48 protein-coding genes (2 of these 48 running past the window's edge) are annotated in these 57,671 nt (G+C 73.0%); 34 read left to right on the top strand and 14 right to left on the bottom strand.

From position 1 onward, the window contains the following. On the bottom strand, positions 1-2,603 hold the 5' portion of the coding sequence (locus tag ACFYT9_RS36040; RefSeq protein ID WP_389170623.1) for a peptidase C14 caspase catalytic subunit p20. Its footprint begins 1,879 nt before the window's first position; the window shows 2,603 of its 4,482 coding nt (coding positions 1-2,603); its start codon is at positions 2,601-2,603; its stop codon lies off the left edge, out of view. Between the two features lie 81 nt (positions 2,604-2,684). Between ACFYT9_RS36040 and ACFYT9_RS36045 the strand changes: the two genes are divergently transcribed. Together ACFYT9_RS36045 and ACFYT9_RS36050 are read left to right on the top strand one after the other, a co-directional pair. Then, positions 2,685-3,677 (top strand): translation initiation factor 2, encoded by a 993-nt coding sequence (locus tag ACFYT9_RS36045; RefSeq protein ID WP_389170626.1) that lies wholly within the window; start codon positions 2,685-2,687, stop codon positions 3,675-3,677. A 171-nt stretch (positions 3,678-3,848) separates the two neighbouring features. Then, positions 3,849-6,092: an FG-GAP repeat domain-containing protein gene (locus ACFYT9_RS36050; RefSeq protein ID WP_389170629.1), complete on the top strand. Its 2,244-nt coding sequence runs from the start codon at positions 3,849-3,851 to the stop codon at positions 6,090-6,092. A 30-nt stretch (positions 6,093-6,122) separates the two neighbouring features. Here ACFYT9_RS36050 and ACFYT9_RS36055 read toward each other — a convergent pair whose 3' ends face one another. Next, positions 6,123-6,848, bottom strand: a complete 726-nt coding sequence (locus ACFYT9_RS36055) for a dienelactone hydrolase family protein (protein WP_387276725.1) — start codon at positions 6,846-6,848, stop codon at positions 6,123-6,125. A gap of 120 nt (positions 6,849-6,968) precedes the next feature. After that, on the bottom strand, positions 6,969-7,355 hold the full coding sequence (locus ACFYT9_RS36060) for a hypothetical protein (protein ID WP_376595438.1): 387 nt from the start codon (positions 7,353-7,355) through the stop codon (positions 6,969-6,971). Positions 7,356-7,647: 292 nt separating this feature from the next. Here ACFYT9_RS36060 and ACFYT9_RS36065 point away from each other — a divergent pair, with 292 nt between their 5' ends. The 5 genes from ACFYT9_RS36065 (at position 7,648) to ACFYT9_RS36085 (ending at position 14,689) form a co-directional block, all read left to right on the top strand. Then, complete coding sequence (locus tag ACFYT9_RS36065; RefSeq protein ID WP_389170634.1) at positions 7,648-8,286, top strand: ATP-binding protein; 639 nt, start codon at positions 7,648-7,650, stop codon at positions 8,284-8,286. Positions 8,287-8,447: 161 nt separating this feature from the next. Continuing rightward, positions 8,448-9,014 carry an ECF RNA polymerase sigma factor SigK gene (gene sigK, locus ACFYT9_RS36070; RefSeq protein ID WP_387276719.1) on the top strand — a complete coding sequence of 189 codons (567 nt, stop codon included), beginning with the start codon at positions 8,448-8,450 and terminating at the stop codon, positions 9,012-9,014. Next, positions 9,011-9,781, top strand: a complete 771-nt coding sequence (locus ACFYT9_RS36075; RefSeq protein WP_389170637.1) for an anti-sigma factor domain-containing protein — start codon at positions 9,011-9,013, stop codon at positions 9,779-9,781. The genes sigK and ACFYT9_RS36075 overlap by 4 nt, the downstream gene beginning before the upstream one ends. Positions 9,782-10,047: 266 nt before the next feature. Beyond that, positions 10,048-14,244, top strand: a complete 4,197-nt coding sequence (locus ACFYT9_RS36080) for a molybdopterin-dependent oxidoreductase (protein ID WP_389170707.1) — start codon at positions 10,048-10,050, stop codon at positions 14,242-14,244. A 46-nt stretch (positions 14,245-14,290) separates the two neighbouring features. Continuing rightward, on the top strand, positions 14,291-14,689 hold the full coding sequence (locus ACFYT9_RS36085) for a molybdopterin-binding protein (RefSeq protein ID WP_387276715.1): 399 nt from the start codon (positions 14,291-14,293) through the stop codon (positions 14,687-14,689). A 72-nt stretch (positions 14,690-14,761) separates the two neighbouring features. On the opposite strand, the gene ACFYT9_RS36090 is transcribed toward ACFYT9_RS36085, so the two are convergent. Then, positions 14,762-16,288 carry a PucR family transcriptional regulator gene (locus ACFYT9_RS36090; RefSeq protein WP_389170640.1) on the bottom strand — a complete coding sequence of 509 codons (1,527 nt, stop codon included), beginning with the start codon at positions 16,286-16,288 and terminating at the stop codon, positions 14,762-14,764. A gap of 228 nt (positions 16,289-16,516) precedes the next feature. Between ACFYT9_RS36090 and ACFYT9_RS36095 the strand changes: the two genes are divergently transcribed. From ACFYT9_RS36095 to ACFYT9_RS36125, 7 genes are all read left to right on the top strand, one after another. Then, on the top strand, positions 16,517-17,353 hold the full coding sequence (locus ACFYT9_RS36095) for an FAD binding domain-containing protein (RefSeq protein WP_376595445.1): 837 nt from the start codon (positions 16,517-16,519) through the stop codon (positions 17,351-17,353). Then, positions 17,350-20,148, top strand: coding sequence for a molybdopterin-dependent oxidoreductase (locus ACFYT9_RS36100; protein ID WP_389170643.1), 2,799 nt, complete (start codon positions 17,350-17,352; stop codon positions 20,146-20,148). The genes ACFYT9_RS36095 and ACFYT9_RS36100 overlap by 4 nt, the downstream gene beginning before the upstream one ends. Before the next feature lie 132 nt (positions 20,149-20,280). Further along, positions 20,281-20,808 carry a molybdopterin-dependent oxidoreductase gene (locus ACFYT9_RS36105; protein WP_389170646.1) on the top strand — a complete coding sequence of 176 codons (528 nt, stop codon included), beginning with the start codon at positions 20,281-20,283 and terminating at the stop codon, positions 20,806-20,808. A 110-nt stretch (positions 20,809-20,918) separates the two neighbouring features. Further along, positions 20,919-21,308, top strand: a complete 390-nt coding sequence (locus ACFYT9_RS36110) for a molybdopterin-binding protein (protein WP_376595448.1) — start codon at positions 20,919-20,921, stop codon at positions 21,306-21,308. Positions 21,309-21,402: 94 nt separating this feature from the next. Next, positions 21,403-22,224 carry a molybdate ABC transporter substrate-binding protein gene (gene modA, locus ACFYT9_RS36115; protein ID WP_389170649.1) on the top strand — a complete coding sequence of 274 codons (822 nt, stop codon included), beginning with the start codon at positions 21,403-21,405 and terminating at the stop codon, positions 22,222-22,224. A gap of 253 nt (positions 22,225-22,477) precedes the next feature. Then, a complete protein-coding gene (locus ACFYT9_RS36120; protein WP_389170652.1) occupies positions 22,478-24,412 on the top strand; it encodes an ABC transporter permease in 1,935 nt (644 codons plus the stop codon). A gap of 17 nt (positions 24,413-24,429) precedes the next feature. Next, entirely contained in the window at positions 24,430-25,128 is a 699-nt protein-coding gene (locus ACFYT9_RS36125; RefSeq protein ID WP_389170655.1) for a pyridoxal 5'-phosphate synthase, read from the top strand. 11 nt (positions 25,129-25,139) lie between these two features. On the opposite strand, the gene ACFYT9_RS36130 is transcribed toward ACFYT9_RS36125, so the two are convergent. The 4 genes from ACFYT9_RS36130 to ACFYT9_RS36145 all read right to left on the bottom strand — a co-directional run bounded on the left by ACFYT9_RS36130 (position 25,140) and on the right by ACFYT9_RS36145 (position 28,727). Next, positions 25,140-25,559 carry a molybdopterin-binding protein gene (locus tag ACFYT9_RS36130; protein WP_389170658.1) on the bottom strand — a complete coding sequence of 140 codons (420 nt, stop codon included), beginning with the start codon at positions 25,557-25,559 and terminating at the stop codon, positions 25,140-25,142. 168 nt (positions 25,560-25,727) lie between these two features. After that, positions 25,728-26,891, bottom strand: a complete 1,164-nt coding sequence (locus ACFYT9_RS36135) for a Dyp-type peroxidase (RefSeq protein WP_389170660.1) — start codon at positions 26,889-26,891, stop codon at positions 25,728-25,730. Between the two features lie 76 nt (positions 26,892-26,967). Beyond that, positions 26,968-27,603, bottom strand: a complete 636-nt coding sequence (locus tag ACFYT9_RS36140; protein WP_389170663.1) for a molybdopterin-dependent oxidoreductase — start codon at positions 27,601-27,603, stop codon at positions 26,968-26,970. 551 nt (positions 27,604-28,154) lie between these two features. Next, the gene (locus tag ACFYT9_RS36145; protein ID WP_376595453.1) at positions 28,155-28,727 is read right to left on the bottom strand and encodes a TetR/AcrR family transcriptional regulator; all 573 of its coding nucleotides are present in this window, start codon (positions 28,725-28,727) and stop codon (positions 28,155-28,157) included. Between the two features lie 111 nt (positions 28,728-28,838). Here ACFYT9_RS36145 and ACFYT9_RS36150 point away from each other — a divergent pair, with 111 nt between their 5' ends. From ACFYT9_RS36150 to ACFYT9_RS36165, 4 genes are all read left to right on the top strand, one after another. Next, positions 28,839-29,285, top strand: coding sequence for an anthrone oxygenase family protein (locus tag ACFYT9_RS36150; RefSeq protein WP_389170665.1), 447 nt, complete (start codon positions 28,839-28,841; stop codon positions 29,283-29,285). 228 nt (positions 29,286-29,513) lie between these two features. After that, positions 29,514-30,248, top strand: coding sequence for a dienelactone hydrolase family protein (locus ACFYT9_RS36155; protein ID WP_389170668.1), 735 nt, complete (start codon positions 29,514-29,516; stop codon positions 30,246-30,248). A 176-nt stretch (positions 30,249-30,424) separates the two neighbouring features. Then, entirely contained in the window at positions 30,425-30,760 is a 336-nt protein-coding gene (locus tag ACFYT9_RS36160) for a YnfA family protein (protein WP_376595456.1), read from the top strand. Positions 30,761-30,999: 239 nt separating this feature from the next. Beyond that, entirely contained in the window at positions 31,000-32,838 is a 1,839-nt protein-coding gene (locus tag ACFYT9_RS36165) for an APC family permease (RefSeq protein WP_389170671.1), read from the top strand. A 58-nt stretch (positions 32,839-32,896) separates the two neighbouring features. Here ACFYT9_RS36165 and ACFYT9_RS36170 read toward each other — a convergent pair whose 3' ends face one another. From ACFYT9_RS36170 to kdpB (ACFYT9_RS36185), 4 genes are all read right to left on the bottom strand, one after another. Then, the gene (locus tag ACFYT9_RS36170) at positions 32,897-33,262 is read right to left on the bottom strand and encodes a GNAT family N-acetyltransferase (RefSeq protein WP_389170674.1); all 366 of its coding nucleotides are present in this window, start codon (positions 33,260-33,262) and stop codon (positions 32,897-32,899) included. A 476-nt stretch (positions 33,263-33,738) separates the two neighbouring features. After that, positions 33,739-33,816, bottom strand: coding sequence for a 50S ribosomal protein bL37 (locus ACFYT9_RS36175; protein ID WP_371413915.1), 78 nt, complete (start codon positions 33,814-33,816; stop codon positions 33,739-33,741). A 14-nt stretch (positions 33,817-33,830) separates the two neighbouring features. Then, the gene (locus tag ACFYT9_RS36180; RefSeq protein WP_389170676.1) at positions 33,831-34,640 is read right to left on the bottom strand and encodes an SDR family NAD(P)-dependent oxidoreductase; all 810 of its coding nucleotides are present in this window, start codon (positions 34,638-34,640) and stop codon (positions 33,831-33,833) included. A gap of 279 nt (positions 34,641-34,919) precedes the next feature. Then, positions 34,920-37,115 carry a potassium-transporting ATPase subunit KdpB gene (gene kdpB / locus ACFYT9_RS36185; RefSeq protein WP_389170679.1) on the bottom strand — a complete coding sequence of 732 codons (2,196 nt, stop codon included), beginning with the start codon at positions 37,113-37,115 and terminating at the stop codon, positions 34,920-34,922. A gap of 975 nt (positions 37,116-38,090) precedes the next feature. Between kdpB (ACFYT9_RS36185) and kdpF (ACFYT9_RS36190) the strand changes: the two genes are divergently transcribed. The 11 genes from kdpF (ACFYT9_RS36190) (at position 38,091) to ACFYT9_RS36240 (ending at position 52,432) form a co-directional block, all read left to right on the top strand. Then, the gene (gene kdpF, locus ACFYT9_RS36190; RefSeq protein ID WP_329853619.1) at positions 38,091-38,180 is read left to right on the top strand and encodes a K(+)-transporting ATPase subunit F; all 90 of its coding nucleotides are present in this window, start codon (positions 38,091-38,093) and stop codon (positions 38,178-38,180) included. Between the two features lie 98 nt (positions 38,181-38,278). Then, positions 38,279-40,684 (top strand): ATP-binding protein, encoded by a 2,406-nt coding sequence (locus tag ACFYT9_RS36195; protein WP_389170682.1) that lies wholly within the window; start codon positions 38,279-38,281, stop codon positions 40,682-40,684. A gap of 351 nt (positions 40,685-41,035) precedes the next feature. Beyond that, positions 41,036-41,125 carry a K(+)-transporting ATPase subunit F gene (gene kdpF, locus ACFYT9_RS36200; protein ID WP_033204243.1) on the top strand — a complete coding sequence of 30 codons (90 nt, stop codon included), beginning with the start codon at positions 41,036-41,038 and terminating at the stop codon, positions 41,123-41,125. Between the two features lie 8 nt (positions 41,126-41,133). Then, the gene (gene kdpA, locus ACFYT9_RS36205) at positions 41,134-42,798 is read left to right on the top strand and encodes a potassium-transporting ATPase subunit KdpA (protein ID WP_387278929.1); all 1,665 of its coding nucleotides are present in this window, start codon (positions 41,134-41,136) and stop codon (positions 42,796-42,798) included. Then, positions 42,795-44,930 carry a potassium-transporting ATPase subunit KdpB gene (gene kdpB / locus ACFYT9_RS36210; protein WP_389170685.1) on the top strand — a complete coding sequence of 712 codons (2,136 nt, stop codon included), beginning with the start codon at positions 42,795-42,797 and terminating at the stop codon, positions 44,928-44,930. Before kdpA ends, kdpB (ACFYT9_RS36210) begins: the two co-directional genes overlap by 4 nt. Before the next feature lie 6 nt (positions 44,931-44,936). Next, positions 44,937-45,581, top strand: a complete 645-nt coding sequence (locus ACFYT9_RS36215; RefSeq protein ID WP_387278925.1) for a potassium-transporting ATPase subunit C — start codon at positions 44,937-44,939, stop codon at positions 45,579-45,581. Between the two features lie 115 nt (positions 45,582-45,696). Then, positions 45,697-46,389, top strand: a complete 693-nt coding sequence (locus tag ACFYT9_RS36220) for a response regulator (protein WP_387278923.1) — start codon at positions 45,697-45,699, stop codon at positions 46,387-46,389. A gap of 12 nt (positions 46,390-46,401) precedes the next feature. Then, positions 46,402-48,945 carry an ATP-binding protein gene (locus ACFYT9_RS36225; protein WP_389170689.1) on the top strand — a complete coding sequence of 848 codons (2,544 nt, stop codon included), beginning with the start codon at positions 46,402-46,404 and terminating at the stop codon, positions 48,943-48,945. 260 nt (positions 48,946-49,205) lie between these two features. Next, complete coding sequence (locus ACFYT9_RS36230; protein ID WP_387278919.1) at positions 49,206-50,288, top strand: substrate-binding domain-containing protein; 1,083 nt, start codon at positions 49,206-49,208, stop codon at positions 50,286-50,288. 42 nt (positions 50,289-50,330) lie between these two features. Next, positions 50,331-51,131 carry an ATP-binding cassette domain-containing protein gene (locus tag ACFYT9_RS36235; protein ID WP_376603465.1) on the top strand — a complete coding sequence of 267 codons (801 nt, stop codon included), beginning with the start codon at positions 50,331-50,333 and terminating at the stop codon, positions 51,129-51,131. Beyond that, entirely contained in the window at positions 51,128-52,432 is a 1,305-nt protein-coding gene (locus tag ACFYT9_RS36240; protein ID WP_389170693.1) for a sugar ABC transporter permease, read from the top strand. The genes ACFYT9_RS36235 and ACFYT9_RS36240 overlap by 4 nt, the downstream gene beginning before the upstream one ends. Before the next feature lie 9 nt (positions 52,433-52,441). On the opposite strand, the gene ACFYT9_RS36245 is transcribed toward ACFYT9_RS36240, so the two are convergent. Next, complete coding sequence (locus ACFYT9_RS36245; RefSeq protein ID WP_389170696.1) at positions 52,442-53,398, bottom strand: nucleoside hydrolase; 957 nt, start codon at positions 53,396-53,398, stop codon at positions 52,442-52,444. A 103-nt stretch (positions 53,399-53,501) separates the two neighbouring features. Here ACFYT9_RS36245 and ACFYT9_RS36250 point away from each other — a divergent pair, with 103 nt between their 5' ends. Next, positions 53,502-54,128, top strand: coding sequence for a hypothetical protein (locus ACFYT9_RS36250; protein WP_376603460.1), 627 nt, complete (start codon positions 53,502-53,504; stop codon positions 54,126-54,128). Positions 54,129-54,166: 38 nt separating this feature from the next. Here ACFYT9_RS36250 and ACFYT9_RS36255 read toward each other — a convergent pair whose 3' ends face one another. Further along, positions 54,167-54,451, bottom strand: coding sequence for a hypothetical protein (locus ACFYT9_RS36255; RefSeq protein WP_376603458.1), 285 nt, complete (start codon positions 54,449-54,451; stop codon positions 54,167-54,169). Positions 54,452-54,658: 207 nt separating this feature from the next. Between ACFYT9_RS36255 and ACFYT9_RS36260 the strand changes: the two genes are divergently transcribed. From ACFYT9_RS36260 to paaN, 4 genes are all read left to right on the top strand, one after another. Beyond that, a complete protein-coding gene (locus tag ACFYT9_RS36260) occupies positions 54,659-54,958 on the top strand; it encodes a DUF1876 domain-containing protein (RefSeq protein ID WP_387278909.1) in 300 nt (99 codons plus the stop codon). 210 nt (positions 54,959-55,168) lie between these two features. Beyond that, on the top strand, positions 55,169-56,443 hold the full coding sequence (locus ACFYT9_RS36265; RefSeq protein WP_387278907.1) for an MFS transporter: 1,275 nt from the start codon (positions 55,169-55,171) through the stop codon (positions 56,441-56,443). 128 nt (positions 56,444-56,571) lie between these two features. Next, complete coding sequence (locus tag ACFYT9_RS36270; protein ID WP_376604143.1) at positions 56,572-57,162, top strand: TetR/AcrR family transcriptional regulator; 591 nt, start codon at positions 56,572-56,574, stop codon at positions 57,160-57,162. A 154-nt stretch (positions 57,163-57,316) separates the two neighbouring features. After that, positions 57,317-57,671, top strand: partial view of a phenylacetic acid degradation protein PaaN gene (gene paaN, locus ACFYT9_RS36275; RefSeq protein ID WP_389170709.1) — the beginning only. It continues 1,322 nt past the right edge of the window; 355 of the gene's 1,677 nt are visible here — the first part of the coding sequence; its start codon is at positions 57,317-57,319; the stop codon falls past the right edge of the window.

Consider the following 57,671-nt stretch of genomic DNA (forward strand, 5'->3'; position numbering starts at 1 on the left):
CGGCGGGTGAGCAGCCGCCGGCCCGAATCGGCGTCCAGGACGAGGACTTCGCCCCGCCCGCCGGCAGTGAGCGTGTCCCCACCCGTGCCGCCCCGCCAGCTCAGTGCGCGCGCGCCGCCGAGCGGGGCGGGGCGGCGCCACTCGACCGGGTCCGGTGGCGCGTCGGTCCAGTACTCCTGCCAGGGCAGGAAGTTCGTGTCGCGTTCCAGGGTCCGGTACGCCGTCTCCCGGTGGCTCACGAAGGCCGCCGCCCGCAGCAGGGCCCGGCGGGCCCGCGGGGCGTCGAGGTCGCGGAAGGCGTCGCCGACCCGGCCGTACAGCGCCGCTCCTTCGCACTCGCGGGCGAGCGCGGAGGCGAGCGGCAGCATGCCGTCCGGCCCGGCACGCAGCAGGAAGTCCATGTCGTCGAAGAGCGAGCGCAGTTGCTCCTCTCCTGCCTGGGCCGCGTGCGCGCCGAGGTGGTGCAGGGTGTACGCGTCGGCGTCCTCCCAGCCGTCCGCCGCCCGAGCCCGTAACGCCGTCACCACCCTGAGGTGGGCCTCGGGTACGGCGAGTCCGGCGCGGCGCAGGAAGTGCGCGCCGTAGCTGGGGTGGGCCAGGTGGTAGGCGGTGTCACGGGTGTCGGGCGCCGGCTGGGTGGTGACGATGCCACCGGCGGACCTCGGCGCGACCTTGTGCAGGTCGCCCGGGGTCAGCTCGGGGGTGTCCGGGTCGCGCAGTGCGTTGGCGAGCACCAGCCAGGGCCCGCGCCGTGACAGGCCGGGGCCCTGGACGACGGCGAGCGGCCGCAGCACCTCCTCCGCGCGCCGGGCACCGTCCTGGGAGGCGAGGTGTCCGATCTCCTCGTCGAAGAACTCGGCCATGAGCATCCCGCCGTCGTCCATCCACTGGACCAGTTCGGGCTCGGCGACGGTCGCGGACCGCCGGGCGAGGTGCAGGGCGGTCGCCCTGGCCAGGAGGAAGGAGCCCTGGCTGCGGGCGGCGACGAGCCGGGCGGCCCACTCGCGCTCGTCCTCGTACTCCTCCCCCCGGTACGGGGAGGTGCCCTCGGCGAGGACCGAGGCCACCATGCCGGTGATGCTCTCGGCGGCCTCCGCGTCGTCGCCGAGGACCAGTGGGGCGACGGACTGGTCGAGCGTGTCCAGCAGGGTCTCCTCCAGCGCCCCCACGGTGGTGCGGCGCCGGGGCTGGGGGCGGGTGCCGACGACCACCCGCACGCCCTCGACGGTGGAGAGCGGGTTGAGCAGATGGCGAGCGATCTCGTGGGCCGCCCCGGGCAGAGCCTCGTCGAGGGCGTCGAAGAGCAGGTTGAGGGAGCCCGCCCGCTGCACGAGCCGGTCGACCGCCTGGCGGCACTCCTCCGGTGTCACCGCGCCCTCGGGCAGCGGGTCCATGCCGTCCATGCGGCTCAGCACCCGCCACAGGACGGTGGTGAGCTCGTGCAGCGACCGGCCGCGGCAGGACAGGGCCGCGTGGACGGTGCCCGTCCGAGGCAAGGAGGCGGGCGGCACGTCCGGGCCGATGGCGTCGCGCCACTCCGGGCGCGAGGTCAGCGCGAGACGACCGAGCAGAGCGGTCTTGCCGGTGCCGGCGGGGCCGGTGACCGCGAGCAGCCCCTGGGGGTGCGTGTCCACCCAGCGCACCACCCGGGCGAGGGCTCCGGTCCGGCCCGCGAAGTGGCGCCGCAGATGGCTGTCCTCCTCCAGGCCGAAATCCCTGACACCGGACCAGGGGTCGCTGTCGCGGCGCAGCACGGCCGGGGTACGGGTGCGACGGTTCCGGTCGGCGGAGTACGGGTTGGCGAGGAAGCTGTTGGGCAGCGCGCGTACCTCGACGTGGTGGGGGCGCTGCGCCGCCTCGTCGAGGCCGGAGGCCGCGGCCGCCGTGTCGAGCGCCTCCAGGAGGTACGGCACGGGCAGGTAGAGGGCGGCGGGGTCGAAGGGGCGGGCATGGTCGGCGGCCGTGAACTCCGGTTCGCCGAGGACCTCTTCGAGCCAATCGAGCCAGCGTCCGTCGGGAACGGAGGAGTCCATGCCCGAGGTTCCGACGACGACGAGGCCGGTCCCGCGGCGCCTGCGGGCCCGGTCGACGGTCTCCCGCTCCACGGTCAGGGCGCGGTCGAGGGCGGCGGGCAGGTGCCCGTGCGAGAAGCACGCGTCGACGACGAGGAGGGTGTCGGTGTCACAGTCCGCGCGCAGCAGCCGGTCCACCAGGGCGGTGAGCGAGATCGCCCGTTCAGGGGCGAAGCGGCCGTCGGCGCAGGAGTCCTCACAGGCGAGGAAGTAGCCTTCGGGGCCCGCGTCGTAGCCGTGCCCGGTCCAGTAGAGGATCTTCCGCTCGGCGTCGTGGGCGAGGAAGCTCTCCAGCCCGTCCCATAATCGCCGCCGGGTCGCGCCCTCCTCGTCGACGCGGACGCTGTCGCCGAACCCCAGTCTCGTACGGGCGATGTCGGTGAACCGCTCCCGCACCTCCCCGACGTTGCGCAGGTCCGGCAGGAGCCTGCGCCCGGCTCCTGCCGGGTGGGCGTACCGGGCCACCGCCACCGTGCCCACCAGGGCGGCGGCACGCCGCTCGGATCTGATCATCGCCAGGTGCTCGACCACATCGCGTCCGTATCATGTCCGGTCCGTCGTGCCGTGCCGACGGCACGCGCACATGAACAGGGTTCATTAAAGGGGCTGTTGATGAGTAGGGACAGGTTCACGCTGCTCGGCCGGGAGACGGACTGCCACATCTTCGAGGGCGAGGGGGTCCGTCCCGTCCGGGAGGAGGACGTCCGCGTCAAGTACCGCCCGGTGCGGGTGGAGTTCCCCGAGGAGATCGGCGGCTGGCGGCACGCCATCCAGGACGCCGAGGAGCGCAAGGAGGCCCTCGGCGAGCCGTACCGCTGGAACAACAAGCGCTTCGCGGTGGAGCGGATCGTGGTGACCCGCACCCACCTCGCCGAGGATCCGGTCGTCACCCTCACCCTCCAGGACGCCGACTACTACGACTTCCTCACCACCTCGATCAACCTGGACCGCAAGCAGCGGAACGGCCTGAGCCTGCGCGAGCAGTACCTGGAGGGCCGGGACCCGGTCAACGCCCCGCCGTTCATGAACTGCAGCTTCGGTGTGAACGTGGCGGTGGAGACCGGCAGGGACGGGATGATGCTCTTCGCCCACCGGAGCGCCCAGGTGGTCGGCCCGAACCGCTCCCGCTGGAACTCCTCCGCGAACGAGGGCCTCGCCCGCGACCACGACCTGCCCGCGGACGGCAGCCCGATCAGCCTGCACGCGGTCGCCCGCCGGGCGATGTTCGAGGAGCTCGCGGTCCACGCCTCGGACGAACTCGACCTGGAACTGATCGGGTTCGGACTCGACCTGCGCAACAACCAGTGGGCGGCGTTCTTCCGCGCGGTCCTGCCCCGGCTCGACGAGGCGACGCTGCGACTGCGCTGGTCGCGGGGCGTGGGCGACAAATGGGAGCACGACCGCTTCGCGTTCGTGCCCGCGGACCCCGCTTCGGTCCTGGAGTTCATGGCGGACCAGCCCGAGGAGTCCTGGACACCCTGCGCCCCGGCCCTCTTCTACCTCGCCCTCGTACGCGGCGCCGTCCGCCGGGCGGGCGACGACCCCGAGGCCCGCTTCACGGTGGAGGAGGCGGAGCGGCGGGTGCTGGAGGAGCGAGGGATGTAGGACAGGTTTCAGAAGGAGTCCAAGGCCGGTCGACCGCCACTCTCTCGGCTGGACTCGTCTTGACGAGGCGGACAGCGGCCTGAGGAGGGCCGTGCAACCTTTGACAGCCCTGGGGAGTCCTGTGGTCGAGCGTGTAGACGCCTGGACCGCGAATCCCGGGAGGAATCCCCCTTGAAGCACGTCGACCCCGCCGGCCGCCGGCTCGCCATCGCCGCCACGGTCGCTCTCGCCGTGACGGCCGGTACGGCCGTGACCACCGCCCCCGCTCTCGCCGCCCCGCCTGCGCAGGTCGCCGGGGCGGTGGAGGAACAGGCGGGGCCCTTCCCTCTGGGCACCGAACAGAGCCTGCACAGCTCAGGAGTGGACGGGTTCGTGACCGTCGGCGTGACCGACGACGGCACGGACCTCGCCTACCGGTGGCACCGGTTCGCGGACGGGGCGGTCACTCCTCTGCCCCGGGACGCCGAGCCGGACTCCAGGCCCGTCACGGATCCCGGCAGCAACCGTGTCGCGGTGCCGACCGGCCCGACCATGTACCGGATACTGGACATGGCCGGCGGCGCCTCCGTGGACGTCGACACCCGCTCCGTCGGCACGAAGGCGGGCCTGCGGCAGCTCGCGGGGGACACCCTCGTGATGGTGCGGCAGGACGGGCCGCAGCGCGCAAGCCTGCATCTGGTCGCCAAGCCCGCGGCCACGGTCGTCCACCGGCAGGTGTCGGGCCTTCCCGCCGACGCGGACATCTCCCGTGTCGCGTACTCGCCTGACGGTGTTCTCGCCGTCCAGTACAGGGGTACGGCCGGCGGCACGACCGGTCAGCGCCTTGCCGTCGTCGACCTCACGACCGCGAAGGTCGTGGAGGACCGGGCCGTGCCCCGCTTCTACTCCAACGGAAGCGTCGCGGTCTCGGCCACCCACCTGGCCTGGCCCGAAGCGGACTCCCACAACAACGTGACCCTGGTGACAGCCGCCCGGGGCGCCTCATCGACCACACGGCGCACGGCCTTCCCCGCCGAGGGGCGCGCCGTGCGGGTCTCCCTGCTGGGCGACTGGCTCGTGTACGGCACGTCCGAGAAGGACCTGTCGGCCCTCTCCCTCGCGGACGGAACGACCGTCACCCCTCTTCTCGGCAAGCTGCAGGAGGTGGCAGGGGCCGAGGGCGGTCTGCTGGCACAGGGCAGCACCCCGACGGGAGGCAAGGGCGTCTACCGGATCGGGATCGGAGCGGCCGGCCGGCCGGTCGCGACCGTGGTGGCGACCAACGGCGTGACCACGCCGACCACGGTCCTCACCCAGCAGGTGCCGGCCACCGCCGACTTCCGCGGCGCGGGCTCGAAGGCGGTGCTGCGGTGGACGTACGGCCGCAGCGACGTGTGGGTGAACCTGGAAGTGACACACACGCTGTCGGGCAGGACCTGGTCCCAGGGCCGGACGCTCAAGGGCACCCAGACCGAGGCGGTCTTCGACTGGGACGGCACGTTCTACCGCTACGAGGCGCCCTACAACAGGACGGCCGCGTACAACGGCGCCTACACGTGGAAGATGACCGTCGATTCGATGAGCGGCATCGGCGGCAAGGTCGTGCGGAGCGGCAACCTCCAGGTGGACAGCGGCGTCGCCGCGCACGACTACTCCGACAGCGGTTCCCCCGACCTGCTCTTCCGGGACGGATCGGGCCGCCTCGCCTCATACGACGTCCGGCAGTTCATCGAAGACCCCCGCCACGACTGGGAGCGGACCGAGCGGGGCGGCGGCTGGCAGATCTACGACCGGCTGCTGTCCGCCGGGAACCTGGACGCGACCCCGTACTCCGACGTCGTCGCCCGCGACAAGGCCGGCGTCCTGTGGCTGTACTCCGGCACGGGCCACTCCCTCGCGAAGCCGGTCCGGATCGGCGCCGGCTGGGGGGCGTACGACCGGCTCGCGGCCGGCTCCGACCTGACCGGTGACGGCCGCCCCGACCTCCTCGCCACCGACCGCTCCGGTGTCCTGTGGCTGTACAAGGCCACCGGCTCGGCCGCCAAGCCCTTCGCCCCGCGCACGCGGATCGGCGGCGGCTGGAACGAGTACAACCTCCTGACCCTCCCCGGCGACCTCGGCGGCGCGAAGGCCGGCGACCTCCTCGCCCGCGACGGCGCCGGCGTCCTGTGGCTCTACCTCGGCAAGGGCGACGGCACGTTCGCGCCCCGCACCAGGGTCGGCGGCGGCTGGGGCGGCTACGCCCAGATCGTCAACATCGGCGACACGGACCGGGACGGCCGCGCCGACCTGATCGCGGAGAGCGGTACACAGCGGGATCCCTGGCTCCACGTCTACAAGGGCACGGGGAACTGGAAGGCGCCCTTCGGCGCCGCCCGGAAGATCGGCATCCCCTCGTACGCCTCTCCGGACGGCGCTCGCACCGTCATCTTCTGACCCCACCGCGTCTCCTGACGGAGACGCGGCTCAGTCCGTGACGGGCAGGCACTCGGCGAGCAGAGCGGTGATGTCGCGCCAGGCGCGCTGTGCGTGCCGTGGGTGGAAGCCGACGCCGGGGGGCGTGGGGTGGTCGACCGTGGGATGGTGGAAGGCGTGCAGGGCGCCTCCGTACACCACGAGTTGCCAGTCGACGCCCGCGGCCTGCATCTCCGCGGTGAACGCCTCCCGTTGAGGGGGCGGCATGATCGGGTCCTCCGAGCCGACTCCGGCCCACACCGGGCAGCGCATGCGTGCCGCTTCGCCCGGTCGGCCCGTGGTCAGAGCGTTGACCGTCGCGATGGCGCGCAGGTCGACGCCGTCGCGGCCGAGTTCCAGTGCGATGGCACCGCCGGTGCCGTAGCCGATGGCGGCGGTGCGGTCGGGGTCGGCGCGTGGTTCGGCACGCAGGACGTCGAGCGCGGCGTGGCCGATCTCCCGCATGCGGTCGGGATCGGCGAGCAGCGGGAGGCAGCGGGCCAGCATCTCCTGCGGGTCGTCGAAGTAGCGTCCGCCGTGGATGTCGAAGGCCAGTGCCACGTAGCCCAGTTCGGCCAGGGCCTCGGCCCGCCGGCGCTCGACGTCGCTGAGCCCCGTGCCCTCGGGTCCGACCAGGACGGCGGGCCGGCGCTCGGCTCCGGCCGGGAGCGCCAGGTGTCCGATCATCGTCAGGTCGTCGGCCGCGTACGCGACCGTACGGGTGGTGACTGTCGTCATGTGACGTGACGGTAGTGACAGTCGCGCCCGCTCGGGGCGGTGTTCACCGATGGCAGACAGGCCCCCGTGGAGGACCGGACCCGGGGGCCCGGTCCTCGATGGAGGCACCGGGGTCCGCGGTCACCGGTGGTGGCAGTCCCAGTGGCCCTTCACCCAGTGGTGGTCCCAGTGGGCGGGGACGTAGACCCACTTGTACGCGCGGTCGTGGCTCCAGTACCCCTTGTGCCAGTCACCGTGCTTGTCGTGATGGCCGGGGTGCCACGTCTTGTGGTAGACCCGCTTCTTCTCCCAGTGGCCCTTCACCCACTTCTTCTCCCAGTGCCCCTTCTTCCACTCGCACCGGTCGTGACGGTCGTGGTGGTCACCGGTCACGACGGTGGAGACGGACGCGGGCGCGGGTGCCGCGGTGGCCGTGCCGCCGGACATGCCGAGCGCGGCGCCGCCGGCCAGCAGTCCCGTCGCCGCGGCACTCGCCACCAGACGACGGACGCGCGTGGACGCGGTCATCGGACGCACCTCCCTCGATGGATCGACCTCGACGGATCGACTTGCGTGAGCACGTCGAATTCGGCCGTGCGGTTCGAACGGCTGATTCGCCGTGCGCGGTCATGAGGGATTCGGAGCGGACTCACCGGCGGATGAGAAAGCCCCGGAATTCGTCTCCGGCACATCACCGGGCCCGTGATGTACGGCTCCGGCGCGGGGCGCCCCCGGGGCCGGTCCGTCATCCGGGCTCGCGGCGGCTACGAACCCCTCACGCAGGGAGAACGAAGCGAACCCCCGGCTTCAGGGAGCGGTCATGACCCTCACAGCACCACCCTCGACGTCCAGCGGGACACGCCTCGTCGTCGCCCTCCCCTGGGGACTGCGGAGCCCGGCCGCCGCCCGCCGCATCGCGGCCGGATGGCTCGAAGCCGGCGCATACGCGCGGACGGCTGACGCCGTCCTGATCGTGTCCGAGCTCGTCACCAACACCGTCCGCCACACCCGCGGCCCCTGCCTCCTGACCCTGTTCGAACACGACGGGTCCTTGGACATCGCGGTGTCCGACCACAGCGAGGACATGCCCGATCTCCACCCGCCCGCGGCCGGCGGCCGGCGGGGCGGATTCGGCCTTGAGATCATGGGCCGGCTGGGGGACTCCGTCCGGGTGGTCCCCCGCATCGGCGGCAAGACCGTGCGCGTCGTGCTGCGCACGCACGCCCCGGCCCCGACACCGGCCCGCGTACCAGGCCACGTACCGGCCTTCGCCTCGGCCCGCGTACCAGCCTCCGCACCGGCCTCTGCCCCGGCCCGCGTACCGGCTTCCGCCCCGGCCCGCGTACCGGCTTCCGCCCCGGCCCGCGTACCAGCCTCCGCCCCGGCCTCCGCCCCGGCCTTCGCGCAGGCCTCCTTCCCGGCCCTCGCGCAGGCCCACGACCGCCAGAGGCCGCCGTGAGGATCCGCTTCGGCTTCCGGAGGACTCACCCGGCTGGCGCGGCCACACGGCGGGACCGCGCCGAAGGCGGCAGAGTCGAACAGGTCGCGCCTCCGAGGAGGGCGACGCCGCCGCACTTCCGGGCGGCCGACCACCAGAGCCACGACGATCGGGGGCGACCGTTGCCGCACCCATCCGAACCGCACGCCCACGTCGACACCCTCCTGCTCCGGGCGGCCGAGGGCGACCGGGAGGCGTTCGCCGGCGTCTACGACGCACTGGCCCAGACGGTGATGGGGCTCGCCTGCCGGATCCTGCGGGACGCCAGCCAGGCGGAGGAGGTGACCCAGGACGTCATGATCGAGGTGTGGCGGACGGCGGACCGCTTCCGGCCCGATCGGGGAACGGCGAAGGCATGGGTCCTCACCCTCACGCACCGGCGCGCCGTGGACCGGGTGCGCACCGTCCAGGCGAGCAGGGACCGCGAGGTCCGTGCCGGGATGCTGTCGCCGGACCGGGAGGTCGACCAGGTCGTCGAGGCGGTCGAGGGCAGCGAGGAACGGCGCCGTGTCTACCACTGCCTGGAGACGCTGGAACGCCTTCATCGGGTGCCGCTGGTGCTCGCCTACTACCAGGGCATGACCTACCTGGAGGTGGCACGCTCGCTGTCCACGCCCGAGGGAACGGTGAAGTCGCGCATGCGCAAGGGCCTCGAAAAGCTCCGCGCGTGCCTGGAGGCCGGATCATGAGCACCCCGGAGGAGGATCCGCACCTCGGCGCCGCCGCCTACGTCCTGCACGCCCTGCCGCCCGCGGAGGAAGCCGCGTTCGAGAACCACCTCGCCGGCTGCGCGGCCTGCCGCCAGGAGGTCGCCGAATTCGAGACGACCACCGTGCGGCTCGCCTCCGCAGAGACCGCGCCGGTCCCCGAGGACCTGCGGGCGCGCGTCATGGAGCAGGTCTCCCGTACGCCGCAGGCCCCGCGCCGCCACAGCACCGGGTCCCGTGGCGGGTCCCGTCCCCGCGGTCGCAGGGCCCTGCTCCTCGCGCTCGCCGCGAGCGTCGCCGCGGCGGTCACGCTCGGTGCCGTCGCCGCCCGCGAGCACTCGGCGGCCGAGGAGGCGCGCGCCCAGGCGGCACAGGCCCGGGAGCAGGCGCGTACCGAGGGCGGAACCTTCGCGGACATCCTCACCGCCCCCGACGCGACCGTGCACACCGGTGAACTCACCGACGGCGCCAAGGCGGCGGTCGTCGTCTCGCGAGAGCAGGAGGAGGCCGCGTTCACCGCCCGCGGCCTCCCGCCGCTCCCCGGCGACAAGACGTACGAACTCTGGTACGCCGACCCGGCCGGCGACCTGCGCCCCGCGGGTCTGCTGCACGACACCGGCGACCGGGTGACCCACGTCCTCGACGCCCCGCTGGACGACGCGATCGCCGTCGGCATCACCGTCGAACCCGCCGGCGGCTCCGCCCAGCCGACCACCGAACCGCTCGGCATCATCCCGATCGGCGCCTGAGCCGACGGACGGCGTGCAGCCCCCCCGGGGGCCTCCGCGCACACCCGCCCGCCGCCGCCCGCACCCGGGTCACTCCGCCCGGTGCCCCCGGGACCGGTCACCGGGCCCTTCCCCGCGGTTACGCGCCATTCCTCACCCGCTGTCTCGACCCGTCGTGCGGGTGGTGTAACCCTTGACGTGCCGAGGGCGTGATCATCCAGTAATCCCGGCTGCCTACCGTCATGGGCGTGGGGATCACCCGCGGGAGGACGACGGAAGGGGTTCCGGTGGCGGCGGCGGAGACGGGGGGCGGGTCCGTCCGGACGGCGTGCTCGTACTGCGGGGTCGGCTGCGGCATCGTCCTCGACATCGCGCGGGACGGGACGACCGGCCGCCGGAAGGCCGTCAAGGCGACCGGCGACAAGGCGCATCCCGCGAACTTCGGGCGGCTGTGTACGAAGGGGGCGACCAGCGCCGACATGATGGCCGCGCCCGGACGCGCCGCCACGGCCCTGGTGCGGGCCGAGCGGGGCGGTGCTCCGGTCGAGACGGACGTCGACGCCGCCGTCGCGGAGGTCGCGGGGCGGCTGCGGGCGATCCTGGACGAGCACGGGCCGGACGCGCTGTCGTTCTACGTCTCCGGGCAGATGTCCCTGGAGGCCCAGTACCTGGCGAACAAGCTGGCCAAGGGGTTCGTGCGGACGAACCAGATCGAGTCGAACTCCCGGCTCTGCATGGCGTCCGCGGGCACCGGCTACAAACTGTCGCTGGGCGCGGACGGGCCGCCCGGCTCGTACCAGGACTTCGATCGCGCCGACGTCTTCCTCGTGATCGGCTCCAACATGGCCGACTGCCATCCGATCCTCTTCCTGCGGATGATGGACCGGGTGAAGTCGGCCGGGGCGAAGCTGATCGTCGTCGACCCGCGGCGCAACACCACCGCGGACAAGGCCGACCTCTTCCTCCGGATCAGGCCCGGCACCGACCTCGCCCTGCTCAACGGCCTGCTGCACCTGCTCGTCGAGAACGGGCACGTGGACGAGGAGTTCGTCGCCGGGTTCACCGAGGGGTGGGAGGAGACGGCCGCCCTCCTCGCCGACTACCCGCCCGCCAGGGTCGCCGAGGTCACCGGCATACCCGAGGAGGACATCCGGCGGGCCGCCCGCTGGATCGGGGAGGCCGGCGCGTGGATGAGCTGCTGGACGATGGGGCTCAACCAGTCCACGCACGGCACCTGGAACACCAACGCGCTGGTCAACCTGCACCTCGCGACCGGGGCGATCTGCCGGCCCGGCGCCGGGCCGTTCTCGCTCACCGGCCAGCCCAACGCCATGGGCGGGCGGGAGATGGGCTACATGGGGCCCGGTCTGCCGGGGCAGCGGTCGGTGCTGGTCGACGCCGACCGCTCCTTCACCGAGGAGCTGTGGGGCATCCCCGAGGGCTCGCTGCGCACCGACGCCGGACGCGGCACCGTCGACATGTTCGAGCGGATGGCGGCCGGCGACATCAAGGCGTGCTGGATCATCTGCACCAACCCGGTCGCCTCCGTCGCCAACCGCAAGACCGTCATCGCCGCTTTGGAGGCCGCCGAACTCGTCGTCGCCCAGGACGTGTTCGCCGAGACCGAGACCAACGGGTACGCCGACGTCGTACTTCCCGCGACGCTGTGGGCCGAGTCCGACGGCGTGCAGGTCAACTCGGAGCGGAACCTCACCCTGGTCAGGGGCGTCGTCGACCCGCCCGGCCAGGCCCTGCCCGACTGGGAGCTCATCGCCCGCGTCGCCCGCGCGATGGGCTTCGCCGAGGCGTTCACGTACGCCTCCTCCGAGGAGGTCTTCGAGGAGCTGAAGCGGGCGTGGAACCCGCAGACCGGCTGGGACCTGCGCGGAGTCTCGTACGAGCGGCTGCGCGACGCCCCCGTGCAGTGGCCGGCCCCCACCGCCGACGGCCCCGACCGCAACCCGGTCCGCTACCTCAACGACGGCGTCAGCCAGACCCTCCTGGAGCGCCCGGACGGCAGCCGGCCCCGCCTCGCCTTCCCGACCCCGAGCGGCCGGGCCCGCTTCTTCGCCCGGCCGCACCTGCCCGCCGCCGAACTCCCCGACGACGACTACCCCTTCGTCCTCAACACCGGACGCCTCCAGCACCAGTGGCACACCCTGACCAAGACCGGGAAGGTCGCCAAGCTGACGAAGCTGAACCCCGGCCCCTTCGTCGAGGTCCACCCCGAGGACGCCCTCGCGCTCGGTGTCGCCGAGGGCGACCACCTGGAGATCGCCTCCCGGCGCGGGCGGGCCGTCCTCCCCGCCGTCGTCACCGACCGCGTACGGCCCGGAGACTGCTTCGCCCCCTTCCACTGGAACGACCTCTTCGGCGAGTACCTGAGCGTCAACGCCGTGACCAACGACGCCGTCGACCCGCTGTCCTTCCAGCCCGAGTTCAAGGCGTGCGCGGTGGCCCTGACGAGGACGCCCGCGCCCGTGCCGCCTGTCAGGGCCGCCGCGGGCCCGGCCGAGCCGGTGCAGCCGGAGGCCGCCGCGGACCTCGCGGCCACGGAGCCCCCCGCCGGCACGGGGGAACCGGCGCGCGTCCTCGCCGCGCTCCTCGGCGTCGCCGATCTCACGCCCCCGGCCCTCACCGAGCCGGAGCGCAGCTATCTCGCCGGCTACGTGACCGGACTGTCGAGCGCGCCGGCCGACGGGCGGGTGCCGGTGCTCCCCGCCTCCGCTCCCGTCGCCCCCGGCCACAGCCTCTGGGTGAACGGCGTCCTCGCCGGCCTGTTCTCCCGCGCGGACGCCCCCGCGCGTCCCCCGGTGTCCGCTCCGGGACCGGCCCACGCCGACGGACCCGCGGGTGCGCCCCCGACCCGGCGGCTCCTCGTCCTCTGGGCCTCCCAGACGGGCACCGCCGAGGAGTTCGCCGTCACCGTCGCCGCCCGCTGCGCCGAGGCCGGGCGGGACGCGGCCCTCCTCCCGCTGGGGGACGTGGCACCCGCCGACATCGGCGCCGACACGGATCTGGTGGTGGTGACCAGCACCTTCGGGGACGGCGACGCGCCGGACAACGGCGCCGCGTTCTGGCAGGCCCTCAGCGCTCCCGACGCGGCCCGGCTGGACGGGGTGCGGTTCTCCGTGCTCGCCTTCGGCGACTCCGGCTACGACGACTTCTGCGGGTACGGCCGCCGCGTGGACGAGCGGCTGGCCGAGCTCGGTGCGGGCCGCCTGCACCCCCGTACGGACTGCGAACCCGACCACGAGGAGAGCTCCGCCGCCTGGCTCGAAGCCGTCGTGCCGCTGCTCGCCGCCCCCGCCCCCGCCGCTGCCCCCGCTCCGGCGACGCCCGCGCCGCCCGCCGCCCCCGGGCCGTACTCCAAGGCGTCGCCGTTCCCCACCCTCCTCGTCGGCAACCGGCTCCTCAGCCTGCCCGGCTCGCAGAAGGAGGTGCGGCAGTTCGCCTTCGACACCCGCGGCGGCGAACTCGCCTACGAGGCGGGCGACGCCCTCGGGGTGTGGCCCGCCCACAGCGCCGAACTCGTCACCGAATGGCTGGCCCTCACCGGCCTCGACCCCACCGAGCCGGTCGCCGTCGGCGACGGCGGACCGCTGCCGCTGGCCGAGGCGCTGCGGACCCGCCTCGACATCACGCGCATCACGCCGGACCTGCTCCGCTTCGTCGCCGAGCGGGCCGGCAGCCAGGAGCTGAAGCGGCTGCTGCGCCCCGGGAACAAGGACGAGCTGGCGAAGTGGAGCTGGGGTCTCCAGGCCGCCGACCTGATCGGCGCGTACCCGGCACGCGCCTCCGCCGCCGAGTGGGCGGGCGTCCTCAAACGCCTCCAGCCGCGTCTGTACTCGATATCCTCCAGCCCCCTCGCGCACCCGGGGGAGGTCCGGCTCACCGTCTCCGTCGTCCGCTACTCCAACGACCGGGGCCGGGACCGCACCGGAGTCTGCTCCGCCTATCTGGCCGACCACGCCGACGACGGCCCGGTCCAGGTCTTCGTCCAGCGCTCCGCGCACTTCCGCCCGCCGGCCGACCCCGCCGCGCCCCTGATCATGGTCGGGCCGGGGACGGGCGTGGCGCCGTTCGTCGGCTTCCTGGAGGACCGGCGGGCACGCGGCCACACGGGACGCAACTGGCTCTTCTTCGGCGAGCAGCGCGAGTCCACCGACTTCTACTACCGCGAGGAGCTGGAGGCCCATCGGGCGAGCGGCCTGCTCGACCGGTTCGACACCGCCTTCTCGCGCGACCAGCGCGCCAAGATCTACGTCCAGGACCGCATGCGCGAACACGGGGCCGCGCTCTGGTCCTGGCTCCGGGACGGCGCCCACGTCGCCGTCTGCGGCGACGCGGCCCGCATGGCGAAGGACGTCGACCGGACGCTCCGGGAGATCGTCGCCCGCCACGGCCGGATGGGCGACGAGGAGGCGGCCGCGTACGTCGGGCGGATGGCGGCGGAGAAGCGGTACGTGCGCGACGTCTACTGAACGTGCCCCCTTCGTCCGGGACGAGGGTGTGGCCTACAGTGCGGATGTGCCGACGTACAGCATGGGGCAGGCCGCGCAGCTGCTCGGAGTGAGTTCGGAGACCGTACGCCGGTGGGCGGACGGGGGCAGGCTGGCCATGACGCGCGACGGGGCCGGCCGGCGGGTGATCGAGGGGGTGGCCCTGGCCGCCTTCGCGCAGGAGCGCGGGGCCGGGCTGCACGCCGTGCCGGAGGACGACGTGCCGACGTCGGTGCGGAACTCCTTCGTGGGGATCGTCACCGGTGTGCGCGTCGACGAGGTGGCCGCGCAGGTGGAGGTGCAGTCGGGGCCGCACCGGCTGGTGTCCCTGGTGACCCGTGAGGCCGTCGAGGAGCTGGCGCTCGACGTCGGCGTCACGGTGACGGCCCGGGTCAAGTCGACCAGCGTCCACATCGACCTGCCCTGAGCGCCCCGGCGTCAGCGGTTCAGTGCCCTGAGCGCCCCGGCGTCAGCGGCTCAGTGCTCTGAGCCCCCGGCTTCAGCGGCTCAGGAGCGCGGCGCGCAGGTCCACCCGGTCGTCGAGGCGGGACAGGTCGCGGCCGGTGAGGCTCTCGATGCGTTCGACGCGGTAGTGCACCGTGTTGATGTGGACGTGGAGGGCTTCGGCGGTCCGGGTCCAGGAGCAGTCGTGGGCCAGAAAGACCTCCAGGGTCTCCAGGAGCATCGCGCCCGACCCCCGGCCGGCCCTCGTCAGGGGGCCCAGGACGTTCTCGCGGTAGACCTCGCGCACGGACGCGGGGACGCCGGCGAGGAGCATGGCCAGCCCGCCGAGATCGCGCAGCCGGGCGACCCGCGGTGACGCCGGAGCCTCGGTGCGGGCCCCGGCGAGGGCGTAGCGGGCCTGCGCCAGACCGGTGTGCAGGGCGGACGCGTCGACCGGGTCGCTCAGGCCGAGGTGCCAGGTGCTCCCCGGCCGGCAGGACTGGATCGACCGCGCTATCTCGCGCAGCTGTTCGGCCACGGCCTCCGCCGTGTCCCCCTCGCTCGCGAGGACGGCCGTCGCCGCGTCGTCCTCGCCCACGGCGACGGCGAACGCCGCTGACGGCAGGTGCCGGAACGCCTCGGTGAGCGCGGCGACGCCGTCGGCGCCCGCGTTCCCGTTCGGTTCGAGAGCCGCGGCGACGACCGTGTAGGCGGGCCGGCTGTCCAGCCCGCAGGAGGCCAGGGCGCGCCGGAGGCGGCCGGTGTCGGCGCGCGGCGTGGCGACGGCCTCCAGCAGCCGGGTGGCGGCGGGGCCGCGTTCGGCCTGGTTCCTGTCCTCGCGGCGCCGGTGGCGTCCCAGGAGTCCGGCTATCTCCTGGAGCACCCTCGGCGGGACCTGGCCCTCCTCGGGCAGGTGGAGGTACCAGGTGTCGAAGTCGGTGCCCTCGGCGTCGATCCGCAGCGTGGTGCCCTGTGTGCCGGCCAGCGCCGCCATGGCCTCCGGCGCGGGCAGCCCGGCGGCGTCGCCGGTGCGGGCGACGGTCCGGCCCGCGGCGGTGAGGAGGTGGCAGGCGGGCGTGCCGAGGTGGGCGAAGGCCCGGTCGAGGAGTTCGCCGACGGTCGCGCCGTGCTCCAGGGCGTGGTCGAGGTCCAGCCGGACGTTCTCCGGCAGGGCATGGTGGGCGGGATGGCGGTTGAGCTCGCCCCACTGCCGCAGGTAGACGGCTTCGGTGATGGCCCGGAAGCTGGTGTGCGGGGGCACGGCGATCAACGGGACCCGGTGTCTGCGGCACGCGTCGGCGAGTTCACCGGGGACGTGTCCATGGGTCTCCTCACCGGCCAGGAGCGCCACGGCTCCCGCCTGGCGCAGGGCGGAGACGAAGCGGTCGGTCCTGGCCGCCGCGCCCTCACGGCTCCACCAGACGAGCCCGCTCAGGACGACCTCGCCCGGCTGGAGGAAGCGCGCCGGGTCCTCCAGGTCGGTGGCGGTGACCCCGGCGATCTCGTGGCCGAGCAGCGCCTCGTCGCCCCAGACGAGGGAGAGGTCCAGGCGGTCGAGTCGGAGGAGGTGGTCGACGTGCATGCGGTGCTCCTTGCGCGGTCGCGGGTCGGACCCGCGCTTTCACATTCACCAGGCGGATGCGAGTCGTTGCATCGTAAATGCCCAGGCCGAAGCGGAAAACAGCTCCTGGTTGATCGTCCAGGGAGGAAGCCGGTCCGATGGATGTTTTCCGGGTTCCCGTCCAGTCGTGCCGGAAGTCCCCGCCGGGCTTCACTGGCCTGAAGGCACCGGTCGGGAGGCAGGGGTGGGATGGATCTGAACACGATCGCGGACGTGAGGGACGCGCGGCTGCGCGAACCCTGGCGGCCCGGGGACGCGTGGCTGGGCGGCGGGACGTACCTGTTCTCCGAGCCCCAGCCGCACCTGCGGCGGCTGGTCGATCTGAGCCGGATGGGCTGGGAGCCGCTCACGCGGTACCCGGACGGCTCGCTGGAGATCGCGGCGACCTGCACGATCACGCAGCTGTCGCGCCACGGCAGACGGTTCCTCGACGCCCCCGCCGCCCCGCTGTTCGAGCAGTGCTGCCGGGCGTTCCTCGCCTCGTTCAAGATCTGGAACATGGCGACCGTCGGCGGGAACCTGTGCAACGGCCTCCCCGCCGGCCCGATGATCTCGCTGACCGCCGCCCTCGACGGCACCTGCCTCCTCCTGGCCCAGGACGGCTCGACCCGCGAGGTCAAGGTGGCCGATTTCATCCGGGGCGCGGGCGTGAAGGACCTCGCGGAGGGCGAGCTGCTGCGCTCGATCACGCTCCCCGGAAGGGCCCTGGGGTGCCGTACGGCCTTCCGGCAGGCGTCGCTGTACGGACTCGGCCGGTCCGGTGCCCTGGTGATCGGGGCGCTGGACCCCGTGGACGGATCGCTGGCGGTGACGGTCACCGCCGCCACCACCCGCCCGTTCCGCTTCTGGTTCCCGCTGCCGCCGACCGCCGGGCAGCTCCGGGCGGCCGTCGACTCCGCCGTGGAGCCCGGCGCATGGTTCGACGACATCCACGGACTGCCCGAGTGGCGCAGGCACATGGCCCTGCGCCTCGCCGAGGAGGTCCGCCGCGAGCTGACCACCACCCCTGGGGAAGGTGCCCGATGAGCTTCGACATCCAGGTCAACGGCCGGCCGTTCGACACCGAGCCGCGGGCCGGCCAGTGCCTGCGCACCTACCTCCGTGAGCGCGGCTGGTTCGGCGTGAAGAAGGGCTGCGACGCGGGCGACTGCGGCGCCTGCACCGTCCACGTCGACGGCCAGCCCGTGCACAGCTGCGTCTACCCGGCCGTGCGGGCGGAAGGGCGGGAGGTGACCACCGTGGAGGGCCTCGCCTCCCCGGACGGCGAACTCCACCCCGTCCAGCAGAAGTTCCTGGACGCCCAGGGCTACCAGTGCGGCATGTGCACGGCCGGCTTCCTGATGACGACGGCCGCCCTGGAGGCCGAGCGCGGCACCCCGCACGACGACGGCAAGCTGGACGACCTGCCCCGGGCGTTCAAGGGCAACATCTGCCGCTGCACCGGCTACCGGGCGATCGAGGACGCCGTCCGGGGCGTGAAGCACGTGGAACGCCCCTGCGCCGGGAAGGCCGTGGGCCGCAACGTCGGCGCCCCGGCCGGCCCGCAGGTCGTGACCGGCACGGCCCGCTACACCTTCGACGTCGAGGTCCCGGGCCTGCTCCACATGAAGCTGCTGCGCTCGCCGCACCCGCACGCCCGGATCGTCGCCATCGACACCTCGGCCGCGCTCCGCGTCCCCGGCGTGGTCGCCGTCCTCACCCACGAGGACGCCCCGGCGACGCTGTACTCCTCCGCCCGCCACGAGCACCCCACCGAGGACCCCGACGACACCCGGGTCCTCGACGACGTGGTGCGGTACGTCGGACAGCGGGTCGCGGCCGTCGTCGCCGACAGCGAGCAGGCGGCCGAGGAGGGCTGCCGCAGGATCGACGTCACGTACGAGGAACTGCCCCACGTCACCGACCCCGAGGAGGCGATGCGCCCCGGCGCCCCCGTGATCCACGCCGGAAAGGGGCCGGAAGTGCGGATCGCCCGGGTCGAGAACAACGTGGCGGGGGAGGTCCACGGCGAGATCGGCTCCGTCGAGGACGGCTTCGCGGAGGCCGACGTCGTGTACGAGGAGACCTTCCGCACCCAGCGGGTGCAGCACGCGAGCCTGGAGACCCACGGCTGCGTCGCGTACTTCGAGCCCAAGGAGGACGGCACGGGAGAACGCCTGACCGTACGCTCCTCCACCCAGACGCCGTTCCTCACCCGGCGGGCCCTCTGCGCGCTGTACGGCCTGCCGGAGGACGAGGTGCGGGTGGTCGCGGGCCGGGTCGGCGGCGGGTTCGGCGGCAAGCAGGAGATGCTGACCGAGGACATCGTGACGCTCGCCGCGCTGAAGCTGCGCCGGCCGGTGAAACTGGAGTACACCCGGGCCGAGCAGTTCTACGGGGCGACCACCCGGCACCCCTTCACCATCGGGATCAAGGTGGGGGCGCGCGCCGACGGAACCCTCACCGCCGTACAGATGCGGGTGGTGTCGAACACCGGCGCGTACGGCAACCACGGCCCCGCGGTGATGTTCCACAGCGTCGGGGAGTCCTTCGCCGTCTACCGCGCCCCGCACAAGAAGGTCGACGCCTACTCCGTCTACACCAACGTCGTCCCGGCCGGCGCCTTCCGGGGCTACGGCCTCGGCCAGGTCACCTTCGCCGTCGAGTCCGTCATGGACGAGCTCGCCCGCCGGCTCGGCATGGACCCCCTCGTCCTCCGGGAGAAGAACATCATCGGCCCCGGGGACGCCATGCACAGCCCGATCGGCGAGGAGGAGGACCTGTTCATCGCCTCCTACGGGCTCGACCAGTGCCTCACCGTCGTACGGAACGCGCTCGCCGAGGACCGCAGCGCCGAGGACGCGCCGGAAGGCTGGCTGGTCGGGCAGGGCACCGCCATGGCGATGATCGCCACCGGCCCGCCCGGCGGCCACTACGCCGACGCCCGCGTCTCACTGCTGGAGGACGGGACGTACGACATCGCCGTCGGCACCGCCGAGTTCGGCAACGGCACCACCACCGTCCACAAGCAGATCACCGCCGGCGCCCTCAACACCACCGAGGACCGGCTCACCGTCCGCCAGTCCGACACCGACGTCGTCCGCCACGACACCGGCGCCTTCGGCTCCGCCGGCACCGTCGTCGCCGGCAAGGCCGTCCTCCTCGCCGCGACGTCCCTGGCGGAACGGCTCCGCACCCTCGCCGCCCGGCACAGCGGCGTCGCCCGGCACCTGTGCGTGCTCGGCGCCGAGTCCGTCGACTGCGCCGGGCGGCTCGTCACCCTCAAGGAGCTGTACGAGGCGGGGCACACCCTCGGGGCGGCGGAGGAGCTGGCGGCCGACGGGCACTGGGGCGGCTCGCCGCGCTCGGTGGCCTTCAACGCCCAGTGGTTCCGCCTCGCCGTGGACCCCGGCTCGGGCGAGATCCGCATCCTGCGCAGCGTCCACTCGGCCGACGCCGGCAAGGTCATGAACCCGATGCAGTGCCGGGGCCAGGTCGAGGGCGGAGTCGCGCAGGCCCTCGGCGCCACGCTCTTCGAGACCGTCCGCGTCGACGAACGGGGCGAGGTGACGACGGCCGCGTTCCGGCGCTACCGGCTTCCCCAGTACGCGGACGTGCCCCGTACCGAGGTCCACTTCACCGAGACGTCCGACGCGATCGGCCCGCTCGGCGCCAAGTCGATGAGCGAGAGCCCCTTCAACCCCGTCGCCCCCGCCTTCGCCAACGCCCTGCGGGACGCCACGGGCATCCGCTTCACCGAACTGCCCGTCACGCGGGACCGCGTCTGGCTCGCCCTCCACAGGCAGCCGGGCGCCGTCGGCGGAGAGTCCAGGCGAATGTGAGATGCCGACTCGTATCAACCTCACAGATGCACGGCAAAGACCGTGACAAGCATGGCAAGCACGGTTCGGCGGCCTGCCGGTCGGGTATTCGTTCGCGCAGCCGCCGCACCGACCGCCGTGAGGGGACCGACGATGAGCCGACCGAACACCGCACCCCACCCGCCCCACCCCCTGCCGACCGCCGCGCCCGCAGCCGCGCGCGCCGGAACCTTCGCCCTGTGGGGAGACGTGGCCCACCCCGTCACGCTCACCGTCGCCGACCTGCGCCAGGGGTGGCGGGAGCACCGGGCCGAGGTCGTCTTCGACTGCGCGACCGCCGGACCGCAGCGCCACGTCTTCGCCGGGCCCCTGCTGCGCGACGTCGTCACCGTGGCGCGGCCCCGTTTCGACCCGGCGCGGCGCAAGGAGCGCTCCCGCTTCCTGCTCGCCGTGCGCGGCGGCGACGGGCACCACACGGTCCTGTCGTGGGCGGAGATCGACGCCGACTTCGGCGACGCCCCCGTGCTGCTGGCCACCCGCATGGACGACCAGGACCTCGACGCGGCCGGCACCCAGCTCGTCGTCCCGTCCGACCGCTGCGGCGCCCGGTACGTCAGCGCCGTGACCGGGATCTGGATCGGTGCGCACCAGCTCGCCGGAGCCGTTCCGTCCGAGGCGTGAGACCACCGGGCTGTCGCTCTGGTGGCTTCCTCCAGCCCGTCCCTCATCCGCGATGGAGAGTCCCACGATGATGTTGCAGATGAGATCGAAGACGGCCTACCGTGACGCATATGCAGTCCTACACCATCGGGCAGGCCGCGCGACTTCTGGGCGTCAGCCCCGACACGGCACGACGCTGGGCCGACGCCGGGCGGGTCGCGACCCACCGCGACGAGAGCGGCCGGCGCGTCATCGACGGCAAGTCGCTCGCCGCGTTCTCCGTGGAGCTCGCGCAGGCGGACGACGAGGACGCCTCGTACACCTCGGCGCGCAACGCGTTCCCGGGGATCGTCACGGCGATCAAGCTCGGCGACATCGCGGCCCAGGTCACCATCCAGGCCGGTCCGCACCGCCTGGTCTCCCTCCTCACCCGTGAGGCCGTGGAGGAGCTGGGACTGGAAGTCGGCATGCAGGCCACCGCCCGCGTGAAGTCGACCAGCGTGCACATCGACCGCACCTGACCACCCCTCACGCAGTACGCACCGCACACCTCGGCCGTCGGCGCGGCCGGCCTGTTCCCCTTCTTCCGTTCCTCTTCAAGGAGTTCCGACCCCCATGTCCCTCACCCTCACCAGACGCCGTACCGCCGCCGCCGTGCTCACCGCCGCCCTCCTCGTCCCGCTGGCGGCCTGTTCCAGCGACACCAAGAGCGACGCCGCCAAGAAGGACAGCGGCAACTCCACCGCCTCCGGTTCCGCGAGCGCCGTGCCCCAGGCGAACCTGACGGTCCTCGCGGCCGCCTCCCTGACCGACGTCTTCAAGACGGCCGGCGCCGCGTACGAGAAGGCCCACCCGGGCACGAAGATCACCTTCTCGTTCTCCGGCTCTCAGGAGCTCGTCGCCCAGGTCTCGCAGGGCTCGCCCGCCGACGTCCTGGTCACCGCCGACACCAAGAGCATGGACAAGGTGAAGGCCGACACGGGCACCCCCGCGATCATCGCGAAGAACCGGCTCGTCATCGCCACCGGCGAGGGCAACCCCTTCAAGGTCGACGACCTCAAGGACCTGGCCGACACCAAGCTGAAGGTCGTCCTGGCCGCGCCCGAGGTGCCCGCGGGCAAGTACAGCAAGCAGGTCCTCGACAAGCAGGGTGTCGTGGTGAAGCCGGTCTCCCAGGAGCCCAGCGTCCGCGCCGTGCTCAGCAAGGTCGAGCTGGGCGAGGCCGACGCCGGCCTGGTCTACAAGACCGACGCCGCGAGCGCCGCAGACAAGGTCGACGCCGTCGAGATCCCCGACGGTCAGAACGCGATCGCGCAGTACCCGGCCGCCACGCTCAAGGACTCGAAGAACGCCGAGGCCGCCGCCGCGTTCGTCGCCTGGCTGTCCTCGCCCGAGGGGCAGAAGATCCTCCAGGACGCCGGCTTCCAGAAGCCGTGACCGTCCGCGGCGCGGGCTTCCAGGAGCCGTGACCGTCCGCGGCGCGGGCTTCCAGGAGCCGTGACCGTCCGGGGCGCGGGCTTCCAGAAGCCGTAGCCGTCCGGGGCGCGGGCTTCCGGGAGCCGTAGCCCTCCGGGGCTGGGGCTTCCAGAAGCCCCAGCCGCCCGGGGCTCATCCAGATCGGGAGGGGCTGTCCGCATCGGGGGACCGGACAGCCCCTCCGCACCACGTCCTCACCTCTCCGGGATCTTCGATGAAACGAGCAGGCGCACGAACCTCGGGTACGCGCCCGCCCCTCGCCCTGGCTCTGCCCGCGCTCGCCGCGGTGGCCTTCCTGGCCCTCCCGCTGATCGGCATCCTCGTCCGTACGGAGTGGAGCGAGCTCGCCGCGCACCTCCGCTCGCCCGGCACCGTCCAGGCGCTGAAGCTGTCGCTGCTCGTCTCCTTCTGGGCGCTCGGCCTGTCCCTGCTGCTGGGCGTGCCGCTGGCCTGGCTGCTCGCCCGGGTGTCGTTCCCCGGCAAGGCGATCGTCCGCTCGCTCGTCCTGCTCCCCATGGTCCTGCCGCCCACCGTCGGCGGCGTCGCCCTGCTCCTCGCCTTCGGCCGCCGCGGACTCCTCGGCCCCTGGCTGGAGTCCACCTTCGGCATCACCCTGCCGTTCCACACCTCCGGCGCCGTCCTGGCGGCGACCTTCGTCGCCATGCCCTTCCTCGTCATCAGCCTGGAGGGCGCGCTCGGCGGCCTGCGGCCCCGGTACGAGGAGACCGCCGCCTCGCTCGGCGCCTCACCGGTCCGGGTCTTCTTCACCGTCACCCTGCCCATGGTGGCCCCCGGCGTCCTCGCCGGCGCGGCGCTCACCTGGGCGCGGGCGCTCGGCGAGTTCGGAGCGACCATCACCTTCGCCGGCAACCTGCCCGGCACCACCCAGACCCTGCCGCTCCAGGTCTACCTGCTCCTCCAGGAAGAGCCCGAGGCCGCCACGTCGGTCTCGCTGCTCCTCCTCGCCATCGCCATGGGCGTGCTCATCGCCCTGCGCGGCCGCTGGACCGGCACCCCCGTCGACCGCCCCCGCCACGACGGGCCCGCGCCGGACACGGACGCCGTGCCCGCCGAGCCGGCGCCCGGCCCCGACCTGCCCGCTCCGTCCACCGGACGCTGGGCCCTGCACGCCGACGTCACCGGCTTCACCAGCCTCACCCTCGACGCGGACCCCGGCACCACCATCGCCGTCGTCGGCCCCAACGGGGCGGGGAAGACGACCCTCCTGCGCGCCCTGCTCGGGCTCACCCCCCGCGCCCACGCCTACCTCCGGCTCGGCGACACGGACGTCACCGCGCTGCCCCCGCACCGCCGCCGGGTGGCCTGGGTCCCCCAGGACGGCGCCCTCTTCCCGCACCTCTCGGCCCTCGCCAACACCGCGTACGGGCTCCGCGCCCAGGGCGTCCCGCGTGCCGAGGCCCGCCGTGAGGCGCAGGCGTGGCTCGACCGGCTCGGAGTCGGCCACCTGGGGCACCGGAAGCCGGCGCAGCTCTCGGGCGGTCAGGCCCAGCGCGTGGCCCTGGCCCGCGCGCTCGCCGCCAGCCCCCGGCTGCTGGTCCTCGACGAACCGCTCGCCGCGCTCGACCAGACGACCCGCGCGCACGTGCGGCACACCCTGCGCGCCCACCTCGCCGGCTTCGGCGGTGTCTGCCTCATCGTCACCCACGACCCGGTGGAGGCGGTCTCGCTGGCGGACCGCGTCCTCGTCCTCCAGGACGGCCGCGCCCTCCAGGACGCCAGCCCCACCGAGGTCACCCGCCACCCGCGCTCGCCCTGGGTGGCCCGGATGCTCGGCCGCAACGCCTGGCCCGGCACCGCCACCGCCGACGGCCTCGACCTCTCCGGCGGCGGAATCCTCGTCGCGGCCGAACCCCCGCCGCCCGGCACCCCGGCCCTCGCGATCGTCGCGCCCGAGGCGGTGTCCCTGCACCGCGAGAAGCCCGCGGGCAGCCCGCGCAACGTCTGGCCCGGCACCGTACGCGAGATCACCACCAGCGGCAGCCGCCTGCGGGTCCTGGTGACCTCCGCCGAGGCCCCCGACCTCGTCGCCGAGATCACCCCGCAGGCCGCCGCCGAACTCGGCCTCGCCGACGGAGTGTCCGTCTGGACCAGCGTCAAGGCGACCGAGACGACCGTCGTCCCGCTCTGAGACCCCGGGAGAACCTCATGCCGGAGAACGCGATGCCGGAGAACCACCTGCCGGAGAAAGGGTCCTCGGCCGTACGCGACTGGCTGCGCGGCATCGAGGTCTTCGCCCGCCCGCTGCCCGGGTTCGACCCGGATACGGCACCGGCCGAACCCTCGGCCCTGTTCCTGGACTGGCTGGCGGAAGCGGTGGAGGCAGGCGTCCCCGACCCGCACGCCATGACCCTGTCCACCGTCGACGAGGCCGGGGACCCCGACGCCCGCGTCCTCATCCTCAAGAACGCGGACGTCTCCGGCTTCCAGTTCGCGACGCACACCGCCGGCCCGAAGGGCGGACAGCTCGCGGCGGTGCCACGAGCCGCGCTCACCTTCTACTGGGCCGAGCTCGGCCGTCAGGTCCGCGTCCGGGGCGCGGTGACGCCCGACAGCCGGGAGCGTTCGGCCGCCGACTTCCTCGCCCGCGGGGCGACCGCGAGGGCGGAGGCCCTCCTGGGCCGGCAGAGCCGCTACCTCACCGACCCCGAAGCGGGCGCCCGCGCCCTGCACGAGAGCCTGGCCCGGGTCGAGGCCGCCCCGGACCTCGTCGACCCGGCGTGGACGCTCTTCACCGTGGTCCCCGACGTCGTCGAGTTCTGGCAGGCGGCTGCCGACCGCGCCCATGTCCGCCTGCGCTACGAGCGCGAGCCGTCCGGGTGGCGGCGGCACCGCCTCTGGCCCTGAACCCTGCGGGATCAGCCGGCGGAGAGCGAGATCTCCGTGGACTTGATCAGGGCGACGACGGAGCTGCCGGCGGCCAGGCCGAGGTCCTCCACGGCGTCCTTGGTGATCGCGGCCGTGAGCTCGCCGCCCTCGACGGAGACCTTCACGGAGCCCATGGCGCCGCCGGTCGCGACCTCGGTGACGGAGCCCGGGAGCTGGTTGCGGATGGACAGGCCCTCGACCGGAGCGGTGGCGAGGGCGACCTCGGTGGACTTCACCAGCGCCTTGACGGCGGTCCCCGCTGAGAGGCCGAGGTCCTTGACGGCGTCGGCGGTGATCGCGGCGGTGATGTCCTGGCCGCCGGCCAGGCGGACCCTCACCGAGGCCATGGCCTCGCCGGTGGTGACGGCGGTGACGGTACCGGGGAGCTGGTTACGGATGGACAGGGTCATGGAACACGCCTCACAGAGCTGGAACGCGCACAAGTCACTGCTGTGACCTGCTTCTTTCTCGCGACGCTAGCGGAACGGGAGCCGCGCGAGGCGCCCCCCGTCTCATCCACCAGCCGAACGGACGCACCAGGCTTGCTCCTTCGACGCACGAACCGGAAGCGCCGCTCGTCACCCGTCCAGCAGGGACTGGGCGACGAACCCGCCGGGGCTCACGCCTCCGGGGACGGCGAACACCGCCGACGCCTCGTGCACCAGGTACCGCGAGAGCGCGTCGCCCCGCGCCAACCGGCGCTGTACGGGCACGAAGGCGGTGCGCGGGTCCCGCTGCCAGGCCGTGAAGAGGAGGCCGGCGTCCGGGGTGCCGTCCGGCCGTACGCCGTCGTGGTACGACCAGCTGCGACGGAACAGCGCGGCGTCGCCGTTCGCGGCCGTGGCGGCGAGGCGGACATGGGCGTTTGCGGCGATGACCGGTACGCCGTCGGGACGGACCGCGGCCAGGTCGACGGGGGTCCGTTCGGTGCCGCCGGTCAGCGGGGCCCCGTCGGCCGCGCGTCGCCCCAGGGCCTGCTCGCGGTGGTCCGGGGGCAGGGTGTCCCAGTGGTCCAGGAGCATGCGGATGCGGCGCACCACCACGTACGAGCCGCCCACGAGCCACGGCGGGACGCCGGGCCCGGCGGGGATCAGGGCGTCGCGCGGGTCGGGGGCGGCGGTGCCGTCGATCTGGCCCATGAGGTTGCGCCGGCCGTCGGCGGCGGTGAACCCGGCCATCGTCCAGCGCAGCCGGGCCTCGCCGTGGGCGAGGCGCTGGAGGGTGCGCAGGACGTGGACGGTGACGAGGGCGTCGTCGGAGCAGATCTGGACCAGGAGGTGCCCGTCGCAGCGCCCGGGGTCAAGCGCGTCGCCGGGGAAGGCGGGGAGGGCGGTGAGGGCTTCCGGCCTGGCGTCCGTGAGGCCCGGCCGGTTGAAGAAGCCGGGGCCGAGGCCGAGGACGAGGGTGAGCCCGGCCGGGTCGGTGCCGGTGAGGACGCCGGTCTCGGCCGCTGTCGACCCGGGAGGTTCGTTCCTCGGATCGGGTGCCTCGCCCCGGGTCAGCCGCTCGGCCGCGGCCGTCCAGCGCAGCATCAGCGCCGCCGCCCGGCCCCGGTCGGTGGCGGGCCGGAGGTCGAACGCGGCGAGGCGCACGTGCCGCCGGCGGGGCGTCAGGACGCCCGACTGGTGCGGGCCGTGGAACGGAACTGCGGTCGGGGCGGTGGGGCCGCTGCCGCCGCCCCGGAGGGCCGCGGCGGCTCCGCCGGCGACGAGCGCGGCGCCGGCGGCCGTACCGAACAGCACCCGGCGCGAGACCCCATCGCGACATGACGGTTCGTCATGGGGCGGGCGGTCCCCGGCGGATCGGTCCGGGCCGGATTCAGCCACCGGCACGCGCGGATCCGGGGGTGCCGTCGACGAGCGGGTCCACGGTGCCGACCCAGAGCTGGTTCAGCTCGGAGACGTACCGGCCCCCGCGGGTGTCCTGCGGGACGACCAGGCGCGGCCCCTCCGCCGCCTCGAACGGCTTGCCGTCCTCCGAGACCGCGAGCAGCACGCGGGACCTGGCGAACCCGGGGTCGAGCTCGGCCCAGCCGAAGACGGCCCGGTAGTCGCCGCCCCCGGTCGCCGCGACGATGCCGCGCAGCTGCCCGTTCTTCCTCGACGTGTCGAAGCGCGGCTGCGCGTCCTTGAGCACGTCGTGCAGCAGGACGCCCTGGTACGTGTGCTTCTGGCGGCCCTTGGCGCTGGTGTACTCGACCCGCACGGACACCTGGGGCCGGGACCGCAGGTCGCCGAGGGTCAGGGTGTACGGCTTGTCGACCTCGCCCGCGATCCGCACCTCGCCGGGGGCGAGCGGGGCCACGGACGCGGTCGGGGCGGAGGGCGAGGCCGTGCTCGGGGAGGCGGTCGGCGCGGCTTCCTGCGGGGACGTGCCCTCGGAGCAGCCGGCGAGCACCGAGACGGCCAGGCCGGCGCCTATGACGTGTACGGCCCATGGCGCGCGAAGATGCATGACGAGACGTCCTCCCCACAGGTGCCTCTGCGTCACAGATGCGCCCTGTCGCGGTCGATCAGGCTGGTGAATGCACGCTGAAAGATATCGACCGGCTGGCAGATGTCACGTCCGAACCGAAGGATTCTGGGCATCCTCCACACGGGGTCCGCCCGCATCGGAGGAAGTGACAGCGCCGAAGGGCGGGGCCGGACCGCATCCACGAGACGCTTTCTAAAACTCACCTGGCAGATGTGGCCCGGAAGGGGCCATCAGCCTCTTGGATGATCGACCGTACCGGCGCTGCGCGGAAGGGCGGATTTCTGTGGCGGGATCCAATCGCGTCGGCGGGCCGGAAGCTGCTTGACTGGCTTGCGCCGGCGCCGAGGTGGAGGAAGTGGCTCTCGCCACCCTCGGCCGGTCGGCCGGAAGGGCCCTGCGCGTTGTTCGCGGTGTTCTGCGCGCAGGGGTCCTTCGCCTCCCTCTCTCTGTCGTCCGCGCCACGCCTGACCGGCACCGGCACCGGCACCGGCATCGGCACCCGGTCCCGCGGTCTCCGGGGAGGGTCCGCGTCACGCGAGCCGGTCGACCAGCAGCTCCGCTCTCCGTCCGGCGTCCGCGGCCGGCAGCCGTCCGGCGCGCGTCAGGGTCGCCAGGCCGTGCAGGGACGCCCAGAACAGCTCGGTGAACAGGCCCGGTTCGACGCCGTCCCCGGCGACGTCGGTCAACGTCTCCAGGAGGGCCGCGAAGCCTTCCTTCAGGGGCTGCGGAGTGTCCTCGTGCGCGAACGGCAGGCCGCCGTCGAGCTGGAACATGGCGTCGTAGACCGCCGGGTTGCGCTCGGCGAAGTCGAGATAGGCGCGGGTCAGGGCGGTCACCCGGGCGCGCGGCCCTTCCGCGGCGGAGGTCGCCGCCCGCAGGGACGCGGCCAGTTCGGCGGCACCCTCCAGGGCGACGGCGCCGATGATCTCGCGCTTGCCGCGGAAGTGGCTGTAGAGGACGGGCTGGCTGTACTCGATCCGCTCGGCGAGCCGGCGGGTGGTGACCGCCTCCCAGCCCTGCTGCTCGGCGAGTTCGCGGGCCGTCGCGACGATGAGACGTTCGCGGACCGCCCGTTCGCGCTCTTTGCGTTCCTGTACCGACATGATGCGACTCTAGCACCGCTAGACAATCGAGCGATAGCAGCGCTAGCGTTGACCCATCACCTAGCGCCACTAGATGTCGTGGGTGTCATCCGATTCGAGGAGGGGCAAGCCATGCTCGACGTACTGGAGATCGCCACCACCGTGACCGTCGGCCTGATGGTGGGAGTGGAGCTCTCCGTCGCCTTCGTCATGAACCCGATCTTCTCCGCCCTCCCCGAGGACAGCGGCCAGCAGGCCCGGAGCCACGGCGGCCGGATGCTCGGCGCCGCCATGCCGGTCTGGTACATCGGCTCGCTCGTCCTCGTCGCCGTCTGGGCCGTCGCCGGCCGGGGCCACGACGGCGTCGGACTCGTCGTCACCGCGGGCGCGTTGCTGCTCGTCAGCGTCGTCATGTCGATCCTGCTGCTCGTCCCCATCAACAACCGTGGCAAGACGTGGACCCCCGAGAACCGGCCCGAGGACTGGAAGGAGCAGACGAAGCGCTGGGACCGCTACCACTACATCCGCGTCGCCGTCATCGTCGCCGCCTTCACCCTGCTGGTCACCGCCCTCGCCTGACGGTCCGGGCGCGATGGCATCGGATCATGCCGGTGGGCTAGGCTCCCCGGCATGAATACCGGGACGGCCTTGCGCCACACACGGATCGGTGACCCGGTGCTCCGCTGAGCGCCGAACGGGCCGTCAAGGGCCCGCAGTTCGAGCGAGGACGCCGCGCCACCGCGCGATCCCCGCCTCCGTCGTGTCGATCACCGAACGCACCCATCGACCACGACAGGAGACACGCACATGCCCCTCAAGACGTTACGGATCCCCACCGCGGACGGTCACGCCGACGCGTTCGCCGCCCTCCCCGACGACGGTGCCCGGCACCCGGGGGTGCTGATGTACACGGACGGCTTCGGCATCCGGCCGGTGCTGCGGGAACTGGCCCGCGAACTGGCCGGGCACGGGTACTACGTCCTCGTCCCCCACCTCTTCCACCGGCACGGCCCCGCACCGGTCGTCGAACTCCCCGCGTACATCGGTGAAGAGGCCAGGGCCGAGATCTTCGCCCGGCTGATGCCCCTGATCGAGGCGCACACCGCCGAGCGCGCGCGGAGCGACGCCGACGCCTACCTCCGGTTCCTCACCGAGCAGCCCGAGGTCGCCTCGGGTCCGGTCGCGGTGACCGGGTACTGCATCGGCGGCCTCCTGGCGATGCGGACCGCCGCCGCGCACCCCGGCCGGGTGGCCGCCGTCGCCGCGTTCCACGGCCCGGTGGGCGCCGACGGGCCCGGCCTCTTCGCCGGGCTCACCGCCCGGGTCCACCTCGGCCACGCCGAGAGCGACCTGACGCCCGAGGCGCTCGGCGCACTCAACCGGACCCTGGACGGGGCGGGTGTCTCCTACACCTCCGAGATCTATCCCGGCACCGTCCACGGCTTCACCATGTCCGACACCGACGCCTACAGCGCCACCGGGCTCAAACGCCATTGGGACCGCCTGCTGCCGCTCCTGAGCGACACCCTGTCCCGCGACTGAGCCCCCGCTCCACGGCCACGGCCCCGGCCCGCGCCGGAAGCCGGCCCGCCGGTGACCTTCCGGCCATCGGCGCCCGGCGGCTGCCGGTCGTCCCCTCGGCGGGGGCGCTCGACCTGTGCGCCGGGCCGAGGGGCTACCGTGCGAGGGCACCCGCTCCCGAACGAGGAAGTCCCACCGTGCTCGTCGCCCGCTCCGTCGCCCTCTTCGTCGTCGCCGCCCTGTTCGAGATCGGGGGTGCCTGGCTCGTCTGGCAGGGCCTGCGCGAGCACAAGGGCTGGGTCTGGATCGGCGCCGGTGTGATCGCCCTCGGTCTCTACGGGGTGGTCGCCACCTTCCAGAGCGACGACAACTTCGGCCGCATCCTCGCCGCGTACGGCGGAGTCTTCGTCGCCGGCTCGATCGCCTGGGGCATGGTCGCCGACGGCTACCGCCCCGACCGCTTCGACGTCATCGGCGCCCTGATCTGCCTCGCCGGAATGGCCGTCATCATGTACGCCCCGCGCGGCCACTGACGGGCGCCCCCGGGCGGTGCGGCCCGCCGATGAGCCGGTCGGCGGGCATTCATGGGCCGACCCGGTCAAGGAAGGGCAAAGGAGCCCTCGAAGCGCACGCCCGCGGCCGGTTCTCGCCCCTCGGCGTCAAGGAGGTGTGAAGAGACGGGCGCCGGACGCCAAGAACCCGACAGGAGCGGCGGGGAGTCGGCCGGAAGGGGCACACCCTGAGCGGACCTGAGTACGAAGGAGAAACCCGCATGTCCGCTCTGACCACCGAGAACGGTGTCGCGCCCGCCGTCGAGGAGCCTCCGGATCCCGGGGCGCGGCACAAGCTGACGGCCGTCACCGGACTGGCCGCGCTGTCGCTCGACGCCATGGCGTCGGTGGCGTACGGCCCCGAGGCGATCGTCCTGGTCCTGGCGGCGGCCGGCGGATACGGGCTCGGCTTCACCCTCCCGGTCACGCTGGCCATCGCGGGCCTGCTGGCCGTGCTGGTCGCCTCGTACCGCCAGGTCATCGCCGCCTTCCCGGACGGCGGAGGCTCGTACGCCGTCGCCAAGGCGCACCTGGGACGGCGCACCAGCCTGGTGGCCGCCGCCTCCCTCGTCCTCGACTACGTCCTGAACGTCGCCGTCGCCGTGACCGCCGGCGTCGCCGCGCTCACCTCGGCCTTCCCCGAGCTGTACGGCGACCGGCTGGTCGTCTGCCTGGCGGTCCTCGTCCTCGTCACCGCGGTCAACCTGCGGGGCATCGTCGACTCGGCCCGCGCGTTCATCGCACCGACCGCCGTCTTCATCGCGGCGATCCTCACGCTCATCGTCGTCGGCCTCTTCCGCGACGCCCCCGTCTCCACCGCCGCGTCCGCCGGCCACGCCTCCGTCCTCGCCGACGACGCGACCACGGTCGGCGCCCTGCTCCTGCTGAAGGCGTTCGCCTCCGGCTGCTCCGCCCTCACCGGCGTCGAGGCCATCGCCAACGCGGTGCCGTCGTTCCGCAGGCCGGCCGCCCGGCGGGCGATGCGCGCCGAGGTCGCCCTCGGCGGTCTGCTCGGCGTGATGCTGATCGGCCTGTCGGTGCTGATCTCCCGCTTCGGGCTCCAGCCCGTCGAGGGCGTCACCGTCCTCGCCCAGCTCGCGGACGCCTCCCTGGGTCACAACTGGGCCTTCTACGTCGTCCAGTTCGCCACCATGGTGCTGCTCGCGCTCTCCGCCAACACCTCCTTCGGCGGCCTGCCCGTCCTGCTCAAGCTGCTGGCCCGGGACAACTACCTGCCGCACGTCTTCGGGCTCAAGGCCGACCGGCAGGTGCACCGCCACGGCGTCGTCTGGCTCGCCGTGGTCTCCGCCGCCCTGCTGCTCTTCTCCGGCGGCGACACCAACACCCTCGTCCCGCTCTTCGCCATCGGGGTCTTCGTCGGCTTCACCCTCGCGCAGACCGGCATGGTCCTGCACTGGCGGCGCGAACGCGGACCCAGGTGGCTCCCGAAGGCCGTCCTCAACGGGCTGGGCGCCGTCCTCACCGGCGTCTCCGCGATCGTCGTCACGGCCACCAAATTCCATGACGGCGCCTGGCTGATCGTGATCGCCCTCCCCGCCCTCGTCCTCGCCTTCGAGGCCGTCCATCGTGCATACGCCCGCATCGGCGAGCGCCTGGGCGTCGGCAGGATCCCGGAGCCGCCGCACCGCGAGCGCTCCCTCGTCCTGGTGCCCGTCTCCTCGCTGACCCGGCTCACCAGCGAGGCCCTGACCGCCGCCGTGTCCCTCGGCGACGAGGTCCGCGCGGTCACCGTCTGCCACCCCGACGCCGAGGACCTGGCGGCCACCGAGGCCCTGGAGCGCGACTGGGCGCTGTGGAACCCGGGCGTCCCGCTCGTACGGCTCCCCTCCGAGCGCCGCTCCCTCGGCCGGCCCATCACCGCGTACGTCCGCGAGCTGGGGACGAGCGAGCCGGACACCCGGGTCACCGTCCTCATCCCGGAGACCGAGCCGGAGCGGCTGTGGCAGCGGCTGCTGCAGAACCAGCGGGGTGCGGTCGTCGCCCACGCCGTCCGCCGCGACACCGACGCGGTCGTCTGCCGGCTGCGTTTCCGCTGCTGACCCGCCGCCGCCCCTGAGCCGCCGGGCCGCCCCAGGGCGCCCCGGCGGCTCAGGCGGCTCAGGCCGCTCGGGCCAGGCCGGCCGTGGGGAGGGCGGCTCCGGTGGCGTAGTGGACGTACTCGTGGGCCAGCCGGAAGCCGGCGGTCCAGGCGAGGAGACGGCTCGGGCGGTTGTCGCGGGAGCAGCTCCAGCTCGCCCGGTGGCCGCGGGCAAGGATGTCGGCGGTCAGGCCGGTGACGCAGGCCAGGGCGAGATGCCGGCGGCGTTCGTCGGGCGCGGTGGCGCAGGCGACGTCCTCGTAACGGCTGCCGAGGAAGCGGGTGCAGGCGACGGCGAGCACCCGGTCGCGGCGGAAGGCGGCCCAGGCGGCGCCGGAGGCGGCGAGGGCTGCGGGGCCGCCCCAGGTGGAGTGGATCCACGCCATGGAGGGGTCGGTCGCCGCGAGCGCGGGGGGTCGCCGGGGACGAGCCTGCGGACGGTCACGCCCCGGGGGACGCGGGGTGCGACGGCCTCGGCCCGGTGCACGTACAGCATCCGCTCCCACGGCACGAGCTGCTCGAAGGCGGTGCCGAGGGCGGGCAGGAAGCGGTCGGGGGTGTCGACGTAGTGCCGGGCGAGCGGGGCCAGCTCCGCCGGGGTGACGGCGGTCGGGTCGCCGGCGAGGAGGGCGTGATCGCCGCAGGAGACCGCCACCACACGGGGCCGGTCGGACCGGTCGGTCCACCAGTGTCCGTGGCCGGTGGCGAGGACGTGCTCGGCCAGCGCGGCGGTGCCGGGGGCGCCGGAGGGGAACGCGCGGGCGGAGGCGGGCGGCTGGTGGGGCGGGTGCGGGATCACGGGACCTCCTGGTGCGGGGGAGAAGGGGAAAGGGGGCGGCCCGGTGCGGGCCGCCCCCTCGGTTCAGCGCTGTCCGGCCCTGCGGCCGTGGTTCGCCTTCTTCTTGCGGCGGGCCTTCTTCTTGCGGGCGCGCTTCGACATGTCCGGTGTCCCCTTCAGGCGTTCTGGCCGACGAGCAGGTCGGCGAGCTTGGTGAGGCGCTTCACGGTCCGCTCCTCCATCGCGACCGGAGCCGGGGCGACGCGGTGCTCGCGGTCGTAGTAGGCGCCGTTGACGATCTCGGTCGCCGGGTCGCAGAGCCGTACGACGTGCGAGGCGCCCTCGGCCGGCTCGACGCCCTCGTGGGCGTAGAGGGGGAGGAGGCTGGTGACGCAGGCCCCCGGGTGGACGGAGACGGCGGTGACCCGCGGGTCGGCGGCGAAGACGGTGAGCGCGAGCTGCGACTGGGCGTAGGCGGCGAGGCGCGAGTAGCGGCGGATCCGGTTGGGGTCGTTCCACTGGATGGAGCCGGTGCGGTGCAGCGAGGAGGACACGTTGACGACGCGTCCGCCCGTGCCGCCGGTGAGCGCGGGCTCCAGGAGGTGCGTCAGCAGGTAGTGGGCGAGGAAGTTGACCTGGAAGGCGATCTCGTTGCCGTCGGCCGTGACCGTGTGCCGCTCGGGCGCGGCCATGCCCGCGTTGTTGACGAGGACGTCGATGCGCGGGTGCTCGGCCAGGACCGCGTGGGCGAGGCGTTCCACCTCCTCCAGCCGGGTGAAGTCGGCGCCGAAGGAGCGGAGTCGGCCGGCGTCGATCCCGGCGAGGGTCACGAGCCGGTCGGTGGCGGCGAGTGCCTCCTCGGCGGTGCGGCCGTGGACGAGGACGGTGGCGCCGCGCTCGGCGAGCTGCCGGGCGGTCTGGTGGCCGATGCCGGAGGTGGCACCGGTCACCAGGACGGTACGGGAGGAAAGGTCGGATACGGACATGAAAGGGTCAGTCCCTCAGGGATGAAAGGTGTACGGGTACGGAGAAGGGGCGCCGGACAGGAAGTGTCACGACGCCCCGGGACGATGCGGAGGTACGTCAGCCGAGGGCGGACGTCTCCGGACAGCGGGGCTCACGACGGGGCGCCCGATGGGGCGGCCGGTCGAGCAGGAGCCACGCGCTGTTCATGTGCTCCATGCAACCCGTACGGGAGGCCCCGGACAAGACGGAAGCCGTTTCCCTGACGCCCCCCTGACGAGCATTCACCCGGGGCGGGGTCCTCATCCGAGGCCGGGAAGGGTGGAGACGATCAGGTCGATGACCTTGATGCCGACGAAGGGCAGGACGAGCCCGCCGAGGCCGTACACGAGCAGGTTGCGGCGCAGCAGGTCGTGCGCGGACGCGGGCCGGTGGCGGACACCGCGCAGCGCCAGCGGGATCAGCGCCACGATGATCAGGGCGTTGAAGATGATCGCCGAGGTGATGGCCGACGTCGGGCTGTGCAGCCCCATGATGTTCAGCGCTTCGAGGCCCGGGTACGCGCCCGTGAACATCGCGGGGATGATCGCGAAGTACTTGGCGACGTCGTTCGTGATCGAGAAGGTGGTCAGGGCGCCCCGGGTGATGAGGAGCTGCTTGCCGATCTCGACGATCTCGATGAGCTTGGTCGGGTTGGAGTCGAGGTCGACCATGTTGCCGGCCTCCTTCGCGGCCGACGTGCCGGTGCTCATCGCCACGCCGACGTCCGCCTGCGCGAGCGCGGGAGCGTCGTTCGTGCCGTCACCGGTCATCGCGACCAGCTTCCCGCCCTCCTGCTCCTGCCGGATGAGGGCGAGCTTGTCCTCCGGGGTCGCCTCGGCGAGGTAGTCGTCGACTCCGGCCTCCCGGGCGATCGCCTTCGCGGTCAGCGGGTTGTCGCCGGTGACCATGACGGTACGGATGCCCATCCGGCGCAGCTCGGCGAACCGCTCCCGGATGCCGTCCTTCACCACGTCCTTGAGGTGCACGATGCCGAGGACGCGCGGACCGTCCCAGTCGTGGACGGCCACCAGGAGCGGGGTGCCTCCGGCCGCCGCGATCCGGTCGCTCCACGCGCGGGCCTCGTCCGGCACCCTCCCGCCGTACATCTCCACCCAGGCGATCACCTGCGCCGTGGCGCCCTTGCGGATGTGCTGCGCTGAGCCGTTGCCCCAGCGCAGGTCGATGCCGCTCATCCGGGTCTGCGCGCTGAACTCGACGAACCGGGCGTTCGGCAACTCGCCCTCGGCCGGGGCCCGCAGGCCGAACCGTTCCTTCGCGAGCACCACCACGGACCGGCCCTCGGGGGTCTCGTCGGCGAGCGACGCCAGCTGGGCGGCGTTGGCGAGCTGCGTCTCCTCGATTCCGGGCAGCGGCACGAAGCCGGCGGCCTCGCGGTTGCCGAGGGTGATGGTGCCGGTCTTGTCGAGGAGGAGGGTGGTGATGTCGCCGGCCGCCTCGACCGCGCGCCCCGACATGGCGAGGACGTTGCGCTGGACGAGCCGGTCCATGCCGGCGATGCCGATCGCGGAGAGCAGCGCGCCGATCGTCGTCGGGATCAGGGTCACGAGGAGGGCGACGAGGACGGTGGTGGACGGGGCGGCGCCGGCGTACGCGGCCATGGGCTGGATCGCGACGACCACCAGGACGAAGACGACGGTGAGCGCGGCGAGGAGGATGTTCAGCGCGATCTCGTTCGGCGTCTTCTGCCGCGAGGCCCCCTCGACCAGGGCGATCATCCGGTCCATGAAGGAGTGACCGGGGCGGGAGGTGACCCGTACGACGATCCGGTCCGACAGCACCGTCGTGCCGCCCGTCACTCCCGACCGGTCGCCGCCCGACTCGCGGACGACCGGCGCGGACTCGCCCGTGACGGCCGACTCGTCGACCGCGGCGACCCCGTCGACGACGTCGCCGTCGGCCGGGATCAGCTCGCCGGCCTCGACGAGGACGAAGTCGAAGAGCGCGAGGTCGGTCGCGGCGACCGCCTCCGTCTCCGCCCGGTCGAGGTCGGTGCCGTACCGCCAATGCCTCAGCCGCAGCGCCACCGTCTCCGTGCGCGCCCTGCGGAGCGACTCGGCCTGCGCCTTGCCGCGGCCCTCCGCCACGGCCTCCGCGAGGTTGGCGAAGATCACCGTCAGCCAGAGCCAGACGCTGATGACCCAGGTGAACACGGACGGGTTGCAGACCGCCGACAGCGTCGTGAGCACCGAGCCGACCCCGACGACGAACAGCACCGGATTGCGCACGAGGGCCCGCGGGTGCAGCTTGCGCACGGCCTCCGGGAAGCACTTCAGGAGCTGTACGGGGTCGAGCAGCCCGCTCCTCCCGGACCGCCGCCGCTGTGCGGCGTGCGACGCGTGCGGGGGGTGGGCCGGCGGACCGGGCGCGTGCGGGGCGAGCGGGGCGGTCGGCGTCGGCGGACCGGAGGGCGCCTGCTGAGGCGCGCGGGAATGCATCGCGGAAGACCTTCTGGATGGGCCCGTCCGCGCCCGATCGGCGCGGGCCGGGGGTGCACGGCAGGACCGTCCTCGTCCGCGGCCCGCGGACGCGCGGGGGATCCCCGCGGCGCCCGCGGAACGGCTGCGGACGGACAGCGACGCTCGCGGTGCGGGGCGCGGCGGCCGGATGGGAGTGGCTGCCGCGCCCCGCGGTCCGGGACGGTCAGGCCACTGACGTCCGCGGCCCGGTGAGCGACCGAGAAGAAACGTAGGCCCCCGGCGCGGCCGAAGGGGCACCGGAGAGCCCGAATTGACGGCACCCTGACGGGGGTCGGGAGGGTGCCGTCAAAGGCCCGTCAAATCGGCACCACTCGACGTCAGGGCCACGTCAACGCCGTCGGGCCGAGGTCACGGAGGACCGCAGACTCGTCACCACGCGGGAATCGGACAACCGTCCGAGGTGCGAGGGTGGGAGGAACGCGCGGCCACCGCTTCCGGTGGCCGCGCGAGGTCCGGAAAGACGGCCCGGACCGTCACCCCCGCACCCCGGCGGTCGGCCGACCGCCGGGGCCGACCCGGTCCGCGACCACCAGGGGGTGTCGCGGCCCGGGCGGCCCCTTCCGCACGTCCGGGCCCGGATGCGCGTGGCCACCCCTTCCGTGCGTGCGGGCCCGATCCGCGTGGCCCCTTCCCCGTGCGTCCCGGTCCGGATCCGAGTGCCCCTTCCGCCCTCGGCCCCGGACCGCGTCGTCCCCTCCGCGGGCCGCGAGCCGCCCGCGGGGTTCGGCCGAGTGGGCGGTTGCGCGCCAGGGAAGCGCCAAGACGCCGTCAGCATCCGGGGGCACCCCGCAAGAGACCCGTCAAAGTGCTCCTGCGCGCGCCGCCCAGCGGGTTCCCTCCCCACAGGACAACCCGCGAGGGCACCCGGGGGCGGACGCGCGAGCCGACCCCCGCGGGGCAGCCCGCAGGAACTCACCAGGGAGTGGAACGCACATGAGCGTGGAGAACGTGGTCGGACTCTTCGTCGCCGCCGGCATCGTCGGCTATCTCGTGGCCGCGCTGATCCGGCCGGAGAAGTTCTGAACCTGCCCGCGCCGTCGGGGCCCGTCGACCCGGAGCTCCGTCCGGGCAGGCTCAAGGTCTTCGTCGGCGCCGCCACCGGGGTCGGCAAGACCTACCGGATGCTGGACGAGGGCCGGCGCAGGGCCGCCCGCGGCGCCGACGTCGTCGTCGGCGTGGCCGACACCCGCCGCCGCCCGCACACCGAGGCGATGCTCGCCGGCCTGGAGACGCTGGAGCCCGCCCGCGCCGTCCACGACGGCCGCGTCCGCACCGCCTTCGACCTCGACCGGGCCCTGCGGCGCGGACCCGCCGTGCTCCTCGTCGACGACCTCGCCCGCGCCAACGCGCCGGGCCACCGCAACGCCCACCGCTGGCAGGACGTCGAGGAACTGCTCGCCGCCGGCATCGACGTCGTCACCACCGTCAACGTCCAGCACCTGGAGTCGCTCAGCGACGTCGTCGAGAAGATCACCGGGGTGCCACGGGCGGAGACCGTCCCCGACGCCGTCGTCCGCCGCGCCGACCAGATCGAGCTCGTGGACATGGACCCGCAGGAACTGCGCCGCCGCATGGCCCACGGCAATATCCACCCGCCCGAGGAGGTCGACGCCACCCTCGCCAGCTACTTCCGTACGGGCAACCTCATCGCGCTCCGGGAGCTGGCCCTCCTCTGGGTGGCCGACCGGGTCGACGAGGCCCTGCACCGGTACCGGTCCGAGCGCGGCATCGGAGGCGTCTGGGAGATACGCGAACGGATCGTCGTGGCCCTCACCGGCGGGCCCGAGGGCGACACCCTCGTCCGGCGCGCGAGCCGCATCGCCGCCAGGACCGCCCAGGGCCGGCTGCTCGCCGTGCACGTCGTCCGCAGCGACGGCCTCGCGGCCGGCACGTCCTCCGCCGCCCTCGCCCGCCAGCGGCAGCTCGTCGAGAGCCTCGGCGGCAGCTTCCACACCGTCGTGGGGGACGACGTCCCCACCGCCCTGGTGGAGTTCGCCCGGGCCGAGAACGCCACCCAGCTGGTCCTCGGCACCAGCCGGCGCGGCCGGCTCGAACGCTTCCTCACCGGCCGGGGCATCGGCGAGACGACCGTCGCGCTCTCCGAGGACATCGACGTCCACACGGTCACGCACGAACGGGCCGGCCACGGCCGCCCGCTCCCCTCCCCCCGCTCCACCCTGCCGCTCTCCCGCCGCATCGCGGGACCACTGGCGGGGCTCGTCCTGCCCCTGCTCCTCACGCTGCTCCTCCACCACACGAGGGGCGTGTTCAACCTGACCAGCGAGGCGCTCCTCTTCCTCGTCGCCGTCGTCGGCGTCGCCTGCATCGGCGGCGTCGTCTCGGCGCTCGTGGCCGCCGTCGCCGCGTCCCTGCTGCTCGACTACTGGTTCATCCCACCCGTCGGCGCCTTCAGCCTCGGCGACGCGGACAACATGCTCGCCCTCGCCGTCTTCGTCCTCGTCGCCGCCGTCATCGCCGGAGCCGTCGACCGCTCCCTGCGCCTGTCCCGGCGCGCGGCCCGGGCCACCGCAGAGGCCGAGACCCTCTCCTCGCTCGCGGGCTCGGTGGTGCGCGGCGACCACACGGTGCCGGCCCTGCTCACCCGTACGCGGGAGATCTTCGGCGCCGAGTCCGCCGAGCTCGTCCCGTCCTCCGACGTCACCGCCGCCCAGACCGGCGACCCCTCGGTCAGCCGGGTCGCGGTCGGCGACGGGCACTTCCTGGTGCTGCGCGGCCGGACCCTGCCGTCCTCGGACCGCCGCGTGCTGGCCGCCTTCGCCGCCCACGTCACCGCGGCCGCCGAACACGCTCGGCTCGCCGAAGCCGCCGCCGAGGTGGAGCCGGTCCGGGCCGCCGACCGGATGCGGACGGCCCTGCTCGCCGCCGTCAGCCACGATCTGCGCACCCCGCTCGCCGCCGGATGGGCGGCCGTCGCCTCCCTGCGCAGCACCGACGTCGAGTTCACCCCGGACGAGCGGGAGGAGCTGCTCGCCACCGCCGACGAGTCCATGGCCAGGCTGGCCCGCCTCATCGACAACCTCCTCGACATGAGCCGCCTCCAGGCCGGAGCCCTCAAGCTGTCCCTCCGCGCCACCGAACTGGACGAGGTCGTGCCCGCGGCCCTCGACAGCCTTCCCTCCGACGCGCCCCGGCCCGTCCTGCACGGCTTCGACCAGGCCCCACCGGTCTTCGCCGACCCCCCGCTCCTGGAACGCGTCATCGCCAACCTCGTGGGCAACGCGAGCCGGCACTCCCCGCCCGCCCACCCGGTCCTGCTCACGGTGAGCGCCCTGGCCGGCCGGGTGGAACTGAGGGTCGTCGACCGGGGCCCCGGTCTCCCGGCCGGCGACCGGGATCGCGTCTTCGAGCCGTTCCAGCGCCTCGGCGACACCGACAACACCACCGGCGTCGGCCTCGGCCTGGCCCTCGCCCGCGGTCTCACCGAGGCGATGTCCGGCACCCTGACCCCGGAGGACACCCCGGGCGGCGGCCTGACCATGGTCGTCTCGCTGCCCTGCGCCGGGTGAGCGGAAGGCGGGCACCAGCGCGCCCCGCCGCGCGCCGGCGGACCCGACGCGCCCCCTGCCGCGCGGCGATCCCGCGCGTCCCGGGCCGGGCGCCCGGTGCGCGTGGACGACCCGGTTCCCGGCCGTGGGCGAGGAAGCCGTAGAGGACGCGTCAAGAGCGCGCCGCGGGGCGTAAGAGGGCCGTTAACGAGAGCCGCAACCTGGCTGAAAGCAGGTTTGCTCATCTCGTCCGAGAATCCGTTCTTCCTTCTTCCTGAATCCGGGAGTCACGATGGCCGATCTGGCCTTCGTCGTCACCACGATCGCGGTCTTCGCGCTGGTGGCGTTCATCGCCAAGGGGGTGGCGAAGCTGTGAGTGCCGAGAACATCGTCGGTCTGCTCGTGGCGGCCGCCCTGCTGGGTTATCTCGTTCTTGCCCTCGTCAAGCCGGAGAGGTTCTGAGTTCCGAGATGAGTCCTGTTCTTGCTGGAGTGCTCCAGCTTCTGGCGTTGATCGTCGCTCTGGGCCTGTCGTACCGGCCGCTGGGTGACCACATGGCGAGGGTGTACTCCTCGGAGAAGCACTACAAGCCGGAGAAGTGGGTCTACAAGGCGGTCGGGGCGAACCCGGACACGCAGATGCGCTGGCCGGCGTACCTGCGCGGGGTGCTCGCCTTCTCCGCGGTGAGCGTCCTCTTCCTGTACCTGCTCCAGCGGGTGCAGGGGTCGCTCCCCGGTTCGCTCGGGTTCGTGTCGATCGACCCGGACCAGGCGTTCAACACGGCCGCCTCGTTCGTGGCGAACACGAACTGGCAGTCGTACTACGGCGAGCAGGCCATGGGTCACGTCGTGCAGACCGGCGGCCTCGCCGTGCAGAACTTCGTGTCCGCCGCGGTGGGCATGGCCGTGGCCGTGGCCCTGGTGCGCGGGTTCGCCCGGTCGCGCTCGGGCGAGCTGGGCAACTTCTGGGCCGACCTGGTCCGGGGTGTCGTCCGGATCCTGCTGCCCATCGCCGTGGTCGGCGCGCTCGTCCTCGTCGCCTGCGGTGCGATCCAGAACTTCTCCGGGATCCACGAGGTGGGTCAGTTCACCGGCGGTTCGCAGCAGTGGAACGGCGGCGCCGTGGCCTCGCAGGAGGTCATCAAGGAGCTGGGCACGAACGGCGGCGGTTACTTCAACGCCAACTCGGCCCACCCCTTCGAGAACCCCAACGGGCTGTCGAACCTCTTCGAGGTCTATCTGATCCTGGTGATCCCGTTCGCTCTGACGCGGACCTTCGGCCGCATGGTCGGCTCCCTGAAGCAGGGATACGCGATCCTCGGCACGATGGCCGTCATCTGGGTCGGCTTCACGGCGCTGATGATGTGGACGGAGTTCGCCGGCAAGGGTCCGGCCTTCGAGCTGGCCGGCGGAGCGATGGAGGGCAAGGAGACCCGGTTCGGCATCAGCGCGTCGGCGATCTTCTCGGTCGCCACCACGCTGACCTCGACCGGCGCCGTCAACTCCTTCCACTCGTCGAACACCGGCTTCGGCGGCGGCATCAACCTGCTGGGCATGCAGCTCGGCGAGATCGCGCCCGGCGGTGTCGGCTCCGGCCTCTACGGCATGCTGATCATGGCGGTCATCGCCGTGTTCATCGCCGGTCTGATGGTCGGCCGTACGCCGGAGTACCTGGGCAAGAAGATCGGCACCCGCGAGATCAAGTTCGCGGCCTGCTACATCCTCGTCACTCCCGCCCTCGTCCTCTGCTTCACGGCGGCCTCGTTCGTCCTCGACACTCCGGCGAACTCGATGACGAACTCCGGCGCGCACGGGTTCTCCGAGATCCTCTACGCCTACACCTCGGGTGCGAACAACAACGGCTCGGCCTTCGCCGGCCTGAACGCCGACACCCAGTGGTTCAACTCGACCATCGGCATCGCGATGCTGCTCGGCCGGTTCCTCCCCATGGTGTTCGTCCTGGCGCTGGCCGGCTCCCTCGCCGAGCAGCGGCCGGTGCCGGAGACCGCGGGCACCCTCCGTACCGAGAAGCCGCTCTTCACCGGGCTCCTGGTCGGCACGATCATGATCATCACCGGTCTCACCTACTTCCCGGCCCTCGCCCTGGGACCGCTCGCCGAAGGGCTCGCGGCATGACCATCGACGTAGAGAAGCACGAGGACACGATGTCCACCACCACGGCGGCCAAGGCGCCCCACGGTGACCTGTCCGGGGGCCATCAGGCCCCGGGCCGGGTCGGCGGGGGACTCTTCGACCCGAAGCAGCTGGTCAAGTCCTTCCCGGACGCGATCAGGAAGCTCGACCCGCGCGTGATGATCAAGTCGCCGGTCATGTTCGTGGTGCTGGTCGGTTCGGTCGTCACCACCGTCCTCGCGGTGAAGGACCCGGGGGACTGGTTCGGCTGGGCGATCACCGTCTGGCTGTGGCTGACCACGATCTTCGCCAACCTCGCCGAGGCGGTCGCGGAGGGCCGGGGCAAGGCGCAGGCCGACACCCTGCGCAAGGCCAAGACCGACACGGTCGCCCGCCGGATCATCGGCAAGAACGAGGAGCGGGTGCCGGGCACCGAGCTGCGCATCGGCGACCTGGTGGTCTGCGAGGCCGGCGACATCATCCCCGGCGACGGTGACGTCGTCGAGGGCGTGGCCAGCGTGGACGAGTCCGCGATCACCGGCGAGTCCGCCCCCGTGATCCGCGAGTCCGGCGGCGACCGCTGCGCGGTCACCGGCGGCACGAAGGTCCTCTCCGACCGGATCGTCGTGAAGATCACGACGAAGCCGGGGGAGACGTTCATCGACCGCATGATCAACCTGGTCGAGGGTGCCGCCCGGCAGAAGACGCCGAACGAGATCGCCCTCAACATCCTCCTCGCCTCCCTCACCATCGTCTTCCTCCTCGCGGTCGTCACGCTCAAGCCGTTCGCGATCTACGCGGGCGCCGACGAGCAGACCTCCCTCATCGTCCTCGCGGCGCTCCTCGTCTGCCTGATCCCGACGACGATCGGCGCCCTGCTCTCCGCGATCGGCATCGCCGGCATGGACCGGCTGGTCCAGCGCAATGTGCTGGCGATGTCGGGCCGCGCGGTCGAGGCCGCCGGCGACGTGTCGACCCTGCTGCTCGACAAGACCGGCACCATCACGCTGGGCAACCGGCAGGCCTCGGAGTTCGTCCCGGTCTCCGGTACGACGGCGGCGGAGCTGGCGGACGCCGCCCAGCTCTCCTCGCTCGCCGACGAGACCCCCGAGGGTCGCTCGATCGTGGTCCTGGCCAAGGAGAAGTACGGCCTGCGGGAGCGCCACCAGGGCGAACTCGCGCACGCCACCTGGATCGAGTTCACCGCCCAGACCCGTATGTCGGGTGTCGACGTCGACGGGAGGTCCACCCGCAAGGGCGCGGCCGGCTCGGTCGTCGCGTGGGTCCGCGAGCAGGGCGGCACGGTCGCGGACGACGCCGACACCCTGGCCGACCGCATCTCCGAGGCCGGCGGCACCCCGCTGCTGGTCGCGGTCAAGGACGACAAGGGCGCGCGCGTCCTCGGTGTCATCCACCTCAAGGACGTCGTCAAGGAGGGCATGCGCGAGCGGTTCGACGAGCTGCGCCGGATGGGCATCAAGACCATCATGATCACGGGTGACAACCCGTTGACCGCGAAGGCGATCGCCGAGGAGGCGGGGGTCGACGACTTCCTCGCCGAGGCCACGCCCGAGGACAAGATGGCCCTCATCAAGCGCGAGCAGGCCGGCGGGAAGCTGGTCGCGATGACCGGTGACGGCACGAACGACGCTCCCGCGCTCGCGCAGGCGGACGTCGGCGTGGCGATGAACACCGGCACGTCGGCCGCGAAGGAGGCCGGCAACATGGTCGACCTCGACTCCAACCCGACCAAGCTCATCGAGATCGTCGAGATCGGCAAACAGCTCCTCATCACCCGGGGCGCCCTGACCACCTTCTCGATCGCCAACGACGTCGCCAAGTACTTCGCGATCATCCCCGCGATGTTCGCGGTCGCCTACCCGTCGCTGGACAAGCTCAACATCATGGGTCTGGCCTCGCCGGAGTCCGCGATCCTCTCGGCTGTCATCTTCAACGCCCTGATCATCGTCGCCCTCGTCCCGCTCGCCCTCAAGGGCGTGCGCTACCGGCCCTCCAGCGCCGACTCCATGCTCCGGCGCAACCTCGGCATCTACGGACTCGGCGGCCTGATCGCCCCGTTCATCGGCATCAAGCTCATCGACATGCTCCTCTCCCTCATCCCCGGAATCGGCTGACCCACGATGAACAACTCAGCAGCTAACACCGGCCGTGTCCTGTGGGCGGGCCTGCGAGCCCTGCTCGTCCTCACCGTCATCACCGGCGTCCTCTACCCGCTCGCCGTCACCGGCATCGCCCAGGTCGCCTTCCCCGGCAAGGCCAACGGCTCCGAGATCGAGGTGGACGGCAAGGTCGTCGGCTCCGAACTCATCGGCCAGACGTACCTCGACGGGGACGCCCCCGACCTGCGCTGGTTCCAGCCCCGCCCGTCCAACGGCCTGGGCACCAACAGCGTCAACACCCAGTACAAGCTGATCCTCTCCGGCGCGACGAACCGTTCCGGCGACAACGAGGACCTCATCAAGTGGGTCACCGACGCCAAGGCCGCCGTCGTCAAGGACAACTCGGTCGCCGGGTACACGGTCGAGCCGTCCGACGTCCCCGCGGACGCGGTGACCTCCTCCGGCTCCGGCCTCGACCCGCACATCTCTCCGGAGTACGCGAAGCTCCAGGTCCACCGCGTCGCCGAGAAGAACAAGCTCACCGTCGCGCAGGTCGACAAGCTCGTCGCCGACCACACCGACGACCGCATCCTCGGCTTCATCGGGGAACCCCGCGTCAACGTCCTCGAACTCAACATCGCACTCAAGGAATTGACCAAGGGCTGATGGCCTTAAAGAGACGGCGTGGGAGCCGGCGGATCCGGGTGAGCCCGGCGTCCGCCGGCTCCCACGGCGCAACGCACCGCACGAACCGCACGCACAACAGGAAGGCAGCACGCCGATGACGCGGGTGCTGGTGGTCGAGGACGACTCGAAGCTCGCGCGAGCTCTGGTGATCAACCTGCGGGCGCGCCGATACGTGGTGGATTCGGCCCCGGACGGTGCCACGGCCCTCACGCTCGCCGCCGCCGACCCCCCGGACGTGCTGATCGTCGATCTGGGGCTGCCGGACATGGACGGGGTCGAGGTCATCCAGGCCCTGCGGCGATGGAGCCGTTCCCCCGTCCTCGTCCTCTCCGCGCGCAGCGGCTCCGAGGACAAGATCCGGGCCCTCGACGCCGGCGCCGACGACTACATGACCAAGCCGTTCAGCATGGACGAACTCCTGGCCCGCCTGCGGGCCGCCACCCGTCGTACGGCCGAGGCGTCCACCGCCGCACCGGACACCGGCGCGGGCCGGGTCACCACCGCCGAGTTCAGCGTCGACCTGGTGGCGAAGCGGGTGCGCCGCGCGGACCGGGACGTACGGCTCACGCCGACCGAGTGGCACCTCCTGGAGATCCTCATCCGCAACCCGGGCCGGCTCATCAGCCAGCGCAGGCTGCTCCAGGAGGTGTGGGGTCCGAGCCACGGCACGAAGACGAACTACCTGCGGGTCTACATGGCCCAGTTGCGGCGGAAACTGGAGTCGGACCCGTCGCACCCCCGCTATCTGATCACCGAACCCGGCATGGGCTACCGCTTCGAACCGTAGGAGACGCCGTACATGGGACGCGGGAAGCTGCGTATCTACCTGGGAGCCGCGCCGGGCGTCGGCAAGACGTACTCCATGCTCTCGGAGGGGCACCGCCGCGTCGAGCGCGGCACGGACTGCGTCGTCGCGTTCGTCGAGCACCACAACCGGCCCAGGACCGAGGTCATGCTGCACGGCCTCGAGATGATCCCGCGCCGGACCATCGAGTACCGGGGGACGTCGTTCACGGAGATGGACGTGGACGCCGTCCTCGCCCGGCGGCCCGCCGTCGCCCTCGTCGACGAACTGCCGCACACCAACGTCCCCGGCTCCCGCAACGCCAAGCGGTGGCAGGACGTCGAGGAACTCCTCGCGGCCGGCATCGACGTGGTGTCGACCGTCAACATCCAGCACCTCGAATCGCTCGGCGACGTCGTCGAGGCGATCACCGGGATCCGGCAGAAGGAGACCGTCCCCGACGAGGTCGTCCGCAGGGCCGACCAGATCGAGCTGGTCGACATGTCGCCGCAGGCGCTGCGCCGGCGCATGGCGCACGGCAACATCTACAAGCCCGACAAGGTCGACGCGGCCCTCTCCAACTACTTCCGCCCCGGCAACCTCACCGCCCTGCGCGAACTGGCCCTCCTGTGGACCGCCGACCGGGTCGACGAGTACCTCCAGGAGTACCGGACCGAGCACCGCGTCTCGAAGATCTGGGGCTCGCGGGAGCGGATCGTCGTGGGCCTCACCGGCGGGCCGGAGGGCCGGGCGCTGATACGCCGCGCGGTGCGGCTCGCCGAGAAGGGCGCGGGCGGCGAGGTCCTGGCCGTCTACATCTCGCGCAGCGACGGCCTCACCGCCGTCTCGCCCAAGGAGCTGGCGGTCCAGCGGACCCTCGTCGAGGACCTGGGCGGCACCTTCCACCACGTCGTCGGCGACGACGTGCCCGCCGGACTCCTGGCGTTCGCGCGGGGTGTCAACGCCACCCAGATCGTGCTCGGCGTGAGCCGCCGCCGCTCCTGGCAGTACGTCTTCGGGCCCGGCGTCAGCGCCACGGTCGCCCGGGAGTCCGGTCCCGACCTCGACGTCCACATCGTCACCCACGACGAGGCCGCCAAGGGCCGCCGACTGCCCGTCACCGGCAGTGCCCGGCTGGGCCGTTCGCGGACCATCTGGGGCTGGCTCACCGGCCTCGCCGGGCCCGGCCTCCTCACCCTGCTCCTCAGCACCGCCGCCCCCGACGTGGGCCTCGCCAACGACGTCCTGCTCTATCTGGCGCTCACCGTCGCCGCGGCGCTCCTGGGCGGACTCAAGCCGGCCCTGGCCTCAGCCGCCCTCGGCTCCCTGCTCCTGAACTGGTTCTTCACCCCGCCGATCCACCGGCTCACCATCGCCGACCCGCGCAACATCGTCGCCCTGGTGATCTTCATCGGTGTGGCGATCGCGGTGGCGTCCGTCGTCGACCTGGCGGCCCGCCGCACCCACCAGGCGGCCCGCCTGCGCGCGGAGGCGGAGACCCTTTCCTTCCTGGCCGGCAGCGTGCTGCGCGGCGAGACGACCCTCGAAGCGCTCCTCGAACGGGTCCGGGAGACCTTCTCCATGGAATCGGTCACCCTGCTCGAACGGGCCGACGAGACGGAGCCGTGGTCCGGCGTCGCCGTCGTCGGCCACCCTCCGTGCGCCCGGCCCGAGGACGCGGACGTCGACATGCCCGTCGGCGACCATCTGGCGCTCGCCCTCACCGGCCGGGTCCTGCCCGCGGAGGACCGGCGGGTGCTGGGCGCCTTCGCCGCGCAGGCGGCCGTCGTCCTGGACCGGCAGCGGCTGGTGGGGGAGGCCGAGGAGGCCCGCAAGCTCGCCGAGGGCAACAAGATCCGCACCTCCCTGCTCGCCGCCGTCAGCCACGACCTGCGCACCCCGCTCGCCGGGATCAAGGCGTCCGTCACCTCGCTGCGCTCCGACGACGTCGAGTGGTCCGAGGAGGACCGGGCCGAACTCCTCGAGGGCATCGAGGCCGGCGCCGACCGCCTCGACCACCTCGTCGGCAACCTCCTCGACATGTCCCGCCTGGAGACGGGCACCGTGACCGCCGTCATCCGGGAGACCGACCTCGACGAGGTCGTCCCCATGGCGCTGCTCGGCGTCGCCGAGGACAGCGTCGGCCTGGACATCCCCGAGACGCTCCCGATGGTCGCGGTCGACCGCGGCCTGCTGGAACGGGCCGTCGCCAACATCGTCGAGAACGCCGTCAAGTACAGCCCGCCGGGACAGACCGTCCTCGTCTCGGCCAGCGCCCTCGCCGACCGCGTCGAACTCCGCGTCGTCGACCGGGGTCCCGGCGTTCCCGACGAGGCCAAGGACCGCATCTTCGGCGCCTTCCAGCGGTACGGCGACGCCCCGCGCGGCGAGGGCGTCGGCCTCGGCCTCGCCGTGGCGCGCGGCTTCGTCGAGGCGATGGGCGGCACGCTGACCGCCGAGGACACCCCCGGCGGCGGCCTCACCATGACGGTCACCCTCCGCATGACGGACGGCGCGCCGCCGTCCGTCCCCGACCTCGCGGCCGGGGCGACCATGTAGACGGCGGACCCGCGGCGGACCGGGCCACGGGTGGGGCGGACCCGCGCCGGCCCGGGCCACGGGCGCGGCGTGCTCTCGTCGGACCAGGGCGCGCACGTGACCGTCCGGGCCCGGCCGCTCACCGTGCGCGCCCGCACCATCGGGGCGAATGGTCCGGCCCGCGGGTTGGGACTAATGTCGAGAGACAGGCCGAAGGCGCGCCCGCGCCCTCGTGGCGAGGTGTCCGCGGAGCGGGTCGAGGCGTGCGGAAGGAGCCTCCCATGACCCGTACACTGCGAGGCGCGATAGCGGTGGCCTCGACCGTGGCCCTGTCGCTGGGCGTCGTGGCGACGACGACGGGCGCCGCGCCAGGGCAGGCCAAGCAGGAGATCCGGATCGGACTGCTGCTGCCGGAGAGCAAGACCACGCGGTACGAGAAGTTCGACCGGCCGTACATCGAGCAGAAGATCAAGGAACTCGCCCCGGACGCCCAGATCGACTACTACAACGCGGCCGAGAGCGCCACGACCCAGCAGCAGCAGGTCAACACCGCCCTCGCCAAGGGCGACCAGGTGCTGATCCTGGACGCCGTGGACGCCAAGTCGATCCAGTCCTCCGTGGAGAAGGCGAACGAGGCCGGCGTGAAGGTCGTCGCCTACGACCGGCTCGCCCAGGGCCCGGTCGACGCGTACGTCTCGTACGACAACCGCAAGGTCGGCGAACTCCAGGGCCGGGCGCTGCTCGACGCGCTCGGCGACAAGGCGGAGAGCGGCCAGATCGTCATGCACAACGGCTCGCCCACCGACCCGAACGCGGCCGAGTTCAAGGCCGGAGCCCACTCCGTCCTCGACGGCGAGGTGAAGATCGGCAAGGAGTACGACACCCCCAACTGGGACCCCAACAACGCCAATCAGCAGATGTCCGGAGCCATCAGCGCCCTCGGCAAGGACAACATCGTCGGCGTCTACTCCGCCAACGACGGACTGGCCGCCGGCATCGCCACCGCCCTCGCCGCGGCCGGCATGAACGTGCCGCTCACCGGCCAGGACGCCCAGCTCGACGCCATCCAGCGGATCCTGCTCGGCACCCAGACCATCACCGTCGAGAAGCCGTACAAGCCCGAGGCCGACATCGCCGCCACCATGGCCGTCAACCTCGCCGAGGGCAAGCCGCTGCCCGCCGACCTGACCCCCACCACCGTCACCAGCGGAAGCGGCCAGAAGGTCCCGGCCACCCTGCTTACCCCGGTCGTGGTGGACAAGGACAACATCAAGGACACCGTCGTCAAGGACGGGCTGTACACGGTCGACGAGATCTGCACGCCCGCCTACGCCGACGCCTGCGAGGAGGCCGGGCTGCGCTGATCCGCCCGGTCGTGCCCCGCCCCGCCGAGGAGGCGGTCGAAGGTGACGGAAGCACCCGTGCTCACGCTGCGGGGGGTGTCCAAGAGGTTCGGCGCGGTCCAGGCCCTGTCGGACTTCGACCTGGAGGTCCATCCCGGTGAGGTGGTCGCCCTGGTCGGCGACAACGGCGCCGGCAAGTCGACCGCCGTCAAGGCGATCGCCGGGGTCAACCCGCCCGACGGCGGCGTCATCGAGTGGGAGGGCCGGCCGGTCTCCATCCACCGGCCGCACGACGCCCAGAACCTGGGCATCGCCACCGTGTACCAGGACCTCGCCCTCTGCGACAACCTCGACGTCGTCGGCAACCTCTTCCTCGGGCGGGAGCTGCGCCGCTTCGGCGTGCTCGACGAGGTCCGCATGGAGCGGCGCGCCCGCGAACTGCTCGACACGCTCTCCATCCGGATCCCCTCGGTGCGGATCCCCGTGGCGTCGCTCTCCGGCGGCCAGCGCCAGACCGTGGCGATCGCCCGCTCGCTGATCGGCGACCCCCGGGTGGTCATCCTGGACGAGCCCACCGCGGCGCTGGGCGTGGAGCAGACCGCGGAGGTCCTCGACCTCGTCGAGCGCCTCCGCGGACACGGTCTCGGCACCATCCTGATCAGCCACAACATGGTGGACGTGATGGCGGTCGCCGACCGGATCGCCGTGCTCCGCCTCGGCCGCAACAACGGCTTCTTCGACCGGCGTTCCACCACCACCGAGGAGATCATCTCCGCCATCACCGGCGCCTCCGACAGCGCCGTCACCCGGCGCCAGGCCCGCAAGCGCGAGGAACGGGAGGCACGCGGGGAGGAGACGCCATGAGCGGCGCCGAGGACCGCGGCCCCCGGCACGCCGGAGGTTCCGCGGGAGCGGGGGACGAGCAGCGGCCCGCCCCCGAGGCGATGCCCGCCGTCGACAGCCGGCTGATCGTCCGGGAGGAGGGCTTCCGCGGCTACGCGGGCGAGTTCCGGCGCAAGCTGCGCAGCGGTGAGCTCGGCTCGCTGCCCGTCGTCGTCGCCGTCGTCATCATCTGGACCGTCTTCGGCAGCCTCGACAGCGCCTTCCTCTCCGCCCAGAACCTGTCCGACCTCAGCCAGCAGATCGTCGGCACCGGCATGATCGCCGTCGGGATCGTCTTCGTCCTCCTGCTCGGCGAGATCGACCTGTCCGTCGGCTCCGTCAGCGGCCTGTGCGCCGCCCTCTTCGCCGTGCTCAACGTCATCAACGGCATGAACGAGTGGCTGGCGCTGCTCGTCGCCCTCGCCGGGGGAGCGGCCGTCGGGCTCATCCACGGCTTCTTCTTCGCCAAGGTCGGCGTGCCCGCCTTCGTCGTCACCCTGGCGGGCAACCTCGCCTGGAACGGGCTGATGCTTCAGGTGCTCGGCACCAGCGGCACGGTCAACATCCCCAGCGACAGCATCGTCGCCGAGCTCTACTCCACGATCTTCGAGAGCCCCGCCGCCGCCTACATCGCGGCCGCGGTGGGCGTCGGTCTCTTCCTGCTCGCCTCGCTGCTCGACACCCGCCGCCGGCGCGCGGCGAGGGTGCCGTACCGGCCGCTCGCCGAGATCGTGGTGCGGACCGCCGTCATCGCCGCGATCGCCTTCGCCGCCGCGTACATCCTCAACCGCTACCAGGGCCTGCCGCTCGCCCTGCTGGTCTTCCTGATCCTCCTGGTCCTCCTCGACTTCGTGCTGCGCCGCACCCGCTACGGGCGCCAGATCTTCGCCGTCGGCGGCAACATCGAAGGAGCCCGGAGGGCCGGCATCAGCGTGCCGTTCGTCCGGATGAGCGTCTTCACCATCGCCGGCACGATGGCGGCCGTCGGCGGCCTCTTCCTCGCCGGACAGATCCAGTCCGCGAGCCAGACCTCCGGCGGCGGCAATCTCCTGATGAACGTGATCGCCGCCGCCGTCATCGGCGGGACGAGCCTCTTCGGCGGACGGGGCTCCGTCTGGTCCGCGCTGCTCGGCGCCCTCGTCATCGGCTCCATCCAGTCCGGCATGAACATCATGGGCGTCAGCAACGCCGTCCAGTTCATGATCACCGGTTCGGTCCTGCTGGCCGCCGTGGTCGTCGACTCCCTCTCCCGCCGCAGCCAGAAGGCCGCGGGCCGCGCCTGAGCGAAGGCGCTACCGGGGACCGGGGCCGCCGCCGAGGACGCGTACGGCCTCCACGACGAGGTCCCAGAACCGGTCCGTGTCGACGCGCGTGCCGACCTCGACGGCGGCCGGCAGGCCCGTCACCCCGTGCAGGTCCACCACGGTCGCGCCCCGGGTGTACGTGCCGTGCAGCTCCACCGTCACCGCGGCCCGGACCAGCTCCACCAGGGACGGGTCGATCAGGTGGGCGACGGTCAGCGGATCGTGCAGCGGGGGCGCGTCGAAGCCGTACACCTCGCGGTAGGCGGACCCGAAGAAGGTGAGCAGTTCGACGCAGAGCGCGCTCAGCGGGGTGCCGAGGGCGGCGATCCGGGCGACGACCTCGGGGGTGGCCCGCACCTGGTGGGTCGCGTTGAGGCCGAACATGGTGACCGGCAGCCCGCTGCGCAGGACGATGTCGGCCGCCTCGGGGTCGCACAGGACGTTGAACTCGGCGGCGGGTGTGGTGTTGCCGCGCCCGGTGGAGCCGCCCATCATCACGATCCGCCGGATCCGGCCGGCGAGTCCGGGGTGGGCGAGGAGGAGGGCCGCGATGTTGGTGAGCGGCCCGGTCGGCACGAGCGTCACCGGCTCCGGGTGCGCGAGGAGCGTGTCCCGGATGAGGGTGAGGGCGTCGCGAGGGTCCTGCGGCACGTCGGGCTCGCCCTCGCCGAACCCCGGCCCGTCGAGCCCCGAGTCGCCGTGGATGTTCTCGGCGGTCCGGCGCGCGCCGTGCAGGGGCCGGTCCCGGCCCGCCGCGATCGGCACGCCCCGGATCCCCGCCACCGCGCACACCCGGCGGGCGTTGAGCGTGGTCTTCTCCAGCGTCTGGTTGCCCGCGACGGTGGTGAGGGCGAGCAGGTCGATCGCGGGGTGCGCGGCGGCCAGCAGGATGTTGAAGGCGTCGTCGTGCCCTGGGTCGCAGTCGAGGATCACGGGGACCGGCATGGCCCCACCGTCCCACACCCGGCCGTCCGGGAGAGCGACACGCCACCCTCTCTTGTGACATAAAAAACTGTCGTACTCTGGATTCGACAGCTACGCTTGTCGTATGAGTGACGCATCCGGGATCCCGACCCCCGACAAGACCGACGACGACTTCTGGACCGCCGTCTCGCATCTGGTGGAGCCTCCGTGGAACGAGCCCACCCAGGACGACGCCTTCACCATGGATGAGGAGGTGCACGAAGCGGTACGCGCCCTGGCGGAGCGGATCTCGACCCGTCTGCTGGCCTACCGCGCCGCCGGGAAGACGTACGACCCCGTCCTGATGGCGGCGCCCGACGTGCAGCTGGCGCTGCTGAGGGCGCTGTACGAGGCCAAGCAGTCCGTCGACCGGCTGGCGGAGAGCGCCGCCACCGTCGCCGGGCGCAGCGGCGCGAACTACGCCCAGCTCGGCGCCGCCTGGGGCGGCATCAAGCGCCAGTCCGCCCGGCTCAAGTGGCCCCACGCCGTGGTCAGGAAGTCCACCAGCGAATCCATCCCGCTGCACTACGCGGGGGGCACCGCCGTCGTGCACCACGACGCCGAGACCGACGCGTGGTGGTACACCGCGACCGCGGCGGACCAGCGGGAGAAGGAGTCCGAGCCCGTCCATGGCACCTACGCGGAGGCCATCGCCGGGGCGACCGAGTTCCTGCTCTCCCACGCCGCCCCCGACGGCGACGCGGGGGCCTGACGTGCGCTGGGGCCTGACGTGCGCCGGGGGCGGTGCCGTCAGAGGCCGCCGTCCCCGCCCGCGCCCGGCTCGCCCGCCGGTCCGTGGGGGCCGCGGAGCTTCCGCGACGGCGGCGCGGGGTAGCGGGACAGCAGCGCGTCGAGCTTCGCGAGGGCGGCGGCCGTGGCCATGAGGACGAGCGCGGTCGCGGCGAGCCCGACGCCCGCGTGCAGGCCGTTCGCGTGCAGGATCACGCCGATCCCGAGGCTCGCGGGGACCCCGAGGCCGGCGACGGCCGTCTGGAGCACCTCCAGCCGTTTGCGCGCGCCGAACCGGGCGGCCATAGCGGTTTCCCCTCGCCGGGACGTGAGTGCTCCGTGCGGGGGGTGGTTCCCGCCCCGCGGCGGCGGAACACCCGCCTCCACGAGCCGCCCGCCCCGGCGGCCGCGTGCGCCGGAGCCGCCGTGGGCGGATCCTGGAAGGGGTGGGGGAGCAGCGCCCCGGGCACGTACGGCGCCGGCGGCGCCGACCGGCGCGCGAGGAGGCAGACCATGACGCGGAACCTGGAGTGGAGGGTCGGCCTGGAGCTGAGCGAGGAGGCCGGCCGGACGCGGGCGGAGGCCAAGCTCGACACGGGCACCGCGACCTTCACGGGGCACGGCTCGGCCCGCTGCAACCCGGCGGACACCGACGTACCGGTGATCGGCGACGAACTGGCCGCCGGCCGGGCCATGAAGGACCTGGCGGGCAAGCTGATGCGGGAGGCGAACCGCGAGATGGAGGCGGTGGGCGCCGACACCGTACCGCGGCGCACGGGTCCCGGATACGGCTGGCCGGAGGCGGTCTCCTGACCTGAGGGGGCCTTCGCCCCCGATCTGTTCTCGGCGGCTCCCGAAGGGGGCCGCCGACTCTCGTGTCCGGCATGACCGGCGGCCCCATTTCTCGGTGCGTTGACAGGACCCTGGCACTGCCTACAGTAGAAAATGTAACACCCGTTCAATGTGTTACGGTCGTTCAAGATTCTGCGGGCGAGTGTGCCCGCCTACTGGAGGGGTCCTCTCGTGCCCAATCCCTACGGCGCCTTATTCCGGGTTCCCGGAGCGGTGGCCTTCTCGGTCGCCGGGTTCATCGGCCGCATGCCGATCTCCATGACCGGCATCGGCATCATCACGATGCTGTCCCAGATGCGCGGCGAGTACGGGCTCGCCGGTGCCGTCTCCGCCACGTTCACGCTGGCCACGGCCTTCTTCGGGCCGCAGGTGTCGCGGATCGTCGATCGGCGCGGCCAGAGCCGGGTGCTGCTGCCCGCGACCGGGATCAGCGTCGCCTCCATGGGCGCCCTGCTCCTCTGCGCCCGCTACGGGGCGCCCGTCTGGACGCTCTTCGTGTTCGCGGCGCTCGCGGGGACGCTGCCCAACATGGCGGCCATGGTCCGCGCCCGCTGGACCCACGTCTACCGCGACTCGCCCAAGCTCCACACCGCCTTCTCGCTGGAGTCGGTGGTCGACGAGCTGACCTTCGTCGTCGGGCCCGCGCTGTCCGTGGCCCTGTCGACCGCGCTCTTCCCCGAACTCGGCCCGCTGGTCGCCGCCGTGTTCCTCGCCGTCGGCGTGCTGCTGTTCGTCCCCCAGAAGAAGACCGAGCCGCCCGTGCACGCCGCCGACGCGGCCGCCGGGAGCGGCGGGTCGGCCATCCGCATCGGTTCCGTGCGGCTGCTGGCGCTGGTCCTCGTCGCGGGCGGCACCATCGTCGGCACCGTGGACGTGGTCAGCGTCGCCTTCGCGGAGGAGCAGGGCAGCCCCGCCGGGGCCGGCATCGTGCTGTCCGTCTACGCCGTCGGCTCCGCACTCGCCGGGCTGGTCTTCGGCGCGCTGAAGCTCTCCGTGCCGATGCCCCGGCTGCTGCTGCTCGGCGCCGCGGGGACCGCCCTGACCACCCTTCCCCTGCTGCTCGTCGGCAGCGTGGCGACCCTCTCCGTCTCGGTCTTCGTCTCGGGCATCTTCTTCGCGCCCACGATGATCGTGGTGATGGGTCTCGTCGAGCGGACCGTCCCCGCGGCGAAGCTGACCGAGGGCATGACCTGGGCGATCACCGGACTGAGCATGGGCGTCGCGCTGGGCGCCGCCGTGTCCGGCTCGATGGTCGACCGGTACGGCCCCGGAGGCGGCTTCGCCGTCGCGATCGTCGCGGGCACCGCGGCGCTGCTGCTGGCGCTGGTCGCCCAGCGGCCGCTGGCCCGGCGGCTCGCCGGACAGACGGACCCGGCCGAGGCGGACGGGTCCGGAGCACCCGCGGGCGGCGGCGCCCTCGCCGACACGGCCGACACCCGTCGGTGAGTCGTCCGGGACGGTCCGGGACGCCCCCGCGAGCGGCCCGCGCACGACACCCCGACCCGTACGGGCACCCGCACGCCCACCCGGGCCCGCGCCCGCACAGCAGACCGCACCGAAGGAGGTAGGGTCCCGTGACACAGACGCCGATACGTACGGGAGAGACGGTGAGCGAGCCGATCACCGACGGGCGGCGCGTCAAGGGCGAGCGCCGCAAGAACGAGCTGATCGAGGCCACCATCCGGGTCGTCGCGCGCGACGGGGTGGCCGGCGTCAGCCACCGCGCCGTCGCCCGCGAGGCCGGACAGCCCCCGACGGCCGCCGCCTACTACTTCAAGAGCATCGACGATCTGCTGACCGCGGCCCTGACCCGCTGCATGGACGAGGACGCCGCCCGGATGCGGACGCTCGCCGGGCGGACGGACGGCTCGGACGCCGGGCTGCGCGCTCTCGCCGAGCTGATGTGCTCGGTCGTCGCCGGGCCCGACCACCTGCTCGCCGAGTACGAGCTGTACCTGCTGGCCGCGCGCCGCCCGGAGCTGCGCGGCGCGACCCAGGACTGGCTGGCCGCCGTGACGGAATTCGGCCTCTGTTACACCGACGACCCGGTCCGGCTGCGCATCCTGCGCGGCGCCATGGACGGCTTGCTCATGCAGGCGCTGCTCACCGAACACCCGCCCACCGCGGACGAGTTCACCGCGACGCTGCGCGCGATCCTGCGCTGAGGCGGGCCCGGCCGAACGGCTCGTCGGCGCCCCGCACTGTCGCAGAAGGCCCTCTTCCCCGCGCGCCCCGCCATGCCATCGTTGAGGCAGATGCAAGGAGCACGAATTGTCACTGTACCCGCCCACCCCCGCGCACTTCTTACGCCTGACGGAAATGATGGAGCGTCACCTGCCGCTGGTGGAGCAGGCCATGGAGGCGCTGAGCGGCCGGACGCACTGGTCGCCCTACCCCGACGACCACGCCGCCCACGCGCAGAACGCGCCGGAGGGGGAACGCGACTTCCGGGAACTCCTCGGCCGGCCCTTCGCCCTCGACCAGCCCGGCCGGGACGGCACCGTCGGGCCCGCGCCCGGCCAGGGCGGCGAGACCTCCCCGTACGGCTTCCCGCTGGACATCGCATACCCCCACAGCGACCCCGGCCGGCTGCTCACCGCGATGGAGACCGCGATGGCGCCGTGGCGGACCGCGACACCCGCCGAACGGGCCGCCGTGTGCGGGGAGATCCTGG

Source organism: Streptomyces sp. NPDC004435, from assembly GCF_042873895.1.
GTDB lineage: Bacteria > Actinomycetota > Actinomycetes > Streptomycetales > Streptomycetaceae > Streptomyces.

Bases quoted from the DNA above. Each gene is read 5' to 3' on its own strand.
- ACFYT9_RS36175 (WP_371413915.1), bottom strand. From the start codon at position 33,816: ATGTCGAAGCGCGCCCGCAAGAAGAAGGCCCGCCGCAAGAAGAAGGCG.
- ACFYT9_RS36155 (WP_389170668.1), top strand. From the start codon at position 29,514: ATGCCCCTCAAGACGTTACGGATCCCCACCGCGGACGGTCACGCCGAC.
- ACFYT9_RS36130 (WP_389170658.1), bottom strand. From the start codon at position 25,559: ATGACCCTGTCCATCCGTAACCAGCTCCCCGGTACCGTCACCGCCGTC.
- ACFYT9_RS36140 (WP_389170663.1), bottom strand. From the start codon at position 27,603: ATGCATCTTCGCGCGCCATGGGCCGTACACGTCATAGGCGCCGGCCTG.
- kdpB (WP_389170685.1), top strand. From the start codon at position 42,795: ATGACCATCGACGTAGAGAAGCACGAGGACACGATGTCCACCACCACG.
- ACFYT9_RS36165 (WP_389170671.1), top strand. From the start codon at position 31,000: ATGTCCGCTCTGACCACCGAGAACGGTGTCGCGCCCGCCGTCGAGGAG.
- ACFYT9_RS36060 (WP_376595438.1), bottom strand. From the start codon at position 7,355: ATGACCGCGTCCACGCGCGTCCGTCGTCTGGTGGCGAGTGCCGCGGCG.
- ACFYT9_RS36180 (WP_389170676.1), bottom strand. From the start codon at position 34,640: ATGTCCGTATCCGACCTTTCCTCCCGTACCGTCCTGGTGACCGGTGCC.
- ACFYT9_RS36255 (WP_376603458.1), bottom strand. From the start codon at position 54,451: ATGGCCGCCCGGTTCGGCGCGCGCAAACGGCTGGAGGTGCTCCAGACG.
- ACFYT9_RS36095 (WP_376595445.1), top strand. From the start codon at position 16,517: ATGGATCTGAACACGATCGCGGACGTGAGGGACGCGCGGCTGCGCGAA.
- ACFYT9_RS36125 (WP_389170655.1), top strand. From the start codon at position 24,430: ATGCCGGAGAACGCGATGCCGGAGAACCACCTGCCGGAGAAAGGGTCC.
- ACFYT9_RS36230 (WP_387278919.1), top strand. From the start codon at position 49,206: ATGACCCGTACACTGCGAGGCGCGATAGCGGTGGCCTCGACCGTGGCC.
- ACFYT9_RS36195 (WP_389170682.1), top strand. From the start codon at position 38,279: ATGCTGGACGAGGGCCGGCGCAGGGCCGCCCGCGGCGCCGACGTCGTC.
- ACFYT9_RS36090 (WP_389170640.1), bottom strand. From the start codon at position 16,288: ATGCACGTCGACCACCTCCTCCGACTCGACCGCCTGGACCTCTCCCTC.
- ACFYT9_RS36065 (WP_389170634.1), top strand. From the start codon at position 7,648: ATGACCCTCACAGCACCACCCTCGACGTCCAGCGGGACACGCCTCGTC.
- ACFYT9_RS36170 (WP_389170674.1), bottom strand. From the start codon at position 33,262: ATGGCGTGGATCCACTCCACCTGGGGCGGCCCCGCAGCCCTCGCCGCC.
- ACFYT9_RS36120 (WP_389170652.1), top strand. From the start codon at position 22,478: ATGAAACGAGCAGGCGCACGAACCTCGGGTACGCGCCCGCCCCTCGCC.
- ACFYT9_RS36225 (WP_389170689.1), top strand. From the start codon at position 46,402: ATGGGACGCGGGAAGCTGCGTATCTACCTGGGAGCCGCGCCGGGCGTC.
- ACFYT9_RS36055 (WP_387276725.1), bottom strand. From the start codon at position 6,848: ATGACGACAGTCACCACCCGTACGGTCGCGTACGCGGCCGACGACCTG.
- ACFYT9_RS36105 (WP_389170646.1), top strand. From the start codon at position 20,281: ATGAGCCGACCGAACACCGCACCCCACCCGCCCCACCCCCTGCCGACC.
- modA (WP_389170649.1), top strand. From the start codon at position 21,403: ATGTCCCTCACCCTCACCAGACGCCGTACCGCCGCCGCCGTGCTCACC.
- ACFYT9_RS36075 (WP_389170637.1), top strand. From the start codon at position 9,011: ATGAGCACCCCGGAGGAGGATCCGCACCTCGGCGCCGCCGCCTACGTC.
- ACFYT9_RS36215 (WP_387278925.1), top strand. From the start codon at position 44,937: ATGAACAACTCAGCAGCTAACACCGGCCGTGTCCTGTGGGCGGGCCTG.
- ACFYT9_RS36245 (WP_389170696.1), bottom strand. From the start codon at position 53,398: ATGCCGGTCCCCGTGATCCTCGACTGCGACCCAGGGCACGACGACGCC.
- kdpA (WP_387278929.1), top strand. From the start codon at position 41,134: ATGAGTCCTGTTCTTGCTGGAGTGCTCCAGCTTCTGGCGTTGATCGTC.
- ACFYT9_RS36250 (WP_376603460.1), top strand. From the start codon at position 53,502: ATGAGTGACGCATCCGGGATCCCGACCCCCGACAAGACCGACGACGAC.
- ACFYT9_RS36110 (WP_376595448.1), top strand. From the start codon at position 20,919: ATGCAGTCCTACACCATCGGGCAGGCCGCGCGACTTCTGGGCGTCAGC.
- ACFYT9_RS36150 (WP_389170665.1), top strand. From the start codon at position 28,839: ATGCTCGACGTACTGGAGATCGCCACCACCGTGACCGTCGGCCTGATG.
- kdpF (WP_329853619.1), top strand. From the start codon at position 38,091: ATGAGCGTGGAGAACGTGGTCGGACTCTTCGTCGCCGCCGGCATCGTC.
- ACFYT9_RS36045 (WP_389170626.1), top strand. From the start codon at position 2,685: ATGAGTAGGGACAGGTTCACGCTGCTCGGCCGGGAGACGGACTGCCAC.
- ACFYT9_RS36100 (WP_389170643.1), top strand. From the start codon at position 17,350: ATGAGCTTCGACATCCAGGTCAACGGCCGGCCGTTCGACACCGAGCCG.
- ACFYT9_RS36260 (WP_387278909.1), top strand. From the start codon at position 54,659: ATGACGCGGAACCTGGAGTGGAGGGTCGGCCTGGAGCTGAGCGAGGAG.
- ACFYT9_RS36220 (WP_387278923.1), top strand. From the start codon at position 45,697: ATGACGCGGGTGCTGGTGGTCGAGGACGACTCGAAGCTCGCGCGAGCT.
- kdpB (WP_389170679.1), bottom strand. From the start codon at position 37,115: ATGCATTCCCGCGCGCCTCAGCAGGCGCCCTCCGGTCCGCCGACGCCG.
- ACFYT9_RS36145 (WP_376595453.1), bottom strand. From the start codon at position 28,727: ATGTCGGTACAGGAACGCAAAGAGCGCGAACGGGCGGTCCGCGAACGT.
- ACFYT9_RS36240 (WP_389170693.1), top strand. From the start codon at position 51,128: ATGAGCGGCGCCGAGGACCGCGGCCCCCGGCACGCCGGAGGTTCCGCG.